Raw genomic sequence first — 56,580 nt, forward strand, 5'->3', positions numbered from 1 at the left:
AAAAAAACAGCGGTGACATCTCAAGCAAGATGGTTGTGCGACCAATCATCAAACTTCAGAGCACCGCTGCATGCATAAGAATACAGGCTGGCTGGACCTGTGGCCCGGCTTTCACGTCACCGACTCTCGCCTGAGCGCAGACAGCGCCTGGTTGCGGCTGGAGCCACTGGCCGGGCAGCCCCTGCGCTGCGGGCAATGCCTGGGTCTGGTGGACTCAGTGCACGAGCGACTCACGCGTACTGTGCGTGACCTGCCCTTGGCCGGCAGAGCGCTGACACTGCAAGTGCAACTGCTGCGGGTGAACTGCAGGCGCTGCGGCCACTGCCTGCAGCATGTGCGCTGGCTCGATCGCTTTGCCCGCATGACGCGCGCCATGGCGCAAACCGTGGCCCAGTGTTGCAAGCGCCTGCCCATCAAGCACGTTGCGCAAATGTTCTGCCTGCATTGGTCCACCGTGCAGAAAGTGGACAAGCGCAACCTCATGGCTCTGATGAGCCAGTTGCCCCAGCCCCAACCGAGGCGCCTGGTGATGGATGAGTTTGCCCTGCACAAAGGCCATCGCTATGCCAGCGTCATCCTGGATGCAGATACGCGCCGGGTGCTGTACATCGCCAAGGGCCGCACCCGCGAAGCGATCCGGCCTTTCTTCCAGGCATTGGGAGAAGCGGGCTGCAGGCGCATTGAGGCTGTCGCCATGGACATGAACACAGCCTTCGATCTGGAGGTGCGGCATTGGTGCCCTCGAGCTCGCATCGTCTATGACCTGTTCCACGTGATCGCCAAGTACGGCCGGGAGGTGATCTCACGCGTGCGGGTGGACACAGCCAACGCCCTGCGCCGTGACAAGAGAGGCCGGCGAGTGGTCAAACAAGCCTACTGGCTGCTGCTGCGCAACGCAGACAGTCTCAAGGATCGCGAGCAGGTGACGTTGCAGGAGGTGCTGCAGGTCAACGAGGCCCTCATGACGGTCTACGTGCTCAAGCAATCGCTCAAAAGTCTATGGACTGCTGATGATCCCTGGCAGTGGCGGGGACGCTGGAAGCAGTGGCTGGCGCACTGCGAGCAAAGCGGCATCGAGTGCCTGCAATTGTTTGCCAACAGGCTGCGCCAATACTGGCCAGGCATTCTGGCGCGAGTGCGCTGGCCCATGCACACCGGACAGCTCGAGGGGATCAACAACCGCATCAAGGTCATCAAGCGCATGGCTTATGGCTACCGTGACTGCGAGTACTTCTTCCTCAAGATCAAGGCCGCGTTCCCCGGGAATGCGTGAAGAACCTTTGTTTTGGCCGGGTCTTCGCCACGCCTCAATGCATCATCTGCGGCTGGCCTTCGAACAGGTGCTCGAACTGCGCCAGCCAGGGCTCGGCCAGGCAGCGGATCTGGGCGTCATTGCGCAGGATGCGCTGCATGATGCGGGTCTTTTCGCGGCGGTGCTCGGGCAGCAGTTCGTGCTCCTGTGACTTGTAGCGCAGTTGCTCGATCAGCACAGCACAGGCGCCCTCGTAGCGCACCACACCGTCCCAGTCCTTGAGTTTTGCAGCCTCCAGCATCTTGGCGCTGCTGTCCTCGATCGCCTTGTAATAGTCAATAAGCATGTGGGACATGGTTCAGGCCTCCGCCAGCACGGGCTGGCCAGCGGTGGCGGGCGCACTGGCCGAAGCCGTGCCGCCGTTTTTCTTGATTTCGTTCCAGCCCTGGGCCACGGGCTCGATGAGGCGCATGACTTCCTGCATCATCGCGTCGTCGTTGCGGGCGTTGGCCAGGATCAGGCGGCGCATGCAGTAGTCGTACAGCGCCCCCAGGTTTTCTGCCAGCTCGCCGCCATCGACCTTGTCGAGCGACGTGCTCAGGCCTTCTTCCAGGATGCGCACCGCCTTGGAAATGGCGTTGACCTTGCCCAGAACGTCGCCGCGTGCCAGGGCGCCGCGGGCGGTGGCGATGGAGTTGAGAATCCCTTCATACAGCAGACTGACCAGCTGGTGCTGGTCGATCGTGTGCATGCTGGTTTCCACATTGATGCGTTGGTATGCGTTGGCTGCACGGGGGCTGTAGGCGCTGAACATGCTGACAATCCTTCCGAGGTATTACTAGAGTTATCGGCCTGCGCCAGAAAAACTGAAGCCCCTCGTTCACCCCTGCTTGTTCCACGCCGTGACCTGCTGCGCGATATAGGCATTCAGCGCGTTCAGGCTGGACATCTTGGTGTCCAGGGCGGTGTAGCGCGCCGTCAGGCTCTTCTCCAGCCGGTCGGCGCGGTCATTGATGGTCTCCACATCCTTGGCGTTGAGCTTGAGCGACTGCTCGTAGACCTTGGTCTTGGTGGCAAAGAACCCGTCCGTTGCCAGCAGCTTGGTGGTGACGGCGCCGAACTTGCCGGCAAAGCCATCCGCCACGCTCCCGCCGTCCGGCCCGCGGAAGAAGGCCTTGACTTCGTCGGGCGTTTCCATGGCCTTGTTGAACTTGGTCACGTCCAGCGTCAGATTGCCCGTGGGCGAGACATTGCCCAGGCCGCCTTCGGTGACCACGCCCACGGCCGACAGGTTGCGCAGGGCCCCCGAACCGTTCACCGACTGCAGCGCCGAACGCAAGGTGTTTTGCAGGTTCACCGCGCCACTGTCGCCCTGCAGCAGCCCGGCCGTCTTCGTTTCCTTGTCGTACTTCGTCACCTCGTTCAACGCCTGGTTGATGGCGTTGTAGGCGCTGATGAACGCTTCAATGTTCTTCTTGACCGCGGAATTGTCCTTGGCCACGGTGATCCCCACGTCGCTGGAAGTCACCAGCAAGGCCGTGAAGGTGACCCCTGAAACCGTGTTGGCAAAAGTGTTGGTGGCCGAAGTGACCGGCAGGCCGTTGACGGTCGCGTTGGCATTCATCGCGTACTCCGTCGTGCCGCCTGTCACCAGCCGCGACAGCCCGGCGCCGTCGGCCAGGTTGCCGTCGGCATCCACGGCGCTCATCCGGAAGCCGGCTTCTTCGCCCGTCGTGCTGCTGCGCAGCATCAGGCGCTCGCCGGTGGCATCCGTCAGCACCGACGCCGTCACCCCGGCTTTCGAGCCATTGATCTTGCTGGCGATGTCGGCCAGGGTGTCGGTGGCGCTGACTTGCACATTCACCGCCCCGGCGTTGCCCATCGTGAAGACCTTGGGCTCGCCCGACCACTTGCCGACTTCCAGCGTCAGGGTGCCGGCACCGACCGCCTGGCTCACGGGCGACAAGGCCACGGAGATGGTGGTCTGCGCCTTGGCCAGGTTTTGCACCTGCACATTGAAGGCGGTGGGAGCGGTGCCGCCCACGGCGGACACCGAGACGGCGTCCGGCTTGGCCGACGTGGCGCTCACGCCGTTCCACCCCGTCACGCTGCCCAGCTTGCTGGCCGCGTCGGCCAGGGTGGAGACCAGGGATTTGAATTGCCCGAACGCGGACACCTTGGCATTGGTCAGCGCGGCCTGCTGCTGGAGTCCATTGGTCCGGGTGATCGGGGCTTTTACCGCATCAACCGAGGCTTTGATCAGGCCATTGACGTCCACATTGCCGCCCAGGCCGATACCTATCGATGAAAAGCTAGCCATGTCCCACCTCCTGGATCCATATCGGGTTGATTCCGCCCGAAATTATCAAGGCCTTCGGCTCCTTGCGTCCAGCCGATAAGCACCCGAGAAGGCCGCCAATCCGCCGCGCTGCCGCACGATCGGAAAGGAAGAAAGCGGAGGGCGATCCCATCGCCTCCGCTTTTTTTGCGGGCACGGGCCTGTGCACCAGGCCCGCGTTCCGCCACCTCAACCTGTAGCTACGGCGATCAGCGCAGCAGGGCCAGCACGCCCTGGGGCAGCTGGTTGGCCTGGGCCACCATGGCGGTGCCGGCCTGCTGCAGGATCTGGGCGCGCGACAGGTTGGCCGTTTCTGCCGCGAAGTCCGCGTCCTGGATGCGGCTGCGCGATGCCGACATGTTTTCCGCCGTGCCTTGCAGGTTGTTCACCGTGGTCTCAAAACGCGACTGCAGGGCACCGAAGCTGGCGCGTTGGCCGTTCACAGCCGCCAGGGCCGAGTCAATGATCTTCAACGCCTTGGTGGAGCCGTCCACCGTGGACACGTCGATGGTGTTCACGGCCTTCAGCGAGGAAGCTGCCGTGGTGGATGCCAGTGCAGACGTGCCGGTGATCGAGTAGCCCTTGTCGGATGCGAATTCCAGCGTGCCACGCGACACCACCGTACCGCCGGCGGCAGCGGCAGCCGTGGCTGCGCCGAAGGTCGGCGTCGTGGCGGCTTCCGCGTTCTGCGCGGCCAGCGTGATGCCGACGGTGGCGCTGTTGTTGGTCAGGTCGATGTTGGCGCCAGCCTCGTTGGTGAGGATGATGCCGTCCGCTGCCGAGTTCAGCTTGGCGGTGACGCCCGTTTGCGAGGCCACATCGTTGAAGGCCTTGACGGCTTCGGCCAGGCCGGCAGCCGTGTTGCCCGACACGTTGAAGGTGACGTTAGCGGCGGTGGAGTTGTCGCCCTTGACTGCCAGAGACACGGCGCCGGTAGCCGCAAACTTGAGCTCGGACACGTTGCGGGCCGATGCGGTCACGCCGGTGGCGTCCGACAGCGCGTTGATGGCAGCAGCCGCGGTGGCGGCGGTGTCGGTGGCGCCCAGCGTCGCGGTCTTGGTTTGCAGGCCAGCGATCACGATCGTACCCGTCAGGGCCGTGGCGGTCGCAGCGGCATCCACCAGCTTGCTGTTGTTGATCTGCGCGCCGTAGGTGGTGGTGCGGAAGTTGCCGGTGGTGGCCGTGATGGTCTGGTTGGCGTTGGCGCCCACCTGGAAGGTGGCGGAGCCAAACGAACCGTCCAGCAGCTTCTGGCCGTTGAATTCGGTGGTGGTGGAGATGCGGTCCAGTTCGGACAGCAGCTGGCCGACTTCAGCCTGGATGGCCTTGCGGTCCGAAGCGCTGTTGGTGGCGTTGGCCGACTGCACGGACAGTTCGCGCACCCGCTGCAGGATGTCGCCCGAGGCCTTCAGTGCGCCTTCCGCGGTTTGCGCCAGCGAGATGCCGTCGTTGGCATTGCGCACGGCCTGGTTCAGGCCGCGGATCTGGCTGGTGAAACGTTCCGAGATCGCCAGGCCGGCGGCGTCGTCCTTGGCGCTGTTGATGCGCAGGCCCGACGACAGGCGCTGGATGGAAGTGCCCAGCGAAGCCTGGCTCATGCCCAAATTGCGCTGAGCGGTCAACGAACTGATGTTGGTATTGATGGTGGAAGCCATTACAAATCTCCTGAAAAGTACCGACTGAATCTGGCGTTGCCGCCAACGTGCGCCAGGCAAGGGACCTGGCCCAACAGTTCACAGCGCCGGGATGGCTCTCTGTAGAACGGCGGGGCAATAACGTCCCGTTGCAATTGTTTTCGGTACCCGCTGCGGAAACTTTAGGGCGGAACCCACAAGTTGCGGGGTTTTTTTGCGCTTTATCGCCCCACTGCGTCCTGCGCTCCACTTTCACAATCCACCCATCGTTCCCGTCTCGTCTGCCGGACGGTGGAGCTTCTACCGGCGCAGATTTGGTTTTTCAAGCCTTCAAGGAGCATATCCATGGCAGCTACCATCAACACCAACATCAGCTCTCTGACCGCCCAGCGCAACCTGGGCATGAGCCAGGCCTCGCTCAGCACCTCCATCCAGCGCCTGTCGTCGGGCCTGCGCATCAACAGCGCCAAGGACGACGCCGCCGGCCTGGCGATCTCGGAGCGCTTCACTACCCAGATCCGCGGCCTGAACCAGGCCGTGCGCAATGCCAACGACGGGATTTCCCTGGCCCAGGTGGCGGAAGGCGCCCTGGCGGGGGCCAGCAGCATTCTCCAGCGGGTGCGCGAACTGTCCGTGCAGTCGGCCAATGCCTCCAACTCCGCTGGCGACCGCAAGGCCATCCAGGCTGAAGTCGGCCAGCTGCTGTCCGAGCTGGACCGCATCTCCGTGACCACCGAGTTCAACGGCCAGAAGCTGCTGGACGGTTCCTTCGGCTCAGCCACCTTCCAGGTGGGCGCCAACGCCAACCAGACCATCACGGCCACCACCGGCAATTTCCGCACCACCACCTATGGCGCGCAACTGTACGGCTCCAAACTGGTGGAGGCTGCCGCGACCGCCACGCCGCTGACCGGTACCCTGGTGATCAACGGGATCCAGTCCAAAACGGTCACGCTGACCGCGGCGGACACCGCTGCGTCGGCCGCCGCGGCCGTCAATGCGGCCTCGGACGCCACCGGCGTCACCGCGATTGCCCGCAATGTGTCCGAGTTCAAGGTGACCGGGGCCAATGCCTCCTATTCCCTGGCCGTGAAGGGCGACAACGGCACGCCCGCCAACGTGACCTTCAGCGTCGGCGCCACCAATACAGCGGCCGGCCTGGCCGAGGCTGTGAAGGCCTTCAACGACGTGTCGTCGCAGACCGGTGTCACGGCCAAGCTCAACAGCACCGCGGACGGCCTCATCCTGACCAGCGAGTCGGGCGCCAACATCGACATCACGAACAACTCTGCCGTCGGTTCGGGTATCACGCTGGCCGCGGGCGACGCGGCCACCACCCTGAGCAGCGGCACGCAGAGCTTTGGCGCGCCCTTCACCGCGGCAGCCGCCGGCGGCACCGCCGTGTCCGTGGGCACGCTGGAGTTCAAGTCTGACAAGGGTTTCTCGTTTGGCGCGGCGTCCACCTCTGCCCTCTTCGACACGGCTGCGCCCTCGTCGACGCTGGCTGCCGTCAACACCATCGACGTGTCCACGGTGGACGGCTCCACCAAGGCGCTGAAGATCATTGACTCGGCCCTGGCGGCTGTGAACGGCCAACGCGCCAGCTTCGGTGCCCTGCAGTCGCGCTTTGAGACCACGATCTCCAACCTGCAGCTGTCGTCCGAAAACATGTCGGCTTCCCGCAGCCGCATCCAGGACGCGGACTTCGCGGCGGAAACCGCCAACCTGTCGCGCGCCCAGATCCTGCAGCAGGCCGGCACCGCCATGGTGGCCCAGGCCAACCAGCTGCCCCAGGGCGTGCTGGCCCTGCTCAAGGGCTAAGCCTCCCGCCACCGGCGAGCGATTGCCCCCAAACCGGCGCAGCCCATGGCCATCGCATAAGAATCAGAGGCCTGCGGGCCTCTTTTTTCCATCCCGGCGCGCGCCAGGGCGCCGGCGCGTGGGCAAGAACGCGACGTTTCTCGCCGGCGCTTTTGCCCCTCGTCTCCGCAATCCGATACATTTAGGAACAATGCGACCCGCCGGGCGGCTCTCGAACCCCTCGAACTGCCGCGAAGTCCCCTCCCCGCTGCCATCTCGCTCAAAGCATGTTCGTCATCATCGGTTACATCGTCTGCCTGGGCTGCATCTTCGGCGTGTACATCGCGCACGGGGGCAACATCAGCGTCATCCTGCACGCCTTGCCATTTGAGATCATCACGATCCTGGGCGGCGCGCTGGGGGCCTTCGTGGTGAACAACCAGCCCAAGGTGATCAAGGCCACGCTGGCGGCCCTGCCCATGGCGCTCAAGGGCTCCAAGTACACCAAGGAGCGGTACATGGAGCTGATGGCCATGCTCTACGACATCCTGCAAAAGGCCCGCAAGGAGGGCCTGATGGCCATCGAGAAGGACGTCGAGGCGCCCCACGAGTCCGAAATTTTCAAAAAATACCCCACCGTGGGCAGCGACCACCATGTGATCGAGTTCACCACCGACTACCTGCGCATGATGGTGTCGGGCAACCTGAATTCGCACGAGATCGAGGCGCTGATGGACAGCGAGATCGACACCCACCACCAGGAAGCCCACGCCCCCGTGGCCGCCCTGGCGCGGCTGGCGGGCGCGCTGCCCGCCTTCGGGATCGTGGCCGCCGTGCTGGGGGTGGTCAACACCATGGGCTCGGTGGGACAGCCGCCCTCGGTGCTGGGCGGCATGATTGGCTCGGCGCTGGTGGGGACCTTCCTGGGCATTCTGCTGGCCTATGGCGTGGTGGAGCCGCTGGGCGGGCTGGTCGAGCAAAAGACCGAGGACGCCGCCAAAGAGCTGCAGTGCATCAAATCCACGCTGCTGGCCAGCATGCAGGGCTACAACCCGGCCACAGCCATCGAGTTCGGCCGCAAGGTGCTGTTCTCCACCGTGCGCCCCAGCTTCACCGAGCTGGAAGGCCACGTGCGGGGCAAGAAGTAACCGCGCCGCCGTTGCCCACCGCAGCGCCCCTGAGCCGGTAGAACCACCATGGCAGAAAAGAAGCTCCAGCCCATCATCGTCAAGCGCGTCAAGAAAGGCGGCCACGCGGTGCACGGCGGTGCCTGGAAGATCGCCTACGCCGACTTCGTGACGGCCATGATGGCGTTCTTCCTGCTGATGTGGCTCCTGGGCTCGACCGCCAAGGGCGAGTTGCAGGGGATCGCGGCCTATTTCGCGTCGCCGCTCAAGGTGGCGATGACCGGGGGCGACGGCGCGGGCAACAGCTCCAGCGTGATCCCGGGCGGGGGCAACGACCTGTCCAAGGTGCATGGCCAGGTGCGGCGCTCCGACGACGAGGCGGCCAAGCAGCGCCGCATGAGCATCGACACGGCCCGCGCGGAACGGGCCCGGCAGGACCACGAACGCATCAAGGCGCTGGAAGCGAAGATTGATGCGCTCATCACCGAAAACCCGCGCCTGAACGAGTACAAGTCCCAGATCCGCATCGACATCACGCCCGACGGCCTGCAGATCCAGATCGTGGACGACCAGAACCGCCCCATGTTCGACAGCGGCAGTGCGTTGGTAAAACCCTACATGCGCGACATCCTGCGGGAGATCGGCGCCGCGCTCGGCGGGGTGGAAAACCGCATCAGCCTGGCCGGGCACACCGACGCCACCCCCTATGGCAACGGTGAGCGCGGCTACAGCAACTGGGAACTCTCGGCCGACCGGGCCAACGCCTCGCGGCGCGAACTGGTCGCCGCCGGCATGCCGGACGCTAAACTGGGACGCGTGGTGGGCCTGGCGGCCAGCGACCTGCTGGACCCGGCCAACCCCCGCTCCCCCGCCAACCGGCGCATCACCATCACGGTGCTGACCCGCGAAGCCGAAGAACGCCTCATGGGCAAAGGGGTTCCCGAAATCACCTCCACAGAATTGTTGGATGAAAAGCGGGAAAATCCCCCCCCGGGCAGATGAACGTAACGACTTGTCACCAAACCTGCCGCCCATGAAAATACTTACAGCCATTTCCGACCGAAAGGGTCCCACGTGACCACAGCCCTTCGTTTTTTGATCGTTGACGACTTCTCCACCATGCGGCGCATCGTGCGCAACCTGCTCAAGGAAAGCGGTTTTGCCGATGCCGATGAGGCCGAAGATGGCGTGGCCGCGCTCAACAAGCTGCGCAACAGCAAGTTCGACTTCGTGGTGACCGACATCAACATGCCCAACATGAACGGCTTCCAGTTGCTGGCGGAAATCAAGAAGGACGAGAAGCTCAAGCACCTGCCCGTCCTGATGGTGACGGCCGAAGCGCGCAAGGAAGACATCGTGGCGGCCGCCCAGGGCGGTGCCGCGGGGTACATCGTCAAACCCTTCACCAAGGCCACGCTGGAAGAGAAAGTGACCTTGATCCTGAAGAAGATGGGGCTATGACACCATGGACGCCACACCGGACAACAGCCCGCCGCCCGGCGACGCCGATGTACACCACAAGATCGGCCTGCTGACGCGCCAGCTGCACGACTCGCTCAACGAGCTGGGCTATGCCGAGAAGCTGCGCGGCTCCATGGGCGAACTGCCCGACGCGCAAAGCCGCCTGTCCTATATCGCCCGGCTGACGGGCGAGGCGGCGGAAAAAGTGCTCAACCGTGTCGAGCAGGCCAAGGCCCAGCACGACTTCATTGCGGCAGAAACCCGCCGGGTGGTGGCCTCGCTGGTCAAGGACCCCGTGGCGGCGGTGGCCAAGGGGGAAATCATGAATTTCCTCCACGATGTGGAACGGGTGACCAAGGAAGCCGACACGCACCTCACCGAGATCATGATGGCGCAGGACTTCCACGACCTCACCGGGCAGGTGATTGCCCGCGTGGTGAACCTGGCCGCCACCATTGAAGAGCAGCTGGTGCAGCTGCTGATCCAGACCGCGCCGCCGAGCGCGCAGATGCCCGCCGAGCCGGCCCGGCCCGTGCACCTGCAAGGGCCGGTGGTGGACCCCGAGAACACGCCCGACGTGGTCACCGACCAGTCGCAGGTGGACGACTTGCTGGCCAGCCTGGGCTTCTGACCGCCCGGGTTTTTTTGCCAAAATCGGCTGTCAGCGCTTATCCAGCAAGCGCTGGCAGCTATATTTTTTGAAGCGCCCGCAGGTGCACGCACGCCGCCCGCAGCGCGCGCACCCGCAGGCCGCTGCGGCCCCGGCCGCACGGAAAAGCAGGGGCCGCCGCCTCTTTATCCGCCTTTAGATTTCCAGGCCGCTCACGACAATGGCATGACCCGATCCGTCATGCCGCCATGGAATCCAGCCAAGAAAAAAGCCTCCCCGCGACCGAGCGCAAGCTGCAAAAAGCGCGCGAGGACGGCCAGGGCGCCCGCTCGCGCGACCTGTCCCACCTGGCGGTCCTGGGCGCCGGCGCGGCCTGCATGCTGGTGCTGGCACCGCACCTGATGGAACAGCTGCAGCGGGCCCTGAGCCAGCAGCTGGCTTTTGACGCCGCCACCGTCATGGCGCCCGGCACCATGCTGCAGCGCCTGCAGACCATGGCCGGCATCGGGCTGGTGGCCAGCACGGTGTTCGCGGTGCTCACCAGCGCCGCGGCACTGATCAGCGCGATTGGCGCGGGCGGCTGGATCTTCAGCTTCAAGCCGATCACCCCCCAGTTCAACCGCCTCAACCCGATCTCGGGGCTGGCCAACCTGTTTTCCAAGCAGCAGATGGCCAACGTGGCCAAGATGGTGCTGATGACGGGCATCCTGAGCTACGTGGCCTGGAAGTTCATGGGCACCAGCATCGACGCGGTGGCCATGCTGGTGCTCCAGCCTTCGCCGCTGGCCATCCGGCAGATCGCGGACTGGCTGACCTCGGGCATGAGCCTGCTGCTGCTGATCGTGTTCCTGGCGGCGCTGGTGGACGTGCCGCTGCAGGCCTATTTCTTCAAGACGCGGCTGAAGATGTCGCACGAGGAAGTCAAGCAGGAGCACAAGGAGTCGGACGGCAACCCGCACACCAAGGGCCGCATCCGCCAGAAGCAGCGCGAAATCGCCGACCGCGCCAGCATTGGCGCCGTGCCCAAGGCCGACTTCGTGGTGATGAACCCCACCCACTATGCGGTGGCGCTCAAGTACGACGAAAAGACCATGAGCGCCCCGCAGGTCATCGCCCGCGGTACCGACTTGCTGGCCTTCCGCATCCGCGACGTGGCCAAGGAGCACAGCGTGCCCGTGCTGCAGGCCCCCATGCTGGCCCGTGCGCTGTACGCCCACGCGGAACTGGACCAGGCCATCCCGGCCACCCTGTACACCGCCGTCGCACAGGTGCTGGCCTATGTGTACCGCCTGAAGGCCGCACTGCGCGGCGAGGGGCGCATGCCCGACAGCCTGGTCGAGCCCTATGTGCCGCCCGAACTCGATCCGCTCAACCGCACGCCCGTGCAAGGTGATGCCGCATGAACACGTCCGTAAAGTCTCTCCAGCAATGGGCCGGCAACAACGCCAACGCGCTGCAGGGCCTGTCGGCCCCGCTGCTGGTGGTGGCCATCCTGGCCCTCATGGTGCTGCCCATCCCGTCGTGGATGCTGGACGCCTTCTTCACGCTGAACATCGCCGTGGCGCTGATGGTGATGATGGTGGCGGCGTACATGCTGCGTCCGCTGGATTTCGCGGCGTTCCCCTCGGTGCTGCTGCTCACCACGCTGATGCGCCTGTCGCTGAACGTGGCATCCACTCGCGTGGTGCTGCTCGAAGGCCACACCGGCCCCGGCGCGGCGGGCGCGGTGATCGAGGCCTTCGGCCACTTCCTGATCGGCGGCAACTTCGCCGTGGGCCTGATCGTGTTCGCCATCCTGGTGGTGATCAACTTCGTGGTGATCACCAAGGGCGCCGAGCGCATTGCCGAGGTGTCGGCCCGTTTCACGCTGGACGCCATGCCCGGCAAGCAGATGGCGGTGGACGCCGACCTGAACGCCGGCCTGATCGATGAGAAGGAAGCCAAGCGCCGCCGCGCCGAAGTGGCGGAGGAAGCCAACTTCTTCGGCTCCATGGACGGCGCCTCCAAGTTCGTGCGCGGCGACGCCATTGCCGGCATTTTGATTCTGCTCATCAACATCGTGGGCGGCTTCGCCATCGGCATGCTGCAGCACGGCCTGTCGGCCGGGCAGGCCGCCGACAGCTACATCCTGCTGGCCATTGGCGATGCGCTGGTGGCGCAGATTCCGGGCCTGTTGATCTCGGTGGCCGCGGCCATGGTGATCTCGCGCGTGGGCAAGGACCACGACATGGGCCGCCAGATCGTGCAGCAGCTGTTCATGTCGCCGCGCGTGCTGGCCGTCACGGCCAGCATCCTGGTGATGCTGGGCCTGATCCCCGGCATGCCCCACGTGGTGTTCCTCACCATGGGCGGACTGCTGGGCTATGGCGCCTGGGTGCTGTATGAGCGGCAGAAGGTGCCGCCCCCGGTGGAGGCGCCGCCCGCGCCGGTCACCGATGGCGAGGCCACCTGGGACGACCTGCAGCCCGTGGATCTGCTGGGCCTGGAGCTGGGCTACCGCCTCATCAGCCTGGTGGACAAGAGCCGCCAGGGCGACCTGCTCACCCGCATCAAGGGCGTGCGCCGCAAGTTCGCGCAGGAAGTCGGCTTCCTGCCCCCGGCCGTGCACGTGCGCGACAACCTCGAATTGAAGCCCAGCGCCTACCGCATCACGCTGCGCGGCGTGGTGGTGGGCGAAGGCGAGGCCTTCCCCGGCATGTTCCTGGCGATCAACCCCGGCGGCATCACCACGCCGCTGATCGGCACGCCCACCACCGACCCGGCCTTCGGCCTGCCGGCGCACTGGATCGACGAACGCCAGAAGGAAGCCGCACAAATGGCAGGTTTTACCGTGGTTGATTCCGAAACCGTGATGGCCACCCATTTGTCACACTTGATGCAAGTGCAAGCCGCCAAGCTCCTCAGCCGCACGGAAACCCAGCAGCTGGTGGAACACGTGGCCAAGCTGGCCCCCAAGCTCATCGAAGAAGTCGTCCCGAAAATGGTCTCCATCGCAACGTTCCAGAAAGTTCTCCAGCTGCTGCTGGAAGAGTCTGTGCACATTCGCGACATCCGCACCATCATCGAGACGCTGGCCGAGTTTGCCGGCAGCATCGCCGACCCGGTCGAGCTGGCCCGCCGCGTGCGCATCGCCTTGTCGCCCGCCATCGTCCAGCAGATCTACGGGCCGACCCGCGAGCTCAACGTCATCGCCATCGAGCCCGGCCTGGAGCGCCTCTTGGTGCAGGCCCTGGGCAACACGGCCGGCCCTGCGCTCGACCCGGGCGTGGCCGACATCCTCACCCAGAAGGCTGCCGAGGTGGCCCTCAAGCAGGAGGAAATGGGCCTGCCCGCCTGCCTGCTCGTTCCCGACCAGATCCGCAATGCCATCTCCCGCCTGGTGCGCCGCGTCGCGCCCCGCCTGCAGGTGCTTGCGCACAGTGAAATTCCCGAGACCCACACCATCCGGATTGGGCCCATTCTCAAAGGTGCATCAGCATGAACATCAAACGCTTTACCGCCCCCACCTCCCGCGAGGCACTGGCCAAGGCGCGCATGGCCTTTGGCGAGGGCACACTGATCCTGTCCAACCGCCCCACGGCCAACGGCGTGGAAGTGGTGGCCACGGCGGAAGACACGCTGTCGGCACTCGACGGCGGCACCGACCATGGCGCGGCCAGCGCGCCGCTGCTGGCCCCGGCCCCGGCGCGCAGCGCAGCCCCGCGCGCCAGCCAGGCACCGGCCGCCTCCGGCCTGGGCCGCAACCCGGTGGAAGAAGACACCGAGCAGCTGGCCATGAGCACGCTGTCGTTCCAGGACTATGTGCGCGAGCGCATGCTGCGCCGCCGGCACGAGGCGCTGCACGGATCCACGCCCGCGCCGGCCACGCTGTCCGAACGGGCCCGCGACCAGGAGCCGGAGCGTGAGCGCGAACGCGAGCGGATGCCCGCACCCGCCGTGGCGCGCCACAACCCGCTGCGCACCATCCCCATGGACATCCCGCCTGAGCCGCCGCGGCGCCGCCAGGAGGCCTCTGTCGCCCACCTCGCGCAGGCCAGCAACCAGCAAAGCGTGATGAACGAGCTCCACGCGATGAAGGAGCTGATCGAGGACCGCTTCAACACCCTGGCCTGGCTGGGACAGGCGCGCCAGAACCCCATCCACTCCAACCTCATGCTCAAGATGATCCGTGCCGGCTACTCCCCTTCCCTGGCCCGCGCCGTGCTCGAACGCATGCCGGAAGAGCTGTCGGCGGCGGAGTCGGTGCGCTGGCTGATGGACGTGCTGGAGCGCAACCTCAAGACCGACCAGGCCGAGGCCCCGCTGTACGAGCAAGGCGGCATCTTCGCCCTGGTGGGCTCCACCGGCGTGGGCAAGACCACCACCACCGCCAAGCTGGCCGCACTGTGCGCACGCATCCACGGCCCGGGCAGCGTGGGCCTGATCACGCTGGACACCTACCGCGTGGGCGCGCACGAGCAGCTGCGCACCTACGGCCGCATGCTGGGCATCGTGGCGCACCTGGCGCACGACCGCGCCGCGCTGCAAGACCTGCTGGGCCTGCTCAGCGGTAAGAAGATGGTGCTCATCGACACCACCGGCGTGGCCCCGCGGGACCCGCGCAAGCGCGACATGCTGGACGTGCTGGACCTGCCGCACGTCAACCGCCTGCTGGTGCTCAACGCCGGCTGCCACGGCGACACGCTGGACGATGTGCTCACCGCGTTCAAGACCGACGGTTCCCAGCAGGCCATCCTCTCCAAGGTGGACGAAGCCGTGAAGCTGGGCCCCGCCATCGACGCGCTGATCCGCCACCAGATGGTGCTGCGCGGCGTGACCAACGGCCAGCGCGTGCCGGAAGACTGGGAGCGCGCCGACGCGCACAAGCTCATCAGCACGTCCATGCGCGCGCCGGCCAAGTCGGCCTTCGACCCCAAGGCCACCGACCTGAACTTCTTCTTCTCGCACGCGCCCGAAAGCTTGGCCGAACGGGGGCTGGTCGATGCTTGATATCGGCTTTCACCAGGCCGCCGGCCTGCACAGCTTCACCCCGCAGGCCGAACTGCGCGTGGTGGCGGTGGCCAGCCAGGGCAACCCCGCCGGGCTGGAGACGCTGTGGCAGATCTGCGCAAGCCTGCAGCGCCTGGGCTACCCGGTGGTGGTGCTGGACGGCACGGCGCAGGAGTCTGACGACAGCCCCGGCCTGCTGCACCTGCTGCAACAGGCGCCCTGGAACGAGGGCGCCGACCTGAACATGGGCGCGATGGCCTCGTCGCTGGCGGTGATCCCGGCGGCCAAGGGGCTGCTGCGCCTCGGCCGCGTGGCCAGCCGCGAGGACACAGCCCCGCTGACGGGACTGCTGCCGTATTTCAGAACCTACGGCATCCTGGTGCTGCACGCGCCCGCGGCCACCCTGGGCCCGCTGCTGACGCACACCGCCACCGTGCCCCTGGTGGTGATGGGCGAAGGCTCGGCCGGCGTGCTCGCCAGCTACAAGAGCCTCAAACAGATCGCGCTGCACACCGGCCTGCCCTGCATGGTGGCCGCCCTGCTGCGCAGCAGCGCCGCGGCCGAACGGCGCCGCGCGCAGCACGCGCTGCTGACGCTGCAGGACTGCGCCGGACGCCACCTGGGCGGCCCCGTGCGCACGACCACCATTGCCACGCAAAGCCCGCAAGACCTCCAGCGCCTGGCCTTGCAACTGCTGGAGAATGCGGGCACCATCAATGAGTCGCTGACTGCGCTGCCCCCGGGCCACCTGGCAGGCCTACCGGCCCCGTTGGCCCGGAGCCACTGACGAGAGCGTGTGATGCCCCTGTACGTACCTGCGTTGCCCCCCGAGGCCGGTGCCTGGCCACCGCCGCAGTGCGCTGCGCAGGTCCGGGTACGCTCTCGAACGCAGCGCCGCTTTGCCGCCGCCGCGCAACCCTCGCAACCACGCTCTCAACGTGCATAACACGCTTTGTATGTACACCGCCAAAGGCCAGCTTGATCGGGACGCGATGATCCGCCAGCATGTGCCGCTGGTGCGGCGCATTGCACACCACATGATCGCCAAGCTGCCGCCCAATGTGGAGCTGGACGACCTGATCCAGGTGGGCATGATCGGCCTGGCCGATGCGCTGTCGCGCTACGAGGCGGCGCAGGGCGTGCAATTCGAAACCTTCGCCACCCAGCGCATCCGCGGCGCCATGCTCGACGAGCTGCGCGAGGGCGACTGGATGAGCCGCAGCTCGCGCAAGAGCCAGAAGGACATCGAGCAGGCCGTGCACCGGCTGGAACAGAAGCTGGGCCGCAGCCCGCTGGAATCGGAGATCGCGGCCGAGATGGGCATGGGCCTGGCCGAATACCAGAACCTGCTGGGCAAGGTGCGCGGCACGCAGCTCGTGTACCTGGAAGACATGACGCACGGCAACGAGGACGAGGAAGGCTTTCTCGACCGCCACGTGGCCGACAGCGATGCTGATCCCATGGAGCTGCTGCGCGACCAGCGGCTGAAGATGTCGCTCGTCAATGCCATCAAGACGCTGCCCGAACGGGAACAGCACATCATGGGCATGTACTACGAGCACGACATGAACCTCAAGGAGATCGCCGCCGTGCTGGGCGTCACCGAGTCGCGGGTGTGCCAGCTGCACAGCCAGTCCATCGCGCGCCTGCGCGCCAAGATGCGGGCGCACTGACGGCTGCGGGCCCTGCTGCCCGCCCACGGCCCGCCCGCAGCGGCGGTGCCGGCTTCCCCTTCCGCGGGAAGCACTATCAAATCAATAGCTTCTTGCGCTTTCCCCGCAATGCATTGAGGCAGATTCGCATCTCAAACGCCCGCTGGCCGTGCGCTGGCCGCTATTGTTTTTGATGCCCTGCGCTCAACCCGCCGACTTGTAGATGCGGGCCACGCCCGGCTTGCCGGCGGGTGCGCTCCGCCCGTCGCCGTACGTGGCCGGCGCGCCGGCTTGCGGAACCAGGCCGGCGACCTGCCGGTCGGCGTTGGCCGACAGCCGCGCCAGGCTTTCGCGGTGGATGGCGAGCATGGCGCGGATGGCGTCCATGCGCTTTTGCAGCGCCGCCGGCAGCGGGCGCCCCGTGGCCCCCGACTGCTCCACGGCTTGCGCAAACCGGGCGGCCGCGTCGCGCAGCGCGGCGCTGTTCTGTTCCAGGGACTGGGGATCGGCCGCCAGGAGCGCGGCGGAGACTTTTTCGATCAGCTGCTCAACAGCCAGGAGGGATTCTTCCAGCGACATGGCCCATTGTGCGTTGAAGGGCGCCCGGCTGCCAAGCCGAGGGCAGGAGGAAGCGAAGGAGAGACGAAGCGGGAAACCGAGGCGAGGAACCGAGGCGAGAGGTCGAAGCGAGGACCCGAGGCGAGAGGTGGAAGCGAAAACAGGGGAACCGTGCATCAGCCGCGCGAGCGGGACAGGATTTCCTGGGCGTTGGACAGCAGCTTGTCGGCAATGGCCTCGGCGTCCACCGAGAACGTGCCCTTTTCAATCGCGGTGCGCACGGCCTTGACCTTGCTGGCGTCAAAATCGGCGGTGGAGCGCTGGGTCTGGTCCAGAGCGCGGGCGGCCAGGGACACCGTCACGGGCACACCGGCGGGAGACGCTGCGGCCACCGCCGCGTCCTTGGCCGCTCCTTCAGCAGCGCTGGGCGGACTTTTGGCTTGCTTGGCAAGCCCCGTCTGCGGCAAGGCGCCCGGGAGTTCCGGTTTTTGACCAATCTTCATCGCTCTCTCCACCACCCCGTGTGATGTGGGGCACAGTAGCAATGTTTTCGACCCTTTTCGCCCGGACTTTAGTCATTTCTTGCCGCTGCGTCATCACAAAGCCACGACAACTGTTCCACTTTCATTGACAGTTCCACTCACGATACGGCCATTGTCCATGCGGATGCGCACGATCTGCCCGACCCCGCCCGGCGACAGGGCCTGCCCTGCCGAACTGATGGCGTAGCCCGGGCCCTGGGCCACCACCTTGACCTGGGCCCCGGCGCGGAACAGCTGGGGCGGGCGGACCATGGCCTGGCGCAGCGCCTGGCCGGCCATGAGCTGGCGTGCCGCAACCTGCCCCACCCACATCTCGGGCTGGGCCATCACCGGCGCGGACTCTTCCGCCCAGTCCACTTCCGCCTGCGTGGCGTCGTCGGCGGTGAGCACTGCGCCAGGCGCCACGGGGCCGGTCAGCACCCAGGCCGGGCCGAAGGCCTTGACGGTGACCGGCAGGTACACGTTCCAGGCCGTGGGGCCTTCCACGCAGCGCAGCCCCAGGCGGGTGCGCCCCCACAGGCGCGAACCGGCGGGCAGATAGGGCTCCACCCGCGCACAGGGCGCCAGGCGCAGCCGCGGGTCGAGTGAGCCCACGCTCACTTCCATGCGCAGCGGCATGCCGGCAGGCTGGTTGCGGGCCATGGCGTCGTTCAGCCAGCGCTGGCCCAGCGGCGCCAGGTCCACCCCGGGATCGGCGGCCGATGGTGCCTGCGCCTGCGCCTGCGGCTGCCCGGGGACTTGCACCGGTGCTTGTACCGGCGCTTGTGCCGGTGTTTGTACCTGCGCTTGCGCGCCCCCCGCCGCTGCCAGCAGCAAGGCGGCTGCCGCCGCCCACGCGGCGCGCAGCCTGCCGGGCCTGGAGCGGCGTTGCACGGGCGCGTGGGCGCGGGCAGGGATGGGGGCAGAGGGTGTTGGCATGGGGACTCCGGGGCAGGGGCGCCTTCACAGCCCGCAGGGGGGCCCGAAGGCTATTTCACCGCTGCAACTATAGGCAGCCGCACCGGCCGCAAAACGGGGAACTGCGCAGCCATTGCCGCGTTCTTCGCGCTTTAGAAAAACGCGCCGCTTTTCATAATCAAGCCACGCCGGAAAGCCCCCCCGCCCGGCGCCTGTGAAACCCTGGTGTGAGGCGAACATGCTTGACAAGATGACGAACCGGATGGACTTCCTCGGCAACGCGCTGGTGCTGCGTGCCGAGCGCCAGCGCGCCATCGCCAGCAACATCGCCAACGCCGACACGCCCGGCTATGTGGCCCGCGACTTCAGCTTTGCCGACGCGATGCGCGAGGCCTCGGGCTCGGGCGTCACGCGCCTGGCCACGGGCGGCTCCGTGGGCACGGCCGGCGCCACGGACCCGCGCCACATTCCCCTGCCCGCGGCCGCCTCCGGCAGCAGCACGCCGGGCGCGCTGGGGTACTCCGTGCAGTCGCAGCCCAGCCTGGACAACAACACGGTGGACCTGGACCGGGAGCGCGCCAACTTCGTGGACAACGCCGTGCGCTACGAGACCACCCTGCGCTTCATCAACGGCAACGCCAAGACCATGCTCAGCGCGATCCAGGGCCAGTAACCCCGCATTGCAGCGCAGAAAGCGAGTTTCCCCATGTCCATGTTCTCCATCTTCAGCGTCTCTGGCAGCGCGGTGAGCGCCCAGTCCCAGCGGCTCAACGTGGTGGCCAGCAACCTGGCGAACGTCGACGCGGTGGCCGGGCCGGACGGCCAGGCCTACAAGGCCCGTCAGGTGGTGTTCCAGACCGCCCCGATGGGCGCGGACAGCTCCGCCGGCGTGCGCGTGAGCGCCATCAGCGAAAGCAACACCCCCGGACGCCGCGTGCACGACCCCAGCCACCCCTCGGCGGACGCCGAAGGCTATGTGACGCATTCCAACGTCAACGCCGTGGAGGAGATGGTCAACATGATTTCCGCCTCGCGCTCGTACCAGAACAACGTCGCGGTCATGAACACGGCCAAGTCGCTGCTCCTCAAGACCCTGCAGATGGGCCAGTAACCAACGCTCGCCGTTCCAAGGAAGCCCCACCATGATCCTCAGTGCCACCAACGCCCCTTCGGTGACCGACGCCACCGGCACCAAGGCCAACGCCGCCACCGACCCCGCCGCCGCGCAGGACCGCTTCCTGAAGCTGCTGGTCGCGCAGCTGAACAACCAGGACCCGATGAACCCGCTGGACAACGCCCAGATGACCTCGCAGATCGCGCAGATCAACACGGTGACGGGCATCCAGCAGCTCAACCAGACCATGCAGAGCATGGCGGCGCAATTCAATTCGCTGCAGGTGATGCAAGGCACCTCGCTGGTGGGCCGCAGCGTGATGTCCGAAGGCTCCACGCTGTCCGTGGCCGACAAGACCGGCAAGGGCGGCTTCGAGCTGGCCTCGCCCGCCACCAACGTGAAGGTCGAGGTGCTCAACGCCAGCGGCCAGGTCATCGACACCATGGACCTGGGCGCCAAGGCTGCCGGCCGCCACACCTTCGACTGGGACGGCAGCCAGTACAGCGGCTCCACCGACGGCCTGAAGTTCCGCGTGAGCGCCGTCAACGGCTCCACCAAGCTGGACAGCACGCCGCTGGCGCTGTCCAAGGTCACGGCGGCCGGTGCCGAAGACGGCCAGCTCGTGCTGACCCTCGCCAACGGCCAGACCATCAACTACAGCCAGATCAAGGCGCTGGTCTGATCCCGTCCCGGGCCACCGATCCAGTCCCCGTCTCAACCAGGAGAACACCATGAGTTTTCAGCAAGGCCTGTCGGGCCTGAACGCCGCCAGCCGGAACCTCGACGTCATCGGGCACAACATTGCCAACTCCAACACCGTCGGGTTCAAGGCCTCGCGGGCCGAGTTCGCTGAAATGGTGGCGTCCGCCATCGGCTCGGCCGGCGGCTCCAACGCCGGGATCGGCGTGGAAGTGGGCGCGGTTTCGCAGCAGTTCACGCAGGGCAACCTGACCATCACCGGCAACAGCCTGGACGTGGCCATCAACGGCAACGGTTTCTTCACGCTCACGCTGCCCGACGGCACGCCTGCCTACACCCGCTCCGGCAACTTCAAGCTGGACAAGGAAGGCCACATGATCACCAACGACAACGCCAAGGTGATGGGCTATCCGGTGGACCCGGTCACGGGCCTGCGCTCGGGCACGGACCCGGTGCCGATGGTGTTCCCCACGTCCGAACCCATCCCCGCCAAGCAGACCACGACCATCACGGCCGCCTTCAACCTGCCGGCCACGGCCAAGGACGCCGCGGGCGACCCGACCGCCACGCCTCCCATCCCTGCCACGCCGCGCGCCACCTATGGCACGTCCATCAACGTGTTCGACAGCCAGGGCGTGGCCAAGCCGGTGAACCTGTACTTCCAGAAAACCGCCACCGCCAACACCTGGGACGTGTACGACCAGCTGGACGACCCCACCGCCACGCCCCCGGTCGTGGCCTCCCCCATCGGCCAGATCACGTTCGACAACAACGGCGCCATCACCGGCCCGGCGGCCACGCCCCCGGCCACGGGCTTTGCGCTGCCGCTGACCATCAACCCGACGCCGCCCAACCCCAACAACCTGCCCGCGTTCCCGGTGTCGGTCAGCCTGGACAAGGTCTCGCAAAGCGGCAGCAAATTCTCGGTCTCCACCCTCAGCCAGGACGGCTACACCACGGGCGAGCTCACGGGCATCAACATCGAGAACAACGGGATGATCATGACCCGCTACTCCAACGGCGTGACCCGTGCCGAAGGCCAGCTGGCGCTGTCGAGCTTCCGCAACACGCAGGGCCTGGCGTCGGTGGGCGGCAACAACTGGGTGGCCACGTTTGAATCGGGCCAGCCGGTCGTCGGCACCGCGACCGACGGGAACTTTGGCGCGCTGCGCTCGGGCGCCCTGGAAGACTCCAACGTGGACCTGACGGCCGAGCTGGTGAACATGATGACCGCCCAGCGCGCCTACCAGGCCAATGCGCAGACCATCAAGACGCAGGACCAGGTGATGTCCACCCTGGTCAACCTGCGCTGACGAGGTCGCCACTTCAAGCCAAAACAGCCTCTAGCTCTTATCCATAAAGCGCAAGCAGCTATCAAAATAGAAGCAACCGGAAACCCCTGCCATGGACCGCATCATCTACACCTCGATGACGGGCGCGAACGCCGCCGCCCACCGTCAGGCCGTGTTGTCCAACAACCTGGCCAATGCCTCGACGCAGGGCTTCCGGGCCGAGATGTCCACCTTCCGTTCGGTGCCGGTGCAAGGCGACGGCTCCAAGACCCGCGTGTTCGCGCTGGAGGCCACGTCGGGCTACGTGAACACCCCCGGCCCGGTGCAGCGCACCGGCCGCAACCTGGATGCCATGGCGGCCGGCAACGCGTGGTTTGCGGTGCAGGGCCTGGACGGCACCGAGGCGTACACCCGCGCCGGCACGTTTGAGGTGTCGGCGGCCGGCCAGCTGGTCACCCCCACCGGCCTGCCCGTGCTGTCGGACGGCGGCGCCCCCATTGACGTGCCGCCCGGCGCCGAGGTGACGCTGGGCAGCGACGGCACCATCACGGCCAAGGCGGCGGGCCAGCCCGCACAGGCCATCGGCCGGCTCAAGCTCGCCACCCCCACGGCCGAGGACCCGCTCAAGCGCGGCGACGACGGCCTGTTCCGCACCAACTCGGGCGACCCCATGCCCAACGACGCCAACGCCCGCATGCTGGCCGGCGCCCTGGAAGGCTCCAACGTGAATCCGGTGGAGGCCATGGTGGGAATGATCGCCGCGTCGCGCCAGTTCGAGCAGCAGATGCGCCTTCTGCAGACCGCCGAGACCAACGACAAGACCGCCAGCCAGTTGCTGAGCATGAACGGCTGAAGATGAAAACGACATCCCCCCGTGCGGCTTCGCCGCTCCCCCCTTCTCTACTCGCTGACGCGAGGGAAGGGGGGCGACGCCAGCGCGGCGGGGCGGCCCTTGCGCGGCGTCCCCCCGCTTCGGCCGCGCCAGCCCCACAGGCAACGACCCATTGATTCGACCGAGGAAACCATCATGATCAACTCCCTCTGGATCGCCAAGACCGGCATGTCTGCCCAGCAGACGCAGCTGGACGTCATCTCGCACAACCTGGCCAACGTCTCCACCACGGGCTACAAGCGCAACAACGCGGTGTTCGAAGACCTGATCTACCAGAACCTGCGCCAGGTGGGCGCCAACACCACCGAGCAGAACCAGCTGCCCACCGGCCTGCACCTGGGCCTGGGTGTGCGCACGGTGGCCACCAGCCGCAACTTCGTGCAGGGCAGCCTGCAGGAGTCCAAGAACAGCCTGGACGTGGCCATCAATGGCAATGGCTTCTTTGAAGTGACCATGCCGGACGGCACGCTGGGCTACACCCGCGACGGCTCGTTCCAGGTGGACTCCCAGGGCCGCCTGGTCACCTCCAGCGGCCTGCCCGTGGCCAACGGCATCACCATCCCCAACAACGCGACCAGCGTGACGATCAGCGCCGACGGCGTGGTCTCCGCCACGGTGCCGGGCAACACCCAGCCGCAGCCGCTGGGCAACCTGGCCATGTCGGCCTTCGTGAACCCGGCGGGCCTGGAGCCCATCGGCCAGAACCTGTTCAAGGAATCGGCGGCTTCGGGCCAGCCCCAGCAGGGCACCCCCGGGACCAACGGCCTGGGCGTGCTCAAGCAGGGCTTCCTGGAGGCTTCCAACGTGAACGTGGTGGAAGAGCTGGTGAGCATGATCCAGACCCAGCGCGCCTATGAAATGAATTCCAAGGCCATCCAGACTTCGGACCAGATGCTGGCCAAGCTGGCCCAGCTGTGAGCCGGGTGACCACGACAGGAGCGATTGCCATGATGCTGCAGTTCACCCGCCTTCTTGCCCTGCCCGCCGCCCTGGGCGCGCTGCTGCTCACCGGCTGCGCGACGCTGTCGCCGCCGCCGCCGGTGGACATCCTGCCCACCACGCCGCCGCCGCTGGCCGCCGCGCCGCGCACGCCGCCGCCCGTGACGGGCAGCCTGTTCCAGCAGGCCAGCTACCGCCCCGCGTTCGAGGACCGGCGCGCACGCATGGTAGGCGACAACGTGACGATCATGATCGTCGAGAACGTGACGGCCAGCCAGAAGTCCTCGTCCACGGTGGACCGCGATGCCAAGACGTCCGCAGGCGTGACGGCCCTGCCCTTCACCGGCAAGGCCTTCACCGACAAGCTGAGCGTGGGCGCCAGCTCGGGCAACACGTTCTCCGGCAAGGGCGGAACCGAAAGCGCCAACACCTTCACCGGCTCCATCACCGCCACGGTGGTGGACGTGCTGCCCAACGGCCACCTGGTGGTGACAGGCGAGAAACAGATCGGCGTGAACCAGAACGTGGACGTGCTGCGCTTCTCGGGCACCGTGGACCCGCGCGCACTGCAGCCGGGCAGCATCGTCAACTCCACGCAGGTGGCCAACGTGCGCGTGGAGTCGCGCGGCCGCGGCGCCCAGAACGAAGCCCAGGCGATGGGCTGGATGGGGCGGTTCTTCAACACCATCACGCCGTTCTAGAGAGGCCCCCTGAGGCGCTGCGCGCCTTCCCCCCTGAGGGGGGACGCCGCCAGCGCGGCAGGGCGACCCTTGCGCGGCGGCCCGCGCCTGGGGCCGCGCCGATGCAGCGGCAGTGCGTTATTCAAAAATGATAGCTTTCAGCGCTTGTCCAGCAAGCGTTGGAGGCTGTTTTTATTCATATTTCTCACCTGAAACCGGCACCCTGCACGAGTGCCGCAATAAGCCGGTGAACCCGCTTCTTTTTGGGTTTTAGTTCCCGGCCGTGCCGACCACAATCGGTGCCATGAAAGCCTTGTCCCCTCCCCCGTTTTCGCGCGCTGCGCGCCTGCTGTGGCTGGTGCTCGCCCTGGCGGCCGCCAGCCTGGCGCTGCCGGCGCAGGCTCTGCGCATCAAGGAAGTGGCCGCGGTGCAGGGCGTGCGCAGCAACCAGTTGACGGGCTATGGCCTGGTGGTGGGCCTGGACGGCACGGGCGACCAGACGACGCAGATGCCCTACACCACGCAGGCCATGTCCAACTACCTGCAGCAGATGGGCATCAGCCTGCCGCCCAATGCGGCCTCGCAGCTGCAGCTCAAGAACGTGGCGGCCGTGATCGTCACGGCGCAGCTGCCAGCGTTTGCGCAGCCCGGCCAGATGATCGACGTGAACGTTTCGTCCATGGGCAACGCCAAGTCGCTCAAGGGCGGCACCCTCATCGTGACGCCGCTGCGCGGCGCCGATGGCGAGATCTACGCCCTGGCGCAGGGCAACCTGGTGGTGGGGGGCGCGGGCGCCTCGGCCGGCGGCAGCAAGGTGCAGATCAACCACCTGAGCGCGGGCCGCATCCCGCAGGGCGCCCAGGTGGAGCGCTCGGTGCCCACGCCGCTCAACGAGGGCGACACGATCAACCTGGGCCTGAACGCTTCGGACTTCCAGACCGCGCGCCGCGTGGCGCAGGCCATCAACGCCAAGCTGGGCAGCGGCCTGGCCACAGCGCTGGACGGCCGCACGGTGCAGGTGCGCGCCCCGCTGGACCCTGGCGCCCGCGTGGGCTTCATCGCCGACCTGGAAGAGCTGCCGCTGGAATCGTCCGCCCCCTCGGCCAAGGTGGTCATCAACGCACGCACGGGTTCCGTGGTGCTGAACCAGGCCGTGACGCTGGGGCCCTGCGCCATCGCGCACGGCAACCTGTCCATCACCATCAGCTCCACGCCCGTCATCAGCCAGCCCGCGCCGCTGTCGCAAGGGCAGACCGTGGTGGCGCAGCAAAGCGACATCCGCATCAACCAGGAGCCGGGCAACATCATCCAGATGCCGCCCTCGCCCCAGCTGGCCGACGTGGTGAAGGCCCTGAACACGCTGGGCGCCACGCCGCAAGACCTGCTGGCCATCCTGCAGGCCATCAAGGCCGCGGGTGCCTTGAACGCCGAGCTGGAAGTGATCTGACCACGGGGAGCAACCATGGCCCTCACCCTGCCCTCCTCCGGTAACACCGCCAGCACGTCCAACGCGCTGGCGGTGGACATCCGCTCGCTCAACACGCTCAAGTACGACGCCGGCACCGCCAACAACGCGCAGACCACGCGCGAGGTGGCCAAGCAGTTCGAGTCGCTGTTCATGCGCGAGCTGATCAAGAGCATGCGCGATGCCACCATGAAGTCGGGGCTGATGGAGGGCGAGCAGGCCAACCTGGGCCAGGACATGCTGGACCAGCAGCTGTCGGTGAACATGTCGGGCCAGCCAGGGGGCTTGTCGGAGGCCATCGCGCGCCAGCTCTCGCGCCAGATGGGCGGGGCCGATGCCAACTTTTCGGTCCCCTCCACGCTGAGCCTGCAACAAAGCCTGCGCCGCGCGCCGGCGGCCCCGTCCGGCGCGGAGACCACGGCTCCCGCCCCCAAGGGCCGCGATGCCTTTGTGCAGCACCTGTCGGGCACGGCCGAGCGCGTGTCGCAGGAAAGCGGCATCCCGGCCACCTTCATGCTGGGCCAGGCCGGCCACGAGACGGGCTGGGGCAAGAGCGAGATCCGCAACAAGGACGGCTCCACCTCGTTCAACCTGTTCGGCATCAAGGCCGGCAAGGGCTGGACGGGCAAGGTGGCCGAGATCACCACCACCGAATACATCAACGGCAAGGCCCAGAAGGTGACGGCCAAGTTCCGGGCGTACGACTCGTACGAGGACTCGTTCCGCGACTACGCCCGCCTCATCAAGGAAAGCCCGCGCTACGAGAAGGCCGAATCCGTCGCCCAGACCGGCTCGGCCACGGCCTATGCCTCCGCGCTGCAGAAGGCGGGCTATGCCACCGACCCCGCGTACGCCAAAAAGCTCAGCGGGGCCATCAACAGCGTGCAGCGGACCCTGCGGGAACAGGCTTGAGATGAAGCACCCCCTGAGTCGCTTCGCGCCTCGGTGCCGCCACCAGAGGTGGCAGCCCTTCGGGAGGGGTGCGCACCCGGTGGCCTGGCAAAGCCCGTTCCACGGGTGCACTGGCCTGGCGCGCGCCAGTTCGAAGGCCGGAGATATCGAAATGCGAGGTAAGCCATGAGCCTGCTCAACGTCGGCGCCCGCGCGCTGCTGGCCAACCAGGTGGCGCTGCAGACGGCGGGCCACAACATTGCCAACGTCAACACCGCGGGGTACTCGCGGCAGACCGTGGTGCTGCAGACCGTGCAGGGGCAGTTCACCGGTGGCGGCTACATCGGGCAGGGCGTGGACGTGCAGACCATCCTGCGCAACCAGAGCGAGCTGCTCACGCGCCAGTCGGCCACGGCGGGTTCGGTGCAGTCCGCCGACATCGTGCGCGCGGAGCGCCTGCGCCAGCTGCAGGAGGTCTTCAGCGGCGGCACGGGCGGGCTGGGGGCGGCCATCAACGACATGATGAACGCGTTCACGGACGTGGTAGGCGCCCCCACCGACATCACCGCCCGCACGGTGGCGCTCACCCGCATGGACGAAACCGCCGCGCGCATGCGCTCTGCGGCCGACCGCATCAACGAGATCCAGTACACCGTCTCGGAGCAGCTGCAAAGCAGCATCACCGCGGTGAACAGCCTGGCCGAGCAGATGGCCAACGTGAACGAGCAGATCGCGCGCGCCCAGGGCAACGGGCAGACGCCCAACGACCTGCTGGACCGGCGCGACCAGATCATCCGCGAGATCAACCAGTACGTGCAGACCACGCAGATCCCCGCCGATGACGGCACGGTGGGCCTGTTCGTGGCCGGCAGCCAGCCGCTGGTGCTGGGCACCACCGCCACCAGCCTGTCGGTAGGCGACGCCACGGCCTTCCCCGGCAGCGGCCAGACCAAGCTGTTCTTCAACCGGCCCGGCGCCTCGCCCATCGAGATGGACGAGAACGTGCTGGGCGGCGGCTCCATGTCCGGGCTGCTGCGCTTCAGCAACAACGACCTGGCCGAGGGCCGCAACCTGCTCGGGCGCATGGCCATGGCCATCGGCATGTCCATGAACGAGCAGCACAACCTGGGCCTCACGCTCGACGGCGCCATGGGCAAGGACCTGTTCGCCCTGCCCACCAGCATGCCGGGCCACACCAACGGCGCCGGCGTGGGCACCGTGTCGTTCACCGGCCCCACGCAGTTCGCCGCGTCGGACTACGAGATCCGCTTCACCACCGGCACGGCCGGCCAGGTGGTGCGGCTGTCCGACGGCAAGTCCACGCCGTTCACCGACGCCGCGAACCTGGCCACCCTGCAGATCGACGGGCTCAACTTCAACCTGACGACGCCGGGCAACCCGGGCGAGCGCATGCTGTTCAAGCCGTTCAGCACGGCCGCAGCCAGCATGCAGGCCCTGGTGTATTCGCCGCGCGATCTGGCGGTGGCCAACCCCGTCAACGCGGCCATGGGCACGTCCAACAGCGGCACCCTGCAGCTGGCGGGCCTGAAGGCCACGGGCCTGCCCAACCCGCCCGGGCTGGTGCTGCCGCCCAACGCCAACCCTGCGGCGGTGCCCCCCATCCTGGGCGGCATCCAGCTGCGGTTCACGGCCGGCCCGCCGACAACCTACGACGTGCTCGACCGCGGCACCTCGCCGCCCACCACCGTGGCGGCCGCGCAGCCCTACACGCCCGGCGCGCCCATTTCGATCAACGGCTGGGAGATCAAGCTGCAGGGCACGCCCAACACCGGCGACACCGTGGTCGTCGGCAACGCCATGGACCCGCAGTACGGCGACATGTACACGCGCAATTCCGGCAACGCCAGCGCGCTCATGGGGTTGCGCGACGTGAAGATGTTCGACGACTCCACGCTGTCCGACGGGTTCGCGGGCGCCATTGCCCAGGTGGGCACGCGCACGCAAAGCGCGCTGTATGCCGCGGATCTCTCGTCCACCATCGCCGCGAACCTGGAGCGCGACCGCACGGCGATCTCGGGCGTCAATCTGGACGAGGAGGCCGCCAAGCTGATCCAATACCAGCAGGCCTACCAGGCATCTTCCAAGATGATCCAGATCGCGCAGAACATCTTTGACTCGCTGATCCAGGGCATGGGCCGCTAACGGCCGAACCAATGGGAGCTAGGACATGAGCAACACCATCTACCGCCTTGGCACGGCCAACATGTACGACAACGCGTTGCGCAATCTGGGCGCGCGGCAGACTTCCCTGTCCAACCTGCAGGAGAACCTGACCTCCGGCAAGCGGGTGGTGCGCGCCAGCGACGATCCAGTGTCGGCGGCGCAGGCCGAGCGTGCCATCAACCGGCTCTCGCGCATCCAGACCGAGCAGCGCGCGCTGGAAACCCAGCGCAACGCCATCGCCCAGGCCGAGTCCTCGCTGGGCGACGCGGTGGACCTGATCCAGAAGTTCCGCGAGCTGGTGGTCAACGCCGGCGACGGCACCCTCACGCCCAACGACCGCACCACCATTGCCAACCAGCTGCAAGGCCTGCGCGAGCAGCTGGTGGAGGTGGCCAACCGCAAGGACACCAACGGCATTCCGCTGCTGGGCGCCCTGGGCAGCGCCCTGGCGCCGTTCCTGGGGCCCATGAGCTCCTCGCCGGACTACAGCTTCGCCGGGCTGCCGGGCCAGGCTGCCAGCAGCGGCGTGGCCATTCCGGGCACGCTGGATGGCGACGCCACCTTCATGTTCGACCCGCAGCGCGACGGCGTCTACACGGCCGGCGTCAGCACCATCCCCACCGGCCGCGCCCTCAACACCTCGGCCATCAAGCCCGTGGACACGAGCCTGGTCACAGGGGACAACTACACCATTACCTTCAGCGCCGTGGGCCCCGGCGCCACGACCGGCACCACCACCGCCACCTACACGATCACCAACACCACCACCGGTGCGGTGTCCGCGCCCGTCGTGGTGCCCGACTTCCCGTCGGACAAGCCGATGTCGGTTTCCGTGGCGGGCATTCCCGGACTGCAGTTCGACATCAAGGGCACGCCCGCCAACGGCGACACCATCACGCTCAAGCCCAGCCCCAGCATGTTCAGCACCATGGACGCCGCGATCAACGGGCTGCGCTTTTCACCCGACAGCAACGCCGCGGCCCAGGTGGTCGGGCAGGCGCTGGGCAACATGGACATCGGCCTGGAGCGCATCCACAACATGCGGGGCTACGCCGGCGAGCTGCTCAACCGGGCGGACCGCATCACCGGCGACCAGGAAAAGCGCTCCATCCAGCTCGAAGGCGACCGCTCGCGCGCCGAGGATCTCGATATGATCAAGGGCATTTCGGACTTCCAGAACCAGCAGGTGGGCTACGAGGCTGCGCTCAAGTCCTACGCGCAGGTTCAGAAGCTGTCCCTGTTCAACTTCATCGGTTGAGTGTGTCGATCCCCGGGCGGGCCTCCCGCGGCCGCGGCAGATGCCGCGCTGCTGGCCCTTCCCTGTTACTTGCCTGAGAGCACATGGTCCAATCTGTCCTTGGCCGCCTGATCCTGGGCTACCGCCCCCTGTGGAGCCGCGCGCGCAAGCTCGCCGGCATCCAGCTGTACGTGCACAGCGATGCCTCGGCCATGGTGGACACCGCCCACCTGCTGCGCACGCTGCAGGAGCTGTGGACGGCCAGCTCGCCGCCCGTGCTGCTGTCCCCGCAGAACCACCAGCTCCTGTGCGACATGCTGGACAACGCCCCGCGCGGCGCGCCGTGGATTGAGGTGCGCGACGGCTGGCTGTCCGACTCCGCCCTGTTTGCGCGGGTGAAGGCAGCGCACCAGCGCGGCCTGAAGCTGGTGTGGCGTGGCGAACTGGGCCGCCTGCCCGAGCCGGAAGTGGCCCAGTGCTTTGACAACAGCCTGCTCAGCCTGCGCCCCGAGGATGCCGTGGCGGCCCTCAAGCCCCCGCCGGTGCGCGCGGGCGGTGCGCCCGCGCAGCCGCCGCGCACCGCCAACCCGCTGCTGGCGGGCCAGATGTACGAGAACATCGAGAGCCGGGCGCTCATGGAGCAGTGCCTGGACCATGCGGGCGCCCTGGCACTGGCCGGCTGGCCCGCGGAAGACGTGCTCTACAGCCTGCGCCACCAGCCGCAGCAGCCGTCGCACGCGGTGATCTTCAAGTTGATGAAGGCCATCGACGCCGAGCAGTCGCTGGAAACGTTCGAGGACATCCTCGGGCAGGACCCCATCCTGGCCTATCGGTTCATGGTCTACACCAACTCCGCGGCCCTGGGCCTGCGCACGGGCATCGATTCGCTGCGCCGCGGCCTGGTGATGATGGGCTACGGCTCCATTGGCCGCTGGCTGTCCGACCAGCTGCCCCATGCCAGCAACGACCCCAACATGCAGCCCGTGCGCGAGTCCATGGTGATGCGCGCGCGGCTCATGGCGCAGCTGCTCGACGCAGGCATCGAGAACGACCTGCGCCGCGAAATCTACCTGTGCGGCCTGCTGTCGCAGCTGGACGAGTTGCTGGGCGAACCGCTGGGCGCCATCCTGCGGCGCCTGCCGCTGTCCGAGCGCATCTACGACGCCACGGTGCTGCGCACCGGCCCCTATGCCGGCGGCCTGCAGATGGCCACCGCACTGGAAACCGACGACGCCAGCGCCATCCGCCACTTGTGCGAAACCCACGAGATGGATCGGGAAGAAGTCAACCGCGCCCTGCTGCGGGTGCTGTCCGATCTGGACGTGGACCGGAAGTGAATTCCCCCTGAGCCGCTTCGCGCCTTCCCCCAAAGGAGGACGCCACCAGCGGCCTGGCAAAGCCCGTTCCGCGGTGGCACGGGCCGGGGGCTGAGCCCCTTGCACGCGTCCGCCGGCGTGTGGCGCGCCGGCTCACGCCCACTCGGACTCCGGCGCGGCGCTCAGAACGTTCTCAGGGCCTACCGGCCCTGCTCGGCCCGCACGCGCTCGAAGGTCTTCCAGAAGGCCGCGTCCTGCGTGGTGGCGAAATTGATGCGCATGAGCGTGCTGGGCTGGCGCTCGGCATGGAAGAGTGCGCCGGGGGCCAGCAGGTAGCCCTCGTCCAGCATGCGCTGCGCCAGCGCGTCTGTGTCCACGCCGGTTTCCACCCAGCCAAACAGCCCCACCGGCTCCGCCGCAAACGTGCAGCCCGCGCCCAGCGCCAGCTTCACGCTGCGGGCACGGGCGGCGTCCAGGCGCGTGCGGATGCGTTCGGCATGGCGGCGCAGCTGGCCCTGCTCGATGCACAGGGCCAGGGCCTTTTCCAGCAGCGCGGGGGTGGTCAGCGTCGCCAGCAGCTTGGTGTCCAGCATCTGCTCCACCAGGGCCGTGGGCGCGGCCATGAAGCCGATGCGCCAGTTGGGCGCCAGGATCTTGGCGAACCCGCTCACGTAGATGGTGCGCTGCAAGCCGTCCAGCGCGGTCAGGCGGGTGGCGTGCTCGGGCGCGATGTGGCTGTAGGTGTCGTCCTCCACCACGTGGAAGTTGTGCTGGTTGGCCAGTTGCAGGATGCGGTGTGCGCTGCCCGGCGAGAGGCAGTAGCTGGTGGGGTTGTGGAACACGCTCACGCTCACGTAGAGCTTGGGCTGGTACGCCTCGCAGTATTTGGCCATCACCTCCAGGTCCGGGCCGTCGGCGCGGCGGGGCACGGGCAGGATGCGCATGCCCAGGGCCGCCAGCCGCGCAAACTCCACGGCCCAGCCGGGCTCCTCCACCATCACCGGGTCGCCCGGGCGCAGCAGGGTGCGGCTCACGATGTCGAGCGCATGCGTGGCCCCCACCGTGGTGATGATTTGCTCGGGCGCGGCCTGGACGTTGAGCGTGGCCAGCTTCTTGGCCAGCACGCGGCGCAGCCCGGTGTCGCCCAGCGGCTCGCCGTACTGCAGCGAGAAGTCCTGCAGCGACCGCGTGCTGGTCACCTTGCGCACCGCGGCAGGCATGAAGGTGGACTCCAGCCAGGCCGGCGGAAACACCCCCATGCCGGGCTGCGGCTTGTCGCTGACCTTGTGGAACATGCCGCGGATCAGCGCGGTGGCATTCACCGGCGGCGCCCCGCGCGACGGCCCCCGGCCCGCGCCGCGCGCGGCGAACCAGTGGGCCGTGGTCCAGTTGCCCAGGGCGCCCTCGGCCGCGGCAGGGACGGCGTCTTCCGGGGCGGCGCGCTCGGCCAGCCCCGCCGTCATCTCGCGCACGAAGAAGCCCCGGTTCTTGCGGGCCTCCACCAGGCCCTGCGCCAGCAACTGGTCGTAGGCGGCCACCACGGTGGAGGGGCTCACGCCGTGCTGCTCGGCACATTGGCGCACGGACGGCAGCCGTGCGCCGGGCGCCAGCAGGCGGTTGCGGATGCGCTCGCCAAAGCGCGCCGAAAGCTGCTCGGTCAGCGACTGGGTGGGGGTTTTCATCAACATGGCGGCGCCTTTGTGTACTGTCATTTCGAGCAATACAGATCACAAACTGCGTTGCTGAACTGTACTGGTCGTGTACTGGGATCGAAGATTACATTGAACGCCAGACGCTGACAAGATCAAGCCCGGCGCCCCACCCGCTGCCCCATGACCGCACCCGAACTGACCGCACTGCTGCTGTTTTGCACCGCGATGAGCTTCTCGCCGGGGCCCAACACCACGCTGTCCACCGCGCTGGCAGCCAACCTGGGCCTGCGGCGGGCGCTGCGCTTTTGCGTGGCCGTGCCCACGGGCTGGACGCTGCTCATGCTGGCCAGCGGGCTGGGCCTGGGGGCGCTCATCACCGGCGTGCCGGCCCTGCGCTGGGGCGTGACGCTGCTGGGCGTGGCCTACATGCTGTGGCTGGCCTGGAAGCTGGCCCGCGCCGCACGGCTCACCGAGGTGGACAGCAGCCGCCTGAACGTGACCTTCTGGCAGGGCGTGGGCCTGCAGTTCGTGAACATCAAGGCCTGGATGCTGGCGCTCACGCTCAGCGCAGGCTGGGTGGTGAATGCCGCGGGCCAGCCGGCCCCCAACCCGGGCGAGCGCCTGGCGATCATCTGCGCCGTGATGATGGTGTTTGCCTTTTCCAGCAACTTCGTCTATGCCCTGGTGGGATCGCTGTTGCGCCAATGGCTGGCGCAAGGGCGCCGCCTGCTGTGGTTCAACCGCGCGCTGGCGGCGGTACTGGTGGCCACCGCCGCCTGGATGGTGACGCTATGAGCCCCACACACGAGCGCGAGGCGCTGTTCTGGGGCCTGGTGGGCGTGACGCTGTTCGCGGCCACGCTGCCCATGACGCGGCTGGCCGTGGGCCCGGCGGATGCGCCCCAGCTGTCCCCCTGGTTCGTCACCTTTGGCCGGGCTGCGGCCGCGGGCCTGCTGTCCGTGGCGTACCTGCGCTGGCAGCACGTGCGCGGCCGGCTGAACGTGCCGGTGCGGGCGCAGTGGCCCCTGCTCGGCATCACGGCGTTTGGCGTGATCGTCGGGTTTCCGCTGTTTCTTGCGCTGGCGCTGCGCACCGTGCCCAGCACCCACGGTGCGGTGGTCACGGCGCTGCTGCCGCTGTCCACGGCCGTGCTGGGCGCGCTGTGGTACCGGCAGCGGCCGTCCGCCGGCTTCTGGGCCTGCGCGCTGGCGGGCAGCGGGCTGGTGCTGGGCTTCATGGCCTGGCGCGCGGGCGGCCTGTACCTGGGCGCGGCCAACCTTTACCTGCTGGTCGCGATGACCACCGGCGCCTTCGGCTACATCGGCGGTGCGCGCCTCACGCCCCGCCTGGGTGCCGAACAAGCCATCTGCTGGGTGCTGGCCTGCAGCCTGCCGCTGACGCTGCCCGTGGCGTGGTGGTTTGCGCCGGCCGCACCCGGCGCGATCAGCGCCATGGCCTGGACCGGCTTTGCCTACGTGGCGCTGTTCTCGATGTGGATCGGCTTCTTCGCGTGGTACCGCGCACTGGCGCTGGGCGCCGTGCGGGTGAGCCAGATCCAGCTGGTGCAGCCCTTTCTGAGCCTGCTGTTCGCCGTGCCGCTGGCGGGCGAGCGGCTGGACGCCACCACGCTGGTGTTTGCGCTGGCCGTGATCGCCACGGTGTACCTGGGCAAGAAAATGCCCATCCAACCCGCCCGGAACCCCGCATGAAACTGGAGCACATTCCCTTCCACACCACCGAGTGGGCCCAGGTCCCGCGCGAGGAAAAGAGCGCGCAGGCCGGCCAGGCATTCTGGCGCACGCAGCAGTGGGGCGACCTGCGCGTGCGGATGGTGGAATACACGCCCGGCTATGTTTCCGACCATTGGTGCGTCAAGGGACACGTGCTGCTGTGCCTGCAAGGCGAGCTGCATACCGAATTGGCCGACGGCCGGGTGTTCACCCTCACACCGGGCATGAGCTACCAGGTGGCCGACAATGCGGAACCCCACCGGTCCACGGCGCCCCGGGGCGCCACCCTGTTCGTGGTGGACTGACGCACCACCCGCCCCGGCACCGCCTTGCGTTTCTGGATCCATTGTTTTGTGATGAGCCCCTTGCAGCACCGTGCGGCCCGCTGCAGCCCTTAGGAGAACGAGAGTGAAGATGAACGACCTGCCCCACACCGCCACCAGCGCCTGGACCCTGGCGCGCCGCGCCGAGCGCATGAACCCCTCGGTCATCCGCGAAATCCTGAAGGTCACCGAGAAGCCCGGCATCATCAGCCTGGCCGGCGGCCTGCCCGCGCCCAAGACCTTTCCGGTCTCCGCCTTTGCCGAGGCGTCCGCCGCCGTGCTGGCCAACGACGGCCCGGCCGCCCTGCAGTACGCCGCCAGCGAAGGCTACGGCCCGCTGCGCCAGGCGATTGCCGACTTCCTGCCCTGGGACGTCAACCCGGACCAGGTCCTCATCACCACCGGCTCGCAGCAGGCGCTGGACCTGATCGCCAAGGTGCTCATCGACACGGACAGCCGCGTGCTGGTGGAGACGCCCACCTACCTGGGCGCGCTGCAGGCCTTCACGCCCATGGAGCCCGCCGTGGTGTCCGTGGACAGCGACGATGAAGGCGTGCTCATCGACGACCTGCGCGCCAAGGTGGGCACGGGCGCCGACAAGGCGCGTTTCCTGTACGTGCTGCCCAACTTCCAGAACCCCACCGGCCGCACCATGAGCGATGCCCGCCGCGCTGCGCTGGTGAAGGCCGCGGCCGAGCTGAACCTGCCGCTGGTGGAAGACAACCCCTATGGCGACCTGTGGTTCGACAACCCGCCGCCCGCGCCGCTCACGGCCCGCAACCCCGAGGGCTGCATCTACATGGGCTCGTTCTCCAAGGTGCTGGCCCCCGGCCTGCGCCTGGGCTTCATCGTGGCGCCCAAGGCCGTGTACCCCAAGCTGCTGCAAGCCAAGCAGGCCGCCGACCTGCACACCCCCGGCTACAACCAGCGCCTGGTGGCCGAGGTGATGAAGGGCAACTTCCTGGACCGCCACGTGCCCACCATCCGCGCGCTGTACAAGGAGCAGTGCGAGGCCATGCTGGCCGCGCTGACGAAGGAAATGGCGGGCCTCGATGTGCAGTGGAACCGCCCCGACGGCGGCATGTTCCTGTGGGTGCGCCTGCCCGATGGCATGAGCGCGATCGACCTGCTGCCCAAGGCGGTGGAGCGCAACGTGGCCTTCGTGCCCGGCGCAGCCTTCTACGCCGACCATGCGGACCAGCGCACGCTGCGGCTGTCCTTCGTCACCTCAACCAAGGAGCAGATCGCCGCCGGCATTGCCGCCCTGGCTTCTGCCGTGCGCGACAGCCTGCAAGGCCGCTAAGCCATGCTGAGGGTCTGGGGGCGGCTGTCGTCCATCAATGTGCGCAAGGTGGTCTGGGCCGTGCAGGAGCTGGGCCTGCCGTCGGTGCAGCGCACCGACGCGGGCGGCCAGTTCGGCATCGTGCGCGAGCCGCGCTACCTGGCCCTCAACCCCAACGGACTGGTGCCGCTGATCGAGGACGACGAGACCGGCACGGTGCTGTGGGAGTCCAACACCATCGTGCGCTACCTGTGCGCGCGCCATGCGCCGGGCGAGCTGTACCCCGAGGCGCTGCCCGCGCGCTTCGTGGCCGAGCAGTGGATGGACTGGCAGCAGACCACGCTGAACCCCGCAGGGCGCGACGCGTTCATCCAGTGGATCCGCACGCCCGCCGCGCAGCGCAACGACGCGCTCATCGCGGCCTCCGTGGCCGCCACCGAGCCGCTGATGGCGCTGCTGGACGACCACCTGGCGCGCCAGCCGTTCATGGCGGGCGAGCACTTCACCATGGCCGACATTCCGGTGGGCTGCGAGATCCACCGCTGGTGGGGCCTGCCGCAGGAACGCCCCGCGCGGCCGCACCTGGAGCGCTGGTACCACGCGGTCAGCGCCCGTCCCGGCGCCCGGGGCGTGCTGGACCTGCCCCTGGCATGAGTGCACATCCCCCTGAGCGGCTACGCCGCTTCCCCCTTCTCTCGCTGCGCCATGCGCCGCGGGAAGGGGGACGCCGCCGGTGCGGCGGGGCGGCCCTTGCACGGCGGCCGCTGGCAGCTGCCGCGCTGGTTTCAACGCCCACCGCCGATCGCACAACCTAGATGTAAGTTGACGGAGTGACCATGCACCAGCGCCCGTTCAAGCAGATCGACGTGTTCAGCCACCGCCCGGGCTACGGCAACCCCGTGGCCGTGGTGCTGGACGCCGACGGCCTGGGGGATGCCGACATGCGGCGCTTCGCCGCCTGGACCAACCTGTCGGAAACCACCTTCCTGCTGCCGCCCACGGAGGCCGGTCGCGCCGCGGGCGCCGACTACCGCGTGCGTATCTTCAGCCCCAGCGGCGAACTGCCCTTTGCAGGCCATCCCACGCTGGGCACCTGCCACGCCTGGCTGCAGGCGGGCCACGTGCCGCGGCAGCGCGGCCTGGTGGTGCAGGAATGTTCGCTGGGCCTGGTGCGCGTGGAGCACGCTGGCGACACGCTGGCCTTTGCCGCGCCCCCGCTGCAGCGCAGCGCCCCCAGCCCGGCCCTGGTGCCGCTGATTGCCAGCGCCCTGGGGCTGCGGCCGCACCAGATCCTGGGCGCGCAGTTGCTGGACAACGGCCCCGTGTGGCTGGGCCTGCTGCTGGACAGCGCCGACACCGTGCTGGGCCTGCGCCCCGACCATGCGCGCCTGAAGGACCTGGGCCAGGACGTGGGCGTGATCCACGTGGCGCCCACGGCCGCCGACACCGGGCAGCCCGGCGCGGTGGTGCGCGCCTTTGCGGCGCCCATGGGCAACCCCGAAGACCCGGTGACCGGCACCCTCAACGCCAGCCTGGCCGAGTGGCTGATCGCCGACGGCCTGGCACCCCGGCAGTACCTGGTAGCCCAGGGCGAATGCCTGGGCCGCGCCGGACGCGTGCACGTGCGCCAGGACGAGCAGCACCAGATCTGGGTGGGCGGCCAGGCCGTGACCTGTATCGAAGGAACGGTGCTGCTGTGAGCAAACCCGCCGCCCCCTTGCCGCCACCCAGCGGCTGAGCTGCCCGGGGACTGCTGCCCGCTGGGCGCCCCGACAACCCGCCATAGATGGCGCCCAGATGCGCTGGGCCCGCCACCGGCGTGCCCGCCTTCCGCCCAGGACCACCGCTTTCTCGTTTTTTCCAAAGGACTTTGAAACCATGCACCAGCGCCCTTTCCAGCAAGTTGACGTCTTTACCGACCAGCCCTACCGCGGCAACCCGCTGGCTGTGGTGCTGGACGGCACCGGCCTCAGCACCGAAGCCATGCAGGCGTTCACGAACTGGACCAACCTGTCGGAAGCCACCTTTGTGCTGCCGCCCACCCCTGAAGGCCGCGCGGCCGGTGCGGACTACCGCGTGCGCATCTTCTGCCCGGGGCGGGAGCTGCCCTTCGCGGGCCACCCCACGCTGGGCAGCTGCCACGCCTGGCTGAAGGCGGGCGGCCGGCCGCAGGCCGCGGGCAAGGTGGTGCAGGAATGCGGCGTGGGCCTGGTCACGCTGCGCCAGGACGGCGAGCGCCTGGCCTTTGCCGCGCCGCCGCTCCTCAAGAGCGGCCCGCTGCCCGAAGAAGACGTGGCGCTGATCGCCCGCGGCCTGGGTGTGGCGCGCAGCGACATCCTGCACCACGCCTGGTGCGACAACGGGCCCAACTGGCGCGGCGTGATGCTGCGCTCGGCCGAGCAGGTGCGCTCGCTCAAGCCCGATGCCAGCATCCTGGGCCAGCTGGACGTGGGGGTGGTCGGACCCCGTGGCAAGGTCGGCGTGATCGGCAGCACCGACGCCGACGGCATCGCGTTTGAAGTGCGCGCCTTCTTCCCCGGCAACAACGGGCTGGCCGAAGACCCCGTGACCGGCAGCCTGAACGCCGCCCTCGCGCAGTGGCTCATCGGCGCCGGCCTGGCGCCCACGCAGTACGTCGCGGCCCAGGGTACGTGCCTGGGCCGTGCGGGACGGGTGTACGTCCAGCAGGACGGCGACACCATCTGGGTGGGCGGCAGCAGCGTGACCTGCGTGGCGGGCGAGGTGCTGCTGTGACAGCCCCTGCAACCGGCCCCTGCGTGGACCACCTCGTCGTGCTGGCGGCCGACCTGGCCAGCGGCGTGGCCTGGTGCGAGCGCACGCTGGGCGTCACCCCCGCCGCCGGCGGCGAACACCCGCTGATGGGCACGCACAACCGCATTCTCAACATCAGCAGCCCGGCGCACCCGCGCGCCTACCTGGAGGTGATTGCTATCAATCCAGGAGCTGGCAGCACCCGCCCCACGGGCGCCAAACGCTGGTTTGACATGGATGATGCGACCCTGCAGGCGCAGGTGGCAGCGCACGGCCCGCAGTGCATCCACTGGGTGGCCAGCGTGCCCGACGTGGCCGAGCGCTGCGCCGCCCTGGCCGCGCTGGACATCGACCGCGGCCCGGTGCTCACCGCCAGCCGCCCCACGCCCAGCGGCCTGCTGCAGTGGCAGATCACCGTGCGGGACGACGGCCTGCGCCTGATGGACGGCTGCCTGCCCACGCTCATCCAGTGGGGCCCCGTGCACCCGTGCGACAGCCTGCCCGCATCGGGCGTGCAACTGCACTCCCTGGCCCTGCAGCACCCGCAGGCCGCCACGCTGCAGGCCGCGTGCCAGGCCATCGGCGTGGCGAACTGCGTGGAGGTGGTCGCGAGCGGCGCACCGCGCCTGACCGCGCAGCTCAGCACCCCGCGCGGCCCCCTCACCCTTTCGTCGTCCTGCTTCACCGAAACGAGAACCGCCCCATGAACACCCGCCTCGACCCCACCGCCCTGCTCCCCACCCTGGCCGACATCGAAGCCGCCGCGCAGGTGGTGTACCGCGACTTCGCCGCCACGCCCCAGTACCGCTGGGCGCTGCTCAGCGAGCGCCTGGGCACCAGCTGCTGGCTCAAGCACGAAAACCACACGCCCGTGGGCGCGTTCAAGATCCGCGGCGGCCTGACCTACTTCGACCAGCTGGCGCAGCGCGGGGCGCTGCCGCGCGAGGTGATCAGCGCCACGCGCGGCAACCACGGCCAAAGCATGGGCTGGGCGGCGCGCCGCCACGGCGTGGCCTGCACCATCGTCGTGCCGCGCGGCAACTCGGTGGAAAAGAACGCGGCCATGCGCGCCCTGGGCGTGACGCTCATCGAACATGGCGACGACTTTCAGGAAGCACGCGAGCACGCCATCCAACTGGCCGCCCAGCGCGGGGCCCACATGGTGCCCAGCTTCCACCCCGACCTGCTGCGCGGCGTGAGCACCTACTGGTGGGAGTTCTTGCGCGCCGTGCCGCAGCTGGACGTGGTGTATGTGCCCATCGGCCAGGGCTCGGGCGCCTGCTCGGCCATCGCGGCCAAGCTGGCCCTGCAACACCCCGTGCGCGTGGTCGGCGTGGTCAGCAGCCACGCCACCACGTACGCCGACTCGCTGGCCGCCGGCCGCGTGGTGGAGGCGCCCGTCACCACGCAGCTGGCCGACGGCATGGCCTGCCGCGTGGCCGATGCCGAGGCGCTGGCGGTGCTGGCCCCGCACATCGACCACCTCGTGCAGGTGAGCGACGCCGAGGTGGCCGCCGCCATGCGCGCGATCTTTACCGACACGCACAACGTCGCCGAAGGCGCCGGGGCCGCTGCGCTGGCGGCGGCGCTGCAGGAGCGCGCCACGCTGCAAGGCCAGAACGTCGGCCTGGCGATGACGGGCGGCAATGTGGATGCCCCCGCGTTTGCGAAGGTGCTGCAAGCCGGCTGATCCACCGCAGCCCCGGGTGCAGGACAATGCCTGCGGGTGCGGCGGCGGCCAGCGGCCAGCGCAGCGCCCGCCACAACAAGAGCATTCGAGGGACCGTCCATGCCACCTACGCCACCGTCGGCCTACCGCTGGGGCCTGCGCGCCGTCATCGCGCTGCAATGCCTGCTGATTGGCGCCTTCCTCTACACCAACTTGGCGGCGCCCGCCCCCACCGGGCCGCGCCTGCCCGCCGTGCAGGGGGACATGCTGTGGCTGGAGAGCCATGGCGCCTTGCACCAGTTCAACGCGGCAGGCCAGCGGCTGCGCCGCGTGGAGCTGGCCCAGCTCAAGCTGTCGCCCGGCCCCTCCAGCCTGCAGTTCACGCAGGAGAACGTTTTCTGGGTGCACGACGCCAGCCGCGTGCACCGCTGCAACCTGTCGCAGATGCAGTGCACGGCGCTGGACCTGCCCGGCCTGTCGGGCCGCTCGGACTACCGCTGGGTGCGCGTGCGCAGCGACGAGGGGGAAATCGTGGTGTCGGACACCTCCGCCCACCAGGTGCTGGTGTATGGCCGCGCCGCGGCCAGCGGGCCGTACGAGCTGCGGCACACCTACGCTGACGGCCTGCGGTTTCCCAACCAGACGCTGCCCGCCCCGCACGGGATGTGGGTGGCCAACACCAACCAGCACCAGATCGAGCGGCTGGACGACAGCGCGCCGGGCACTGCCGGGCCGGCCCGGCAGGCGTACCCCGTCGCCCACCCCGGCCTGCGCGCCATGCGGCGCTTTCCGTTTGCCATGGAACGCGACCCCGAAGGCCGGCTGTGGGTGCTGGTGGCCAACGGGGCCATGCGCGACGCCGACGTGCTGCGCCTGAACCCGCAGCTGCAGCCCGAGCGCGTGGTCCCCATCTCCGCCGGGCAGGACCCCAACGCCATCGTGCTTTTCGGCCAGCACCTGCTGCTGACCGACCTGCGCAACTACGTGGTGCACCGGCTCGACCTGCAAGGCCAGGTGCTCGCGCCTTTTGGCGACGCGGCCTTCCACGCCGAGCTGAATGCCGCCCGGCAGCGAGCCGCCTGGCTGGGGCGGCTCCCCAGGCTGCTGATCGGCAGCATCGGCGTGCTGCTGCTGGCCGCCCTGTGGCTGGCCTGGAAGACCGGCGAACTGGGACAGCTGCGGGGCGCGGCCTGGCGGCAGGCGCCCGCCACCCGCGCAGGCGCGCCGGCACCCACGGCGACCCCTGCGCAAACGGCCTCCCACGCCCTCGCGGACGCCCCCGGCCCGGCGGAGCCCCTGCCGCCTGGCACCGCCGCGCCCAGCCCGGCCCGCATCACCCGCGTCCAGGCCCTGCCCGGGAGCACCCGCACGGCCCGCCGCACCGTGGTGGGGGCAGCGGTGCTGATGGGTGCGGTGCTGGCCTGGGCGGCCTACGAACTCTGGCCCTACCTGACCCAGTACGGCTGCACGCACGCCATGGGCTGCGCCGGCCCGAGGACCCTGCTGGCGGCCTTTTGCACCCTGCCCTTGCTGGCCGTGGCGATGAGCTGGCGGCAGCTCAAGGCCATGGAGTCCATCCGCATCGGCACCGACGGCGCGCAGGTTCAGGCCCGGTTCGGCCGGCGCCGCTACCAGGCACCGGCCGCGCAGGTGACCTGCACGCGCCAGCACCTGCTGATCGGCACCGGCATGATTCCCCTGCGGCTGCGCACCACGCCGCTGTTCGACGAGGACGCGTTGCGCACAAACATCATCGACCGTCTTCCCCAGCTGAACATGCACGACAGCGTGTGGCACAACGGGCTGGTGGTGCACTACTGGCGGTACGGCGGCTGGCGCGGCCGCGCCATCGTGGTGGGCATGGCAGTGCTGCTGTGCCTGGCGGTCACCCTGCGCTGGGTGCTGCGCTGAGCGGCGCGCTGAGTGGCGCCTCCGCTGCTGCAGCGCAGCATCGAAAACTACAAAATTGATAGCATCCGTCGCCCTAGCGACAAGCGCCAACCGGCTTTGTCATCACAATCCGCCGCATGGGAACCCTCTACCTCGTGCGCCATGGCCAGGCCTCGTTTGGCGCGGATGACTACGACGTGCTCAGCCCCCGCGGCCGGCAGCAGGCGGTGCGCCTGGGTGAGTACTGGCGCGCGCGCGGGCTGGCGTTCGATGCGGTGATTACCGGCACGCTGCGCCGGCACACCGAGACGCTGGACGGCATTGCCGAGGGGCTGCAGGCCCTGCCCGAGGTGACGCGCTGGCCGGGCCTCAACGAATACGACAGCCACGCGCTGATTGCCGCCATCCACCCGCAGCCGCTGGGGCCGGCCGATACGCCCGAGCGGTTCCGCCAGCACTTTCGCATCCTGTGCGACGCGCTGGCGCAGTGGATGGCTGGCGTCATCAGCCCGCAGGGCATGCCCAGCTGGAACGAGTTTTCCGGCGGCGTGCGCGCGGTGCTGGACCATGTGCGCCACCACCATGCGGGCCAGAACGTGCTGCTGGTGAGCAGCGGCGGCCCCATTTCGGCCGCCGTGGGCGAGGTGCTGGGCACGGCGCCGGAGGTGACGATTGCGCTGAACATGCGCATCCGCAACAGCGCGGTGACGGAGTTTTCCATCTCGCCCAAGCGGCTGATGCTGCAGACCTTCAACACGCTGCCGCACCTCAACGAAGGCCCGCACCTGGACTGGATCACCCACGCCTGAGAACCTGTTCTGAGCCCGGGCCGCCTTCAGCCGCCCGCGCCCCCGCCGCTGCGCCCGCCCCGCATGCGGTATGTGCGCGGCAGGTGGGCGTGCTCGGCCAGCAGCGCATCGGCATTGGCCTGCAGCAGGCCCAGGGCCTGGTCCAGCAGCTCCACGGTTTCCGCGGGCAGGCCGCGCAGCAGCGCCTGGTTGAGCTGCTTGACCTGAGGGAACAGGGCCTCGTACACCGCCATCCCCTCGGGCGTGAGCCGCAGCCGCGCCTGGCGCTTGTCGCCGGGCAGAGGTTCGCGGGTGAGGAGCTTCTTGGCCTGCAGCGAGGTAATGGCGCGCGAGGTGCGCGCCCGGTCCAGCCCCAGCCGGCGCGCCAGCTCGGCGGGCGGCAGGTCCGGGTGCTGCGCCAGCCACATCAGCAGCCCCCATTCGCGGCGGGTGATGCCGTAGCCGCCCTCGCACAGGCGGATCACCAGGCTGCCCGACACCCCCATCAGCCGGTTCAGCCGGTACATCAGCAGGTCACTGGCGGCCTGCGGGTCGCGCAGGCGGGAGGCGTCGGTCATCGGTGCAAACCCGGAAGATGGTTGATTTGAACAATCGATTGTCAGGCCCCTAGAGTGGCAGGGAACGGGGCTTGACTTCCATCATCCCCGGCCACACCCCAGGAGCCCACACCATGATCCACTCCCGCCCCCACACGCATCGGCCCACGCACCGGCCCACGCACAAGCGCCCGCTGGCACGGCGCCCCCTGCTGGCCGCGGCCCTCGGCCTGGCCGCCTCCCTGGTGCTGGGCACGCCCGGCGCCCAGGCCCAATCCGCCAGTGCCGCGGCCGACGCGCCCCTGCGCATCGTGGTGGGCTACCCGCCCGGCGGCTCCAGCGACCGCGTGGCCCGCATCGTGGCCGACAAGCTGCAGGCCAAGCTGGGCAGCCCGGTCATCGTCGAGAACAAGACGGGTGCGGGCGGCCGCCTCTCGGCCCAGTACGTGAAGGCCGCCCCGGCCAACCAGCCCGCCCTGCTGCTGGCCAACCCCGCCGTGATGGTGGTGGCGCCGCTGGTGTTCCCCGATGCGGGCTACGACGCCGAGCGAGACTTCCGCGCCGTGAGCCATGTGAACAGCTACGAGTTCGGCGTGGCGGTGGGCAGCGCCGTGCCCGTGAAGGAGCTGCGCCACCTGCTGGCCTGGCTGCGCGCCAACCCCGAGCAGGCCAACTTCGGCGTGCCCGCCACCGGCAGCCTGCCGCACTTCTTTGGCCTGATGGTGGGCGACGCCGCCAAGGTACGGGCCGAAGTCGTGGGCTACCGCGGCTCCGCCCCGCTGACCACCGACCTGATCGGCGGCCAGGTGCCCGTGGCGTTCGACACCTTTGACAGCCTGCTGCCCCAGCACGAAGCCGGCAAGGTGCGCGTGCTGGCCGTCTCCGGCGCCCAGCGCAGCCGGCTGGCACCCGGCGTGCCCACGTTCAAGGAGGCCGGGCTGGACCTGGCTGCCACGGGCTGGAACACCTTCTTCGCCCCCGCCAGCATGCCCGCTGCCCAGGTGGAGCGGCTGTCGCAGCTCATTGTGGAAGTGATGAAGGACCCCGACACGCGCCGCAAGTTCGAGGCCGCCAAGATGGAGCCCGTGGCTGCCACCCGCGCGCAGACCGAGGCCATGCTCAAGGCCTACAAGGCGCAGTGGGCGCCGGTGGTGCAGCGCTCCGGCTTCAAACCTTGACAGGAAGCCCCCCCTGAGCGGCGTTGCCGCTTCCCCCGGCAGGGACGGCGGCCTCGCTGCGGGGCGGCCCTTGCTTGCCGCCCCTCGCGCTGGCCCGTGACAGTTGCACAGGTCGCAGTGATTGGTACCTGATATGGGACTTTTGAGATGAGCACGACTCCCCGCCCCAACATTGTTTTCATCGTGGCCGATGACCTGGGCTACGCCGACCTGGGCTGCTACGGCGGCCGCGACGCGAGCTTCGGCCCCGTCTCGCCCGTGCTGGACAGCTTGGCCGCCCTGGGCCTCAAGCTCACCCAGGGCTATTCCAACTCGCCCGTGTGCTCGCCCACCCGCTTTGCGCTGATGACCGGCCGCTACCAGTACCGCCTGCGCGGCGCGGCCGAGGAGCCCATCAACAGCAAGAGCCGGGGCAGCACCACGCTGGGCCTGCCGCCCGAGCACCCCACACTGCCCTCGCTGCTGCGCGATGCGGGCTACGGCACGGCGCTGATGGGCAAGTGGCACCTGGGCTACCCACCGGCGTTCAGCCCGCTGCGCTCGGGCTATGACGAGTTCTTCGGCCCCATGTCGGGCGGGGTGGACTACTTCACCCACTGCAGCTCCACCGGCCAGCACGACCTGTACCTGGGCGACGCCGAGCAGCAGGAGGACGGCTACCTCACCGACCTGATCACCAACCACGGCCTGGACTTTGTGCGCCGCAGGGCCGCGGGCGCGCGCAGCGGCACGCCGTTCTTTCTGAGCCTGCACTACACCGCGCCCCACTGGCCCTGGGAGACGCGTGACGACGAAGCGCTGGCGCAAGAGGTGAAGGGCAACCTCTTTCACCTGCACGGCGGCAACATCGACACCTACCGCCGCATGATCCATCACATGGACGAAGGCATCGGCCGCCTGATGGACCTGTTGCGCGCCGAGGGGCTGGAACGCGACACGCTGGTGGTGTTCACCAGCGACAACGGCGGCGAGCGCTTCTCGGACAACTGGCCCCTGGTGGGCGGCAAGATGGACCTGACCGAAGGCGGCATCCGCGTGCCGTGGATTGCGCACTGGCCCGCCGTGATTGCGCCCGGCGGCACCAGCCCGCAGACTTGCATGACGATGGACTGGAGCGCCACGATGCTCGACGCCGCGGGCGCCCCCGCTGCCGCCACCCACCCGCTGGATGGCCGATCGCTGATGCCGCTGCTGCTCGACGCCACCTGGCACGACGACCAGCCCCTGTTCTGGCGCATGAACCACCGGGGCCAGCGCGCCCTGCGCCACGGCCCCTGGAAGTACCTGCGCGTGGACGGGCACGACTACCTCTTCAACCTGGAAGGCGACGAACGCGAGCGCGCCAACCTGGCCCCCATCGCGCCCGCGCGGCTGGCGGCCATGGTGCAGGCATGGGAGGCATGGGAAGCCACCATGCCCCCGATCCCCGCCGATGCCACGGTGAGCCTGGGCTATGGGGCGAAGGACATGCCGCAGCGCTGAGCCCCCGGCAAAAGCCCTGCCGCGGGCGGCCCCGCCGGGTGTACAACCGGGGCATGCGCAACGACCTGCTCCCGCCTTCCATCGAACTTCGCCTGGAGCCTGACCACCTGGCGCTCCACTGGGTGCCCGCGGCTGCTCCAGCGGCCCGCAGCCCCGCGCCGTACTGCGCGCCCCTGGGGTGGCAGACCGTGGCCCAGGCGTGGGGCCAGCGCATGCCCACGCCGCTGGCGCTGGAGAACGCCATCGCCACGGTGGAAGACGCCGTCATGCCGGCCACCCGCTGGCTGGCGGAGCCCCCCGCGGGCACAACCCCGCCGTTCACCCTGCACACGCGCAGCCCGCTGCTGCGCGAGGTGGCCGAGGCCGCGGGCGTGGCCCTGTCCCCACCACCGGCCCGCCTGTCCCGGCAGGCCGTGGAAAACCTGTTCAACCGCCTGGCCGACCAGATTCACCGGCCCGGCGCCCCCGACCCCGCCCTGCCCCAGCGCGCCGAGTGGGCGGCCGCGCTGCTGATCCTGCGGGAAGGGCTGCACCACTGGGGCGTGGAATGGGTGGAACTGGGCTAAAACCCTGGCGTTGCGCGCGGCGTCTGCCGGCCCAGCCGGTCCGCCCACCGCACCGCGGTGCGGGTCTGAAACTACCAATTTGATAGCTGCTCGCGCTTACCCCATAAGCCTCAGAGCCCAAAAACACCTCAAACCCTGCGCCCCCACCACACCACGCCAGCATCCACCACCGCCAGCACCAGCATCGACACCCCCACCAGCGGAAACACCACCCCGCCCACCGCCAGCACCGCCGCCACGCCCACCAATGCGCGGCGCTGCGCAGGCAGCGGCGGCACCCCCACACCGCCCGCAGGCCGGCGCTTGAACCACATCACCGCGCCCGACGCGCACAGCAGCACGATGCCGGCGCACACGGCCACCAGCAGCAGCTGGTTGGCCACGCCCCATTCCTGCCCCAGGTGGATGTTGATGCCCCACTCCAGCCAGCGGCCCAGCGGGCCGTAGTCGGCATAAGACATGTCCAGCAGCGGCTGGCCGGTGTACTGGTCCAGGTGCACCACGCGCTGGCGGGCCAGCTCGTGCGGGTAGACGGAGGCGGTGAACACGCCCAGCGCGCCCTGGGGCGGGTTGACGGTGTAGCCCGGGGCCAGTTGCAGGCCCTGCACCTCAGCCATCACGGTGTCGATGTCCAGCGCAACGCGTGCAGCGCCGGAAGTTGCGGGTTCGGGCTGCGCAGCCGCCCCGCCGCCATGCAGGGCGTGCGGGTTGTCTTCGGCCTGGGCATGGCCTGCGTGGTCGGCACTGCCCGGCTGCTGCGCCTGCTGCAGCGTCCACGGCAGGTGGGCCACATCGGACACGGACTGGCCGGACAGGGGCAGCGTCACGCGCACGCCTGCCGGGTAGCCAAAGTTGTGTCCGTTCGCCCATTCGTTCGCCTTCGCGCCCCACAGCACCGACCAGGGCATGCCGGTGAGGGCGAGGAACAGCAGCCCCGCGCCCACCACCAGCCCGGTCACGGCGTGCAGATCGCGCCAGTACACGCGCTGGCGCGGGGTGCCGCGCACGCTGACCACGCCGCCCTGCCCCGTTTTGTTTGGCCCCCGCGGCCACCACAGGTACAGGCCGGTGAGCACCAGCAGAATGGCCCAGCCCGCCGCCATCTCGATGAAGCCGCGTTGCACCGGCCCAAAGTACTTGAGGCTGTGCAGCTGGCGGATCGTCCAGCCCAGCGTGCCGCGGTCGCTCAGCGTGCCCAGCACCTGGGCCCGGTACGGGTCCACGTACACGGCCACCTTGGCGCCGTCGGCGGTGCGCACGCCCACCTCGGCCGATCGGTCGGGCGCGGCCGGGGGCGTGTACTTGAACCACGCACCGGGCTGCGCGGCCAGGGCGGCGGCCAGCACCGCGCTGTGCGGGGCCGGCTCGGCCCCTGACGCAGCAGGCACGGGCACCGTGAGCAGGCCGGCATGCACGCGCTGGTCGATGGCGTCGTGGTACACGTACAGCGCCCCTGTCACCGCCAGCCAGATGAGCAGGGGCAGCACCAGCAGCCCGGCGTAGAAGTGCCAGCGCCACACGGCGCGGTACAGGCTGCTGCGGGTGAGTGCAGTGCCGGGTTCTGCTGGCGCATCAGCTGCAGAGATGAGAGTGCGCGCCATGGTCAGAACGTCCAGTTCAGGCTGGCGTAGGCGCCCCGGCCATCGCCCGGCGCGTAGCCGGACGAGCCGCTGTCGTACCACGCGTAGACGTACCTGCGGTTCGTCACGTTCTTGAGCTGCACGCCCACCTCCAGCGCGGGGGACAGCCGCCAGGCGGCCCCCAGGTTGAGCAGCGCGTAGCCGCCGGTGCGGCCCAGGGTGTTGGTGCGCTCCAGGTAGTAGTTGCCCTGGGCATGGGCCCAGGCGCTGAGCTTGAGCTGCGGGCTGGCCTGGTAGTCCACGCCCAGCGTGGCCAGGTAGTGCGGCACGTTCTCGATCTCCTTGCCGCGCGTGGCGGGCGCGCCGGGGTCGGGCTCCACGATGCGTGCGATTTGCGACGAGTACCCCACCCAGCCGCTCCACCGTGCGTTCAGGCGCGCATTGAGCTGCAGGTCCACGCCCTTGCGCAGGGTGCGGCCCACGTTGCCCTGGCCGCCCGGGTCGGGCAGGCCGTTCACGCCCAGCACGCGGGCCACCTCGCCGCTGGCGCGCTGCTCCCAGTAGGCCACGCGGGTTTCGATGCCTGCCGCGGGCTGCCACTTCAGGCCGGCCTCCCAGCCGTCGTTGAGCGACGGTTCCAGGTTGCGGCTTTGCGCGGGCGTGCGGTAGCTGTCGATGCCGGCGCCGATCTGGAAGCTGCGACCCCAGTTGGCATACACGCTGGTGTCGGGCCGCACGGCGTAGGCCACGCTGATCTTGGGCTGGGTGATGGTGCCGTAGTCGTGCACGGGCGAGGTGGCTTGGGTGAGCCCGTCGGTGAAGCGGCCGCTGATCCGGTCCACCCGCAGCGCGGGAATGATCTTGAGCGCAGGCACCGGCTGCACCACGGCCTGCACGTAGGCGCCGCGGGTGTTCAGGTCAAAGTCCCAGTCGCGGATCTGCGCGGTGCGGGCCTGCTGCAGCGTGCGGTAGCGCTGGGCGCTGTTGTCCTGCCACTGGGCGTCGAAGCCGCCTTCGAGGGTGAAGGCGTGGGCCCACGCCACCTTGGGGCGCCAGGTCAGCGTGGTGATCAGGCCCCGGTGGGTTTCGTCGTTGTCGCGCTCCTGCTGCACGCCCGCTTCCGAAAAGCGCACGAAGCGCTGGTTCTCGTAATGCTGGGTGTAGGCCTTGGCCGTCCAGGCCAGGTCGTCGGCCAGCTGCCCGTCCAGGTGCGCGCTCAGCTGCGTAGTCTCGCGCTCGCTGCGGTCCCAGGCGGCAAAGGCGGGCGAGCTGCGCGGCACGCGGGCGGCCTGCTCGGCCGTGAGGTAGCCGGATTCGAGTGCCTTGTTTTTGTAGTAACGGGCGATGACGCCTGCACGCCAACGGCCACCGTCACTGGTGTAGAACCACTTGCCCGCCAGCGCCTTCTTGTCGGCATCGGCATGGTCGCGGTAGCCGTCCGATTCGCGCGTGGCCACGAAGTAGTTCTGGCTCCAGTTGCCGCTTTCAAAGCCTTTGGCGATCTGCAATTCCCGCGTGCCGAAGCTGCCCAGCGTCACGCTGGCCTGGCCGTCGTTGCCGCCCTGGCGGGTGATCACGTTGGCATTGCCCGCGATGTTGTTCAGCCCGTAGCGCGGGTCGTTGGTGCCGCGCACGATCTCGATGGCCTCGATGTCCAGCGGGAACACGGCGTCCAGAAACGGCATGCCGCCCGCGTTGTCGTTGCTGGGGATGCCGTCGATCAGCAGCTTGACGGCATTGACGCGGCCTTCGCCGTTGAAGCCGCGCATCGAGAAACGCCCGGCGTCCGTGCCCTGCTTGAACTGCGTGACCTGCACGCCGGGGGCGCGGGTGAGCAGCTCCCAGCTGTAGTCCACATGCTGGTCCTGCAGCACGCTGGCGCCCAGGATGTCCACCGAGCTGAACACCTGCCGGGCCGGCAGCGCGCCCGAAGGGGCCGACTGCACGGTGACGGTGCCCAAGGTGAGGGCGGCATCGGCGACAGGCCCTGGGGCCTCGGAGGAAGGCGACGGCGCCTGGGCGCCAGCCGGAGCGGCCAGGGCAGCGGCCAGGGCGGCCGCGAGGAGGGAGCGTGCGGGCGGCACGCCTGGGGAAGACAAGAGGGTCATAGTGAAAATGGCAAGGGTTCGCTGCGCAGCCCCGCATGCATGGCATGGCCCGCCAGCAACAACGCGCTACAGGCGCAGGCCGGCCCGCAGCCCTGCGGATGCGGCACCGGGAATCAGCGCAACGAGAAAACGGGATTCAGGACGGCGGCCAGCACCCGCACCCAAGCCGGGTGGCCGCGCCCAAAGATCAGACCAGGGCGCCCACCCCGGGCGGCCCGCGCGGCGGCAGCGCCGCCCCCTGCCAGGACGCACCCCGCACCGCGACCTGCGGCGGCACCGGCACCGGGCCTCGCGCAGCGGGCAGGGCCGCCACCCCCAACGGTGCAGGCGGCGGTGCATGCAGCGGCAGGCACAGGGTGCAATCGAGGCCGTGCGAACCCAGCGCCTGCGAGAGCGGCGCCGATTCGCCGCCGCCCGCGCCGTTGCCGACCACCACCAGCTTGACGGCGCCCGAGGCGCCGCACACCAGCTCCAGCGACTGCGGATGGATGAGCGGCGCCGCGCCCGCCCCGCCCACCACCGCGATGAACCACGCCAGCACCAGCCGGGCGAGGAAGGGAGCGGTGCGCAAGCGTTGCATGGCCGGAATTATCGCGGCGGACACCCGGAGCACGGCGGATTTTCAATAAAAATGGCCTGCAGCGCTTACCTGGCAAGCGCAAGCAGCTATTGATTCAATAGCAATTCTTCGACAGCCTTCTCCTCCGCGATGGCCGCAGGGGCGGTTTGTGCCACCATGGCCCGCCCGCCGGCAACCGCATTCTTTTTTGCGCCGCTGTCGAAACGCCTGCCGCTGCGCCGTCATGGGGGCAGAGTCCGGCGGGTGCCGGGCTCGTTCACCCGACCCCAAGGATTGGCCCATGCAATACACCCTCCTCATCCACGAAGACCCCCAGGGCTTTGCAGCCCGCACCGACCCGGCCCGGCAGCAGGCGTACTGGAGCGGCACCATGCACTACCTGCAGGCGCTCAAGGACGCCGGCGTGTTTGTGGGCGGCGCCGGCCTGCAGCCGCCCGAGACCTCGACCACGCTGCGCTACCGGGACGGCAAGCCCTGGGTGCAGGACGGCCCCTTCGCCGAAACCAAGGAGCAGCTCGGCGGCTTCTTCATCGTCGAACTGCCGCACCTGGACGCCGCGCTCGAATGGGCCGCCCGGTTCCCGCAGCGCCCGGGCGTGGTGGTGGAAGTGCGCCCCAACCTGCCCAACGAGTGATGCCCCGCGGCCCCGGCGCCCATGCAGCGGTGGCCCGTGCGGTGCGCGAGTCCGGCCGCCGGCTGGTGGCCTTCCTGGCCGCCCGCTGCCGCGACATGGCCGCCGCCGAAGACGCCCTGGCCGACGCCCTGCACGCCGCGCTGCACACCTGGGCCGAGACCGGCGTGCCCGACAACCCGGCAGCCTGGCTGCTGACGGCGGCGCGCCGCCGCCTGATCGATGCGCAGCGGCACGCGGCCGTGCAGGCGCAGGCCCAGCCCCTGCTGCTGGCCGCCGCGGAGGAAGCGATGGAGCTGGCCGAAGGGGCCGCCGGTTTCCCGGACGAGCGCCTGAAGCTCATGTTCGTGTGCGCGCACCCGGCCATCGACGCCGCGGCCCGCACGCCGCTCATGCTGCAGGTGGTGTGGGGCATGGCGGCTGCCGACATCGCCTCGGCCTTCGTCGTGAAGCCCGCCACCATGGGGCAGCGGCTCTCGCGGGCCAAGGCCAAGATCCGCGACGCGGGCATCCCGTACGAGGTTCCCCCTGCGCACGCGCTGCCGGAACGGCTGGACGCCGTGCTGCAGGCGCTCTACGGCGCCTATGGCTGCGGCTGCGCCGACGCCTCGGAGGTGGCCGGCGCGGCAGGCCCGCAGGGCGGCCTGGCGCAGCAGGCGCTGGAACTGGGCCGCCTGCTGCACCAGTGCCTGCCCGACGAGCCCGAACCCCTGGGCCTGCTGGCACTGATGCTGCACGTGGAGGCCCGCCGCGGCGCCGGCCGCGATGCCGGCGGCCGCTACGTGCCCCTGTCGGAACAGGACCCGCGGCGCTGGCAAGCGGCAGAGGTGGCCGAGGCCGACGCGCTGCTCGCCCAGGCCGCTCAGCGGCGGCGCCTGGGGCGTTTTCAACTCGAGGCGGCCATCCATTCGGTGCACAACCACCGCGCCGTCACCGGCCGCACCGACTGGCCCGCGATCGCCTTGCTGTACGAAGGCCTGGCCCGCCTGGCCCCCACGCTGGGCACCGAAGTGGCCCGAGCCGCGGCGCTGTCGCACGTCCACGGCGCACAGGCGGGCTGGCAACTGCTGAACGCATTGCCCGCAGACGCGGTGGCCACCTACCAGCCCTACTGGGCCCTGGCGGCGCAGCTGCTGCGCGACCTGGGCCGCCAGGCCGAGGCCACCGCCGCATGGGGCCGCGCCATCGGCCTGTGCACCAGCCCTGCGGCGCGGGATTTTCTGGTGGCGCAGGCCGCGCGCAGCGGCAAAACGTGACCCAAGGCGGTTGCAGCCGCTACACCACTGACAAGGCCTGCGCTCGCGCCTGCCACAGCGCTGCCGGATGTGCCGCGGTGTGCTCCAGTGCTTGCTCCACGCTCTGCCGCGCCGCGTCGCAGGCGCCCGACTGCTGCAGCGCCTGGGCGCGCAAGCGGTACAGATCAGGAAGGTGAAACCCGTCGCCCACGCGCAGGCACATGGCCAGGGCTTCCTCGGTGGTCTGCAATACGCCGGGCCAATCCGACAGGTGCAGTTGGGCTTCGGCCAGCGCGTGCAAAAAGGCGCCCAACGCGCTGGGCATGGCCTGGCGGACCACCGCTGCGCTGCCCTGCAGCTGCGCCATGCCCTGCTCTGCCTGGCCCGACATCACCAGGGCCCAGCCTCCCAGCATGGACGCGACGGCTTGCCACAACGGCAGCCCATGCCGAGCCGCCAAGGCGGCAATCTCCCGTGCCAGCCGGGCCACGGGGCTCGCCTGGCCCGACAGGCGGTGCACCACGGCCAGATGGGACAGCGCAAAGCACAAGGACTCCGGGTGGTCCAGCGCACGCGCCAGGGCGCAGGCGCGCCCCCCGGCCTGCACTGCGGCCTGCGGCCGCCGCCGCAGCAGGCGCACCCAGGCCCGGTAGCCCAGCACAGCCACCCGGGGGTCATGCCCCCCCAGGTTGAACCCCGCGTGGGCCTGCCCCCGTGCGTAGTGCAAGGCCTGCCGGATGTGGTATTCCGTACGTTCCAGGTGCCCCAGCCATACCGCGTCGTTGGCCCACGCCGCATGCGCATAGACCAGCTGCACGGCATTCCCTGTACGGCTGGCAATGGCCAGCATTTCGCCGGCCCAGGCGTCGGCCGCACCAAAACTCGCGTCGGGACGCGAGCTCCAGACCAGCCACAGCCCCCACAGAACGGCGAAGCGCCGCCCGTCCTCCGCAGGGCACAGCGCCGCCGCGCGGTCAAAGGTGGCGATGGCCTCGGGCGCACCGTAGCCCATCAGAGCCACAAGCGAAGGCCCAAGCGGTAGCAGCAGCTCCAGTTCGCGCGCCTCGCGCTGCGGCCCCGGTCGCAGCTTGTCCAGCAGCGCCAGGCCCTGGCGCAGATGGTCGACCGCCTCGGCGTACGCCGCGCTGCGCCAAGCCTTGGTTCCGGCAGCCTGCCACCAGGTGATAGCGTCATCCGCCATTCCTGCCTGTGTGCAATGCCATGCAAGGATCTCCGGCCTTTCGCGCACCTGCTGGGGAAAGTGCGCGCGCAGCGCCAGGGCCACGCGCTCATGGATGGCACACCGATCCTTCCGGGTCTGTGCAGAGATGGCCGCTTGCTGAATCAGCGCGTGGCGGAACCCGTAACGCGCCGGCCCGCCTGGGGCGTAGCGGCGTTCGATCAGCCGCGCCTGTTGCAAGGCATGCAACCCTCGCGCCAGCGCGGGCCCGTCCGCATCGGCCACATGCTGCAACAGGGGCCAGTCGAATTCGCGCCCGATGGCCGCCGCGGCCTGGGCCACCTGCATAGCCCCGGTGGCGTCCAGCTGCGCAGTCAAAAGATCCTGCAGGGTACCGGGCAGCTCGCCAGCGTGCACCGGCGCATGGGCCACGGCTCGCGCCAAGGCTTCGGCAAACAACGGTATGCCCTCGGCCCGGGCCACCACGTTGGGCACCAGGCTGGCCGGCAACTCGGGCACCACCTGGGACACCAGGGCCGCAATAGCGCCATCATCCAGCGGCGCGAGGTCCAGCGCCCCGCACAGCGGTGCCAGCCCTTCTGGCAAAGCATGGCCGCTGCGGACCGTCAGGACCACAAGCAAGGGCCTGACAGGCGGCTGCGCGGCAATCTGCGCCAGCAGCGCCAGGGTGGACGGGTCCGCCCAATGCACATCCTCCACCGCCAGCAGCACGGGCCGGCCGCCGGGGTCGCCAGCCAACAGCATGCGGGCCAGCACCGCCATCGCCTGTGCGCGCTGCGGCTCGGACAGCGCCTGCCCGCCTTCGCCGCCCATCCCCAGCAAAGTGCCCACGCGCTCCAGCGCCTCAGCAGAGTCCGCCGTGCCGCTTTCTGGCCCCAGGCGTCCCTGGATCCGCCAGGGGTCGCCATCAGGCGAGTCCCGGCGCGCCCCCAGGCAGGCGACGACCGAAAGCAACGGCGTGTGTTGCGCTTCGGCGCTGCAGAACAGCTGACGCACCCGCCATGAAAGCTGGGCCAATTGCTCAGAAAACGCCGCCAGCAGGCGCGACTTTCCCAGGCCTGCGTCGCCCCGCACGACCACCAGGCGCAAGCCCTGGTACAAGGCTTCGGAGCCCCACGCGGCCAACCGCGATAGCTCCCGCTGCCGCCCGACAAGCGGCAGACGCGGCGCCTGGAACGCCTCGCGGCCTGCCTGCGGGGCCCGATCGTCCGCTACGCGGTACAGCGGACCGTCTTCCCGGGTGGAGGCTCCGGGAAGCGCGTCCTGCCCGAAATCGAAGCAGGCTGCCACCATCTGCCGCGTCGCCGCACTGATCAGTACGGTCCCCGCAGTGGCCTGCTCGGCCATGCGGGCCACCGCCTGGGTAGCCTGGCCCAGCATGTCCGGCATGTCCGGGTTGCTGCCGGTGACGACCCAGGCCGTATGGACAGCCACTCGCACGGTCAGGTCCGGCGGCGCCGCAGCGTGGCAAAGCCTCAGCGCCGCCCGCACCGCCCGCCGGGCCGCATCCTCCTGCGCTTGGGGATGGCCGAAGCAGGCCAGCAGCACATTCCCCGGCGACAGGCACACATGCCCGCCACGCGACCGCATCTGCACGCGGGCGCTCTCGTGCCATTGCGCCAGCCGTTCCAGCACGCGCTCCGCGTCAGTCTCTCCATCGATCCCCAAGGACGCATGCACAAAGGTGATCTGGCGCCGGCCGCGCGCCTGCAAGCCAGACGACGCCACCGTGCCGGCTGCGGCGGCCCATAGTGCGCGCTGGGCCGCCTCGTCGCGGGGAGCCCTTT

General features: G+C 69.0%; 52 protein-coding genes (1 of these 52 only partly in view). 39 read left to right on the top strand and 13 right to left on the bottom strand.

The window, feature by feature from the left end; translation table 11 throughout:
• Positions 1–70: 70 nt before the first annotated feature.
• Entirely contained in the window at positions 71–1,273 is a 1,203-nt protein-coding gene (locus LWW96_RS07560) for an ISL3 family transposase (RefSeq protein ID WP_291485578.1), read from the top strand.
• A gap of 34 nt (positions 1,274–1,307) precedes the next feature.
• On the opposite strand, the gene LWW96_RS07565 is transcribed toward LWW96_RS07560, so the two are convergent.
• The 4 genes from LWW96_RS07565 to LWW96_RS07580 form a co-directional block, all read right to left on the bottom strand.
• The gene (locus LWW96_RS07565; protein WP_291485581.1) at positions 1,308–1,607 is read right to left on the bottom strand and encodes a flagellar protein FliT; all 300 of its coding nucleotides are present in this window, start codon (positions 1,605–1,607) and stop codon (positions 1,308–1,310) included.
• 3 nt (positions 1,608–1,610) lie between these two features.
• A complete protein-coding gene (gene fliS / locus LWW96_RS07570; RefSeq protein ID WP_291485583.1) occupies positions 1,611–2,066 on the bottom strand; it encodes a flagellar export chaperone FliS in 456 nt (151 codons plus the stop codon).
• A 66-nt stretch (positions 2,067–2,132) separates the two neighbouring features.
• Positions 2,133–3,572: a flagellar filament capping protein FliD gene (gene fliD, locus LWW96_RS07575; protein WP_291485585.1), complete on the bottom strand. Its 1,440-nt coding sequence runs from the start codon at positions 3,570–3,572 to the stop codon at positions 2,133–2,135.
• 227 nt (positions 3,573–3,799) lie between these two features.
• Positions 3,800–5,245, bottom strand: coding sequence for a flagellin (locus LWW96_RS07580; RefSeq protein WP_291485587.1), 1,446 nt, complete (start codon positions 5,243–5,245; stop codon positions 3,800–3,802).
• Between the two features lie 324 nt (positions 5,246–5,569).
• On the opposite strand from LWW96_RS07580, the gene LWW96_RS07585 reads away from it, so the two are divergent.
• The 10 genes from LWW96_RS07585 (at position 5,570) to LWW96_RS07630 (ending at position 16,884) form a co-directional block, all read left to right on the top strand.
• On the top strand, positions 5,570–7,045 hold the full coding sequence (locus LWW96_RS07585) for a flagellin (RefSeq protein ID WP_291485589.1): 1,476 nt from the start codon (positions 5,570–5,572) through the stop codon (positions 7,043–7,045).
• Between the two features lie 266 nt (positions 7,046–7,311).
• Positions 7,312–8,172, top strand: coding sequence for a flagellar motor stator protein MotA (motA, locus tag LWW96_RS07590; RefSeq protein ID WP_291485591.1), 861 nt, complete (start codon positions 7,312–7,314; stop codon positions 8,170–8,172).
• A 48-nt stretch (positions 8,173–8,220) separates the two neighbouring features.
• A complete protein-coding gene (gene motB / locus LWW96_RS07595; RefSeq protein ID WP_291485593.1) occupies positions 8,221–9,153 on the top strand; it encodes a flagellar motor protein MotB in 933 nt (310 codons plus the stop codon).
• Between the two features lie 72 nt (positions 9,154–9,225).
• A complete protein-coding gene (gene cheY / locus LWW96_RS07600) occupies positions 9,226–9,612 on the top strand; it encodes a chemotaxis response regulator CheY (protein ID WP_040328086.1) in 387 nt (128 codons plus the stop codon).
• A 4-nt stretch (positions 9,613–9,616) separates the two neighbouring features.
• Entirely contained in the window at positions 9,617–10,243 is a 627-nt protein-coding gene (locus LWW96_RS07605; protein ID WP_291485597.1) for a protein phosphatase CheZ, read from the top strand.
• Between the two features lie 227 nt (positions 10,244–10,470).
• Complete coding sequence (locus LWW96_RS07610; RefSeq protein ID WP_291485599.1) at positions 10,471–11,625, top strand: EscU/YscU/HrcU family type III secretion system export apparatus switch protein; 1,155 nt, start codon at positions 10,471–10,473, stop codon at positions 11,623–11,625.
• The gene (gene flhA / locus LWW96_RS07615) at positions 11,622–13,703 is read left to right on the top strand and encodes a flagellar biosynthesis protein FlhA (RefSeq protein WP_291485602.1); all 2,082 of its coding nucleotides are present in this window, start codon (positions 11,622–11,624) and stop codon (positions 13,701–13,703) included. Before LWW96_RS07610 ends, flhA begins: the two co-directional genes overlap by 4 nt.
• Positions 13,700–15,211: a flagellar biosynthesis protein FlhF gene (gene flhF / locus LWW96_RS07620; RefSeq protein WP_291485604.1), complete on the top strand. Its 1,512-nt coding sequence runs from the start codon at positions 13,700–13,702 to the stop codon at positions 15,209–15,211. The genes flhA and flhF overlap by 4 nt, the downstream gene beginning before the upstream one ends.
• On the top strand, positions 15,204–15,998 hold the full coding sequence (locus tag LWW96_RS07625; RefSeq protein WP_291485606.1) for a hypothetical protein: 795 nt from the start codon (positions 15,204–15,206) through the stop codon (positions 15,996–15,998). The genes flhF and LWW96_RS07625 overlap by 8 nt, the downstream gene beginning before the upstream one ends.
• Before the next feature lie 169 nt (positions 15,999–16,167).
• Entirely contained in the window at positions 16,168–16,884 is a 717-nt protein-coding gene (locus LWW96_RS07630) for an RNA polymerase sigma factor FliA (RefSeq protein ID WP_291485608.1), read from the top strand.
• Positions 16,885–17,067: 183 nt separating this feature from the next.
• Here LWW96_RS07630 and LWW96_RS07635 read toward each other — a convergent pair whose 3' ends face one another.
• From LWW96_RS07635 to flgA, 3 genes are all read right to left on the bottom strand, one after another.
• A complete protein-coding gene (locus tag LWW96_RS07635) occupies positions 17,068–17,442 on the bottom strand; it encodes a hypothetical protein (protein WP_291485610.1) in 375 nt (124 codons plus the stop codon).
• 155 nt (positions 17,443–17,597) lie between these two features.
• Positions 17,598–17,924, bottom strand: a complete 327-nt coding sequence (gene flgM, locus LWW96_RS07640; protein WP_291485612.1) for a flagellar biosynthesis anti-sigma factor FlgM — start codon at positions 17,922–17,924, stop codon at positions 17,598–17,600.
• A gap of 93 nt (positions 17,925–18,017) precedes the next feature.
• Positions 18,018–18,881 (bottom strand): flagellar basal body P-ring formation chaperone FlgA, encoded by an 864-nt coding sequence (gene flgA / locus LWW96_RS07645; protein ID WP_291485614.1) that lies wholly within the window; start codon positions 18,879–18,881, stop codon positions 18,018–18,020.
• Positions 18,882–19,098: 217 nt separating this feature from the next.
• Here flgA and flgB point away from each other — a divergent pair, with 217 nt between their 5' ends.
• The 12 genes from flgB to LWW96_RS07705 all read left to right on the top strand — a co-directional run bounded on the left by flgB (position 19,099) and on the right by LWW96_RS07705 (position 31,590).
• Positions 19,099–19,533, top strand: a complete 435-nt coding sequence (flgB, locus tag LWW96_RS07650; protein WP_291485615.1) for a flagellar basal body rod protein FlgB — start codon at positions 19,099–19,101, stop codon at positions 19,531–19,533.
• A 33-nt stretch (positions 19,534–19,566) separates the two neighbouring features.
• Positions 19,567–19,971 (top strand): flagellar basal body rod protein FlgC, encoded by a 405-nt coding sequence (flgC, locus tag LWW96_RS07655; protein WP_291485617.1) that lies wholly within the window; start codon positions 19,567–19,569, stop codon positions 19,969–19,971.
• 31 nt (positions 19,972–20,002) lie between these two features.
• Positions 20,003–20,656 carry a flagellar hook assembly protein FlgD gene (locus LWW96_RS07660; RefSeq protein ID WP_291485619.1) on the top strand — a complete coding sequence of 218 codons (654 nt, stop codon included), beginning with the start codon at positions 20,003–20,005 and terminating at the stop codon, positions 20,654–20,656.
• A gap of 49 nt (positions 20,657–20,705) precedes the next feature.
• A complete protein-coding gene (gene flgE, locus LWW96_RS07665) occupies positions 20,706–21,986 on the top strand; it encodes a flagellar hook protein FlgE (protein ID WP_291485621.1) in 1,281 nt (426 codons plus the stop codon).
• A 91-nt stretch (positions 21,987–22,077) separates the two neighbouring features.
• Complete coding sequence (gene flgF, locus LWW96_RS07670) at positions 22,078–22,818, top strand: flagellar basal-body rod protein FlgF (protein ID WP_291485623.1); 741 nt, start codon at positions 22,078–22,080, stop codon at positions 22,816–22,818.
• Between the two features lie 174 nt (positions 22,819–22,992).
• Positions 22,993–23,775 (top strand): flagellar basal-body rod protein FlgG, encoded by a 783-nt coding sequence (gene flgG / locus LWW96_RS07675; protein WP_291485624.1) that lies wholly within the window; start codon positions 22,993–22,995, stop codon positions 23,773–23,775.
• 32 nt (positions 23,776–23,807) lie between these two features.
• Positions 23,808–24,497: a flagellar basal body L-ring protein FlgH gene (locus tag LWW96_RS07680; RefSeq protein ID WP_291485678.1), complete on the top strand. Its 690-nt coding sequence runs from the start codon at positions 23,808–23,810 to the stop codon at positions 24,495–24,497.
• 283 nt (positions 24,498–24,780) lie between these two features.
• A complete protein-coding gene (locus LWW96_RS07685; protein WP_291485625.1) occupies positions 24,781–25,923 on the top strand; it encodes a flagellar basal body P-ring protein FlgI in 1,143 nt (380 codons plus the stop codon).
• A 15-nt stretch (positions 25,924–25,938) separates the two neighbouring features.
• Positions 25,939–26,853: a flagellar assembly peptidoglycan hydrolase FlgJ gene (flgJ, locus tag LWW96_RS07690; protein WP_291485626.1), complete on the top strand. Its 915-nt coding sequence runs from the start codon at positions 25,939–25,941 to the stop codon at positions 26,851–26,853.
• A gap of 165 nt (positions 26,854–27,018) precedes the next feature.
• Positions 27,019–28,995 carry a flagellar hook-associated protein FlgK gene (gene flgK, locus LWW96_RS07695; protein ID WP_291485628.1) on the top strand — a complete coding sequence of 659 codons (1,977 nt, stop codon included), beginning with the start codon at positions 27,019–27,021 and terminating at the stop codon, positions 28,993–28,995.
• Positions 28,996–29,020: 25 nt separating this feature from the next.
• Positions 29,021–30,274, top strand: coding sequence for a flagellar hook-associated protein FlgL (gene flgL / locus LWW96_RS07700; protein WP_291485631.1), 1,254 nt, complete (start codon positions 29,021–29,023; stop codon positions 30,272–30,274).
• A gap of 83 nt (positions 30,275–30,357) precedes the next feature.
• Positions 30,358–31,590, top strand: coding sequence for an HDOD domain-containing protein (locus LWW96_RS07705; RefSeq protein ID WP_291485632.1), 1,233 nt, complete (start codon positions 30,358–30,360; stop codon positions 31,588–31,590).
• A gap of 179 nt (positions 31,591–31,769) precedes the next feature.
• On the opposite strand, the gene LWW96_RS07710 is transcribed toward LWW96_RS07705, so the two are convergent.
• Positions 31,770–33,257 (bottom strand): PLP-dependent aminotransferase family protein, encoded by a 1,488-nt coding sequence (locus tag LWW96_RS07710; protein ID WP_291485634.1) that lies wholly within the window; start codon positions 33,255–33,257, stop codon positions 31,770–31,772.
• A 144-nt stretch (positions 33,258–33,401) separates the two neighbouring features.
• On the opposite strand from LWW96_RS07710, the gene LWW96_RS07715 reads away from it, so the two are divergent.
• The 11 genes from LWW96_RS07715 (at position 33,402) to LWW96_RS07765 (ending at position 43,696) form a co-directional block, all read left to right on the top strand.
• Positions 33,402–34,016, top strand: coding sequence for a LysE family translocator (locus tag LWW96_RS07715; RefSeq protein WP_291485636.1), 615 nt, complete (start codon positions 33,402–33,404; stop codon positions 34,014–34,016).
• Positions 34,013–34,930 (top strand): DMT family transporter, encoded by a 918-nt coding sequence (locus LWW96_RS07720; protein ID WP_291485638.1) that lies wholly within the window; start codon positions 34,013–34,015, stop codon positions 34,928–34,930. The genes LWW96_RS07715 and LWW96_RS07720 overlap by 4 nt, the downstream gene beginning before the upstream one ends.
• Positions 34,927–35,256: a DHCW motif cupin fold protein gene (locus LWW96_RS07725; RefSeq protein ID WP_291485640.1), complete on the top strand. Its 330-nt coding sequence runs from the start codon at positions 34,927–34,929 to the stop codon at positions 35,254–35,256. Before LWW96_RS07720 ends, LWW96_RS07725 begins: the two co-directional genes overlap by 4 nt.
• 109 nt (positions 35,257–35,365) lie before the next feature.
• On the top strand, positions 35,366–36,577 hold the full coding sequence (locus LWW96_RS07730; protein ID WP_291485641.1) for a PLP-dependent aminotransferase family protein: 1,212 nt from the start codon (positions 35,366–35,368) through the stop codon (positions 36,575–36,577).
• Positions 36,578–36,580: 3 nt separating this feature from the next.
• On the top strand, positions 36,581–37,210 hold the full coding sequence (locus LWW96_RS07735) for a glutathione S-transferase (protein WP_291485642.1): 630 nt from the start codon (positions 36,581–36,583) through the stop codon (positions 37,208–37,210).
• Positions 37,211–37,392: 182 nt separating this feature from the next.
• The gene (locus LWW96_RS07740) at positions 37,393–38,256 is read left to right on the top strand and encodes a PhzF family phenazine biosynthesis protein (protein ID WP_291485643.1); all 864 of its coding nucleotides are present in this window, start codon (positions 37,393–37,395) and stop codon (positions 38,254–38,256) included.
• 178 nt (positions 38,257–38,434) lie between these two features.
• Complete coding sequence (locus LWW96_RS07745) at positions 38,435–39,310, top strand: PhzF family phenazine biosynthesis protein (RefSeq protein ID WP_291485644.1); 876 nt, start codon at positions 38,435–38,437, stop codon at positions 39,308–39,310.
• Entirely contained in the window at positions 39,307–40,035 is a 729-nt protein-coding gene (locus tag LWW96_RS07750; RefSeq protein ID WP_291485646.1) for a VOC family protein, read from the top strand. Before LWW96_RS07745 ends, LWW96_RS07750 begins: the two co-directional genes overlap by 4 nt.
• Entirely contained in the window at positions 40,032–41,018 is a 987-nt protein-coding gene (locus LWW96_RS07755; RefSeq protein WP_291485648.1) for a threonine dehydratase, read from the top strand. The genes LWW96_RS07750 and LWW96_RS07755 overlap by 4 nt, the downstream gene beginning before the upstream one ends.
• Before the next feature lie 99 nt (positions 41,019–41,117).
• Positions 41,118–42,908, top strand: a complete 1,791-nt coding sequence (locus LWW96_RS07760) for a hypothetical protein (RefSeq protein ID WP_291485650.1) — start codon at positions 41,118–41,120, stop codon at positions 42,906–42,908.
• 116 nt (positions 42,909–43,024) lie between these two features.
• Positions 43,025–43,696 (top strand): histidine phosphatase family protein, encoded by a 672-nt coding sequence (locus tag LWW96_RS07765; protein WP_291485652.1) that lies wholly within the window; start codon positions 43,025–43,027, stop codon positions 43,694–43,696.
• Between the two features lie 26 nt (positions 43,697–43,722).
• Here LWW96_RS07765 and LWW96_RS07770 read toward each other — a convergent pair whose 3' ends face one another.
• Entirely contained in the window at positions 43,723–44,253 is a 531-nt protein-coding gene (locus tag LWW96_RS07770; protein ID WP_291485654.1) for a MarR family transcriptional regulator, read from the bottom strand.
• A 113-nt stretch (positions 44,254–44,366) separates the two neighbouring features.
• Here LWW96_RS07770 and LWW96_RS07775 point away from each other — a divergent pair, with 113 nt between their 5' ends.
• The 3 genes from LWW96_RS07775 to LWW96_RS07785 all read left to right on the top strand — a co-directional run bounded on the left by LWW96_RS07775 (position 44,367) and on the right by LWW96_RS07785 (position 47,458).
• Positions 44,367–45,410 carry a Bug family tripartite tricarboxylate transporter substrate binding protein gene (locus LWW96_RS07775; RefSeq protein ID WP_291485656.1) on the top strand — a complete coding sequence of 348 codons (1,044 nt, stop codon included), beginning with the start codon at positions 44,367–44,369 and terminating at the stop codon, positions 45,408–45,410.
• Positions 45,411–45,557: 147 nt separating this feature from the next.
• Entirely contained in the window at positions 45,558–46,892 is a 1,335-nt protein-coding gene (locus tag LWW96_RS07780) for a sulfatase-like hydrolase/transferase (protein ID WP_291485658.1), read from the top strand.
• A 53-nt stretch (positions 46,893–46,945) separates the two neighbouring features.
• Positions 46,946–47,458, top strand: a complete 513-nt coding sequence (locus tag LWW96_RS07785; RefSeq protein WP_291485660.1) for a hypothetical protein — start codon at positions 46,946–46,948, stop codon at positions 47,456–47,458.
• Between the two features lie 128 nt (positions 47,459–47,586).
• Here the strand turns inward: LWW96_RS07785 and LWW96_RS07790 are convergent, their stop codons facing one another.
• The 3 genes from LWW96_RS07790 to LWW96_RS07800 form a co-directional block, all read right to left on the bottom strand.
• Positions 47,587–49,059 carry a PepSY domain-containing protein gene (locus tag LWW96_RS07790; protein WP_291485662.1) on the bottom strand — a complete coding sequence of 491 codons (1,473 nt, stop codon included), beginning with the start codon at positions 49,057–49,059 and terminating at the stop codon, positions 47,587–47,589.
• Between the two features lie 2 nt (positions 49,060–49,061).
• On the bottom strand, positions 49,062–51,146 hold the full coding sequence (locus LWW96_RS07795) for a TonB-dependent receptor (protein WP_291485664.1): 2,085 nt from the start codon (positions 51,144–51,146) through the stop codon (positions 49,062–49,064).
• 187 nt (positions 51,147–51,333) lie between these two features.
• Positions 51,334–51,726, bottom strand: coding sequence for a DUF2946 family protein (locus LWW96_RS07800; RefSeq protein WP_291485666.1), 393 nt, complete (start codon positions 51,724–51,726; stop codon positions 51,334–51,336).
• A gap of 280 nt (positions 51,727–52,006) precedes the next feature.
• Between LWW96_RS07800 and LWW96_RS07805 the strand changes: the two genes are divergently transcribed.
• On the top strand, positions 52,007–52,360 hold the full coding sequence (locus LWW96_RS07805; protein WP_291485668.1) for a YciI family protein: 354 nt from the start codon (positions 52,007–52,009) through the stop codon (positions 52,358–52,360).
• A complete protein-coding gene (locus LWW96_RS07810; RefSeq protein WP_291485670.1) occupies positions 52,360–53,613 on the top strand; it encodes a DUF6596 domain-containing protein in 1,254 nt (417 codons plus the stop codon). Before LWW96_RS07805 ends, LWW96_RS07810 begins: the two co-directional genes overlap by 1 nt.
• Positions 53,614–53,632: 19 nt before the next feature.
• Here LWW96_RS07810 and LWW96_RS07815 read toward each other — a convergent pair whose 3' ends face one another.
• Positions 53,633–56,580: the 3' portion of an AAA family ATPase gene (locus LWW96_RS07815; protein WP_291485672.1), read on the bottom strand. The gene runs 565 nt beyond the window's last position; 2,948 of the gene's 3,513 nt are visible here — the last part of the coding sequence; its start codon lies beyond the right edge, outside the window — the gene reads right to left on this strand; it ends in the stop codon at positions 53,633–53,635.

It is taken from the genome of Acidovorax sp. (assembly GCF_021287135.1).
Taxonomy (GTDB): Bacteria; Pseudomonadota; Gammaproteobacteria; order Burkholderiales; family Burkholderiaceae_C; genus Acidovorax.

Coding starts and splice junctions, on each gene's coding strand:
- LWW96_RS07560 (WP_291485578.1), top strand. CDS start 71: ATGCATAAGAATACAGGCTGGCTGGACCTGTGGCCCGGCTTTCACGTC.
- LWW96_RS07565 (WP_291485581.1), bottom strand. CDS start 1,607: ATGTCCCACATGCTTATTGACTATTACAAGGCGATCGAGGACAGCAGC.
- fliS (WP_291485583.1), bottom strand. CDS start 2,066: ATGTTCAGCGCCTACAGCCCCCGTGCAGCCAACGCATACCAACGCATC.
- fliD (WP_291485585.1), bottom strand. CDS start 3,572: ATGGCTAGCTTTTCATCGATAGGTATCGGCCTGGGCGGCAATGTGGAC.
- LWW96_RS07580 (WP_291485587.1), bottom strand. CDS start 5,245: ATGGCTTCCACCATCAATACCAACATCAGTTCGTTGACCGCTCAGCGC.
- LWW96_RS07585 (WP_291485589.1), top strand. CDS start 5,570: ATGGCAGCTACCATCAACACCAACATCAGCTCTCTGACCGCCCAGCGC.
- motA (WP_291485591.1), top strand. CDS start 7,312: ATGTTCGTCATCATCGGTTACATCGTCTGCCTGGGCTGCATCTTCGGC.
- motB (WP_291485593.1), top strand. CDS start 8,221: ATGGCAGAAAAGAAGCTCCAGCCCATCATCGTCAAGCGCGTCAAGAAA.
- LWW96_RS07605 (WP_291485597.1), top strand. CDS start 9,617: ATGGACGCCACACCGGACAACAGCCCGCCGCCCGGCGACGCCGATGTA.
- LWW96_RS07610 (WP_291485599.1), top strand. CDS start 10,471: ATGGAATCCAGCCAAGAAAAAAGCCTCCCCGCGACCGAGCGCAAGCTG.
- flhA (WP_291485602.1), top strand. CDS start 11,622: ATGAACACGTCCGTAAAGTCTCTCCAGCAATGGGCCGGCAACAACGCC.
- flhF (WP_291485604.1), top strand. CDS start 13,700: ATGAACATCAAACGCTTTACCGCCCCCACCTCCCGCGAGGCACTGGCC.
- LWW96_RS07625 (WP_291485606.1), top strand. CDS start 15,204: ATGCTTGATATCGGCTTTCACCAGGCCGCCGGCCTGCACAGCTTCACC.
- LWW96_RS07630 (WP_291485608.1), top strand. CDS start 16,168: ATGTACACCGCCAAAGGCCAGCTTGATCGGGACGCGATGATCCGCCAG.
- LWW96_RS07635 (WP_291485610.1), bottom strand. CDS start 17,442: ATGTCGCTGGAAGAATCCCTCCTGGCTGTTGAGCAGCTGATCGAAAAA.
- flgM (WP_291485612.1), bottom strand. CDS start 17,924: ATGAAGATTGGTCAAAAACCGGAACTCCCGGGCGCCTTGCCGCAGACG.
- flgA (WP_291485614.1), bottom strand. CDS start 18,881: ATGCCAACACCCTCTGCCCCCATCCCTGCCCGCGCCCACGCGCCCGTG.
- flgB (WP_291485615.1), top strand. CDS start 19,099: ATGCTTGACAAGATGACGAACCGGATGGACTTCCTCGGCAACGCGCTG.
- flgC (WP_291485617.1), top strand. CDS start 19,567: ATGTCCATGTTCTCCATCTTCAGCGTCTCTGGCAGCGCGGTGAGCGCC.
- LWW96_RS07660 (WP_291485619.1), top strand. CDS start 20,003: ATGATCCTCAGTGCCACCAACGCCCCTTCGGTGACCGACGCCACCGGC.
- flgE (WP_291485621.1), top strand. CDS start 20,706: ATGAGTTTTCAGCAAGGCCTGTCGGGCCTGAACGCCGCCAGCCGGAAC.
- flgF (WP_291485623.1), top strand. CDS start 22,078: ATGGACCGCATCATCTACACCTCGATGACGGGCGCGAACGCCGCCGCC.
- flgG (WP_291485624.1), top strand. CDS start 22,993: ATGATCAACTCCCTCTGGATCGCCAAGACCGGCATGTCTGCCCAGCAG.
- LWW96_RS07680 (WP_291485678.1), top strand. CDS start 23,808: ATGCTGCAGTTCACCCGCCTTCTTGCCCTGCCCGCCGCCCTGGGCGCG.
- LWW96_RS07685 (WP_291485625.1), top strand. CDS start 24,781: ATGAAAGCCTTGTCCCCTCCCCCGTTTTCGCGCGCTGCGCGCCTGCTG.
- flgJ (WP_291485626.1), top strand. CDS start 25,939: ATGGCCCTCACCCTGCCCTCCTCCGGTAACACCGCCAGCACGTCCAAC.
- flgK (WP_291485628.1), top strand. CDS start 27,019: ATGAGCCTGCTCAACGTCGGCGCCCGCGCGCTGCTGGCCAACCAGGTG.
- flgL (WP_291485631.1), top strand. CDS start 29,021: ATGAGCAACACCATCTACCGCCTTGGCACGGCCAACATGTACGACAAC.
- LWW96_RS07705 (WP_291485632.1), top strand. CDS start 30,358: ATGGTCCAATCTGTCCTTGGCCGCCTGATCCTGGGCTACCGCCCCCTG.
- LWW96_RS07710 (WP_291485634.1), bottom strand. CDS start 33,257: ATGTTGATGAAAACCCCCACCCAGTCGCTGACCGAGCAGCTTTCGGCG.
- LWW96_RS07715 (WP_291485636.1), top strand. CDS start 33,402: ATGACCGCACCCGAACTGACCGCACTGCTGCTGTTTTGCACCGCGATG.
- LWW96_RS07720 (WP_291485638.1), top strand. CDS start 34,013: ATGAGCCCCACACACGAGCGCGAGGCGCTGTTCTGGGGCCTGGTGGGC.
- LWW96_RS07725 (WP_291485640.1), top strand. CDS start 34,927: ATGAAACTGGAGCACATTCCCTTCCACACCACCGAGTGGGCCCAGGTC.
- LWW96_RS07730 (WP_291485641.1), top strand. CDS start 35,366: ATGAACGACCTGCCCCACACCGCCACCAGCGCCTGGACCCTGGCGCGC.
- LWW96_RS07735 (WP_291485642.1), top strand. CDS start 36,581: ATGCTGAGGGTCTGGGGGCGGCTGTCGTCCATCAATGTGCGCAAGGTG.
- LWW96_RS07740 (WP_291485643.1), top strand. CDS start 37,393: ATGCACCAGCGCCCGTTCAAGCAGATCGACGTGTTCAGCCACCGCCCG.
- LWW96_RS07745 (WP_291485644.1), top strand. CDS start 38,435: ATGCACCAGCGCCCTTTCCAGCAAGTTGACGTCTTTACCGACCAGCCC.
- LWW96_RS07755 (WP_291485648.1), top strand. CDS start 40,032: ATGAACACCCGCCTCGACCCCACCGCCCTGCTCCCCACCCTGGCCGAC.
- LWW96_RS07760 (WP_291485650.1), top strand. CDS start 41,118: ATGCCACCTACGCCACCGTCGGCCTACCGCTGGGGCCTGCGCGCCGTC.
- LWW96_RS07765 (WP_291485652.1), top strand. CDS start 43,025: ATGGGAACCCTCTACCTCGTGCGCCATGGCCAGGCCTCGTTTGGCGCG.
- LWW96_RS07770 (WP_291485654.1), bottom strand. CDS start 44,253: ATGACCGACGCCTCCCGCCTGCGCGACCCGCAGGCCGCCAGTGACCTG.
- LWW96_RS07775 (WP_291485656.1), top strand. CDS start 44,367: ATGATCCACTCCCGCCCCCACACGCATCGGCCCACGCACCGGCCCACG.
- LWW96_RS07780 (WP_291485658.1), top strand. CDS start 45,558: ATGAGCACGACTCCCCGCCCCAACATTGTTTTCATCGTGGCCGATGAC.
- LWW96_RS07785 (WP_291485660.1), top strand. CDS start 46,946: ATGCGCAACGACCTGCTCCCGCCTTCCATCGAACTTCGCCTGGAGCCT.
- LWW96_RS07790 (WP_291485662.1), bottom strand. CDS start 49,059: ATGGCGCGCACTCTCATCTCTGCAGCTGATGCGCCAGCAGAACCCGGC.
- LWW96_RS07795 (WP_291485664.1), bottom strand. CDS start 51,146: ATGACCCTCTTGTCTTCCCCAGGCGTGCCGCCCGCACGCTCCCTCCTC.
- LWW96_RS07800 (WP_291485666.1), bottom strand. CDS start 51,726: ATGCAACGCTTGCGCACCGCTCCCTTCCTCGCCCGGCTGGTGCTGGCG.
- LWW96_RS07805 (WP_291485668.1), top strand. CDS start 52,007: ATGCAATACACCCTCCTCATCCACGAAGACCCCCAGGGCTTTGCAGCC.
- LWW96_RS07810 (WP_291485670.1), top strand. CDS start 52,360: ATGCCCCGCGGCCCCGGCGCCCATGCAGCGGTGGCCCGTGCGGTGCGC.